Below are 57671 nucleotides of genomic sequence, written 5' to 3' on the forward strand. Positions count from 1 at the left end.
GTGAATACGCGCTCAGCATCGTCGCCAGCGTGGGAAAGAGACCGTCGAGAGCACCTTTGGAGGCCGCGCTGACGATCTCCCATCCGTCGGGCTCCCGTCCGATGGCAGATCTCAGCGCCTCCTTGGCCGCCCTCACCTCTTGCCAGATGTCATACAGGGCGACTTGTTGGCCACCGATCGCCTCGTTGGCGTAGAGCAGGCGGAGGAGTTGCTGGGGCGACGGCGCACCCGCGGCATGAAAGTCGATCCCGAGATCGCCGCCGATCGCATCCAGCGTATCGGGGCGGCGGGGGTCAAGCGCGCGCCAATGCTCATGGTGCGCGCAGGCCTGATGGGCCGCTTCGACCAACTGGTCTTCAGCGGCATTGGGGCAAGTGTCGGCGAAGCCGCTCATGAATTCGCCAAACGCTCCATGTGCCTGCTCGATGAACGTCCTGGTCGTGCCGTCACCGCCGACGCCATTCTCGGCGATCGTGATCACGTCCTCCGAGCGGCTGCCGAACTGCACCGGTAGCTTCACATGCGCGACCACGCGCCGCTCTTCGCCGCGGCCGTGCAGCACAAGGCTTTGGCGAAGGCGCACGGCCAAACTGTGGACCAACTGGCTGCGCAGAAATGCACGAAGATGGTCGTCGGATTTCTGCGCTTCCATGACATGGCGGAGCAATTCGTTGAAGCGGGTGCCGGCTAGCGTGCCTATGAGTCGGTCGATCCGGCGCTCGCTCAGCAGCGGATGGCTCGAGAGAGCTTCATGGTAAGTGCGCTTGAAGAGGTTGCTAAGCGCCGTGTCGCTCCACATCTTGAGCAGCTTCGCGAGGTCGCCGCGCAAGGTGGGACTATCGGCCGCAGTAACCACCAGTTCGGCGACGCGTCTGGCTTCGTAGCCATTGATCCCGGCGTTTCGAGCCCGCCGCTGCACGATGTAGCGCAGCATCTGATTGCGATGCCATCGCTGGTCGGCGGAATCGCCCGCAAGCCTGGCCATTTCCGCATCGAGAAACGCATCGATGCGGTCTGAGCGAAGGGCGAAGCGGACACCTTCGCTCTCCATCGTATAGCCTATGAACTGCGATGTCTCGCCGGCCGCGTCCGTGAAGGTCTGGGAGACTCCGATCGGGTCGGCCTGTTCGACAATCCTGACTTCAGCGTCCGCTCCCCAATAGAAGCGCGACAGGTGGAGGCCGGGGCCGTTGGTCGCGCTGCCCACATAGGTTTCGAACCCGGAAAGGATCGGCCGCAATTGGCCAACATCGGCAGGCGTGCCGTCCCTGTCGAATCGCAGGGTTGGAAAGCCGCGGAGCGAACCCGTGCTGCGCATGTCGAGCGCCGCCGCCGGATCGACATTGTCCGGGATCGGCTTGGCAACCCAGTTCTGGGCATCCCACTCGACCAGCGGCGTCCAGCCGCCACCGCGAACCAGGCCGATAAGGTCGGTGCCCAAGGTTGTGGGCCGCAGGATCGTCGGCGAGATTGGAGCATCCCCGAGATCTTCGCGCGCGTCGATGGGCAAGTTGGCTAGGAGTTCAGCCGCGCTGCCGAGGTCGATCTGTTCGGCCGAAGCCTCTTCCTGGGCGTTGAGATAGGGCGCGCGGCCAAGCTTGGGCGCCCGCCAATGAACCTCAATGCTGCCCCACCGACGTGTCGCATTGCCCGGCGCCGCCGCGCCAAGGCCCAGCGCGATATCCTCGCTCTTGATGATCGGCTCGCCGCCATGAGTAGGGACGCGGATGTCCACACTCGGCAGGTCTGCAGCCCCGAACAGGGTCCGTGGCACCCACTCGATCCGGGCACGTCTGCTCCTCGCATGCTCATCGGCGGGAAAGGTGCCGAATTTGGACGTGATGTCTCGGATGAACGCCTCGGCATTCGCATAGCCTAGCCGAGCAAAGGGATCGTCATCGACCAGGCGTGAACAGGCGTCGCCGAACTCCGAAACGATCTCGCTCGAAGGCTGGCCTCCACTCCCAATTGCAGGCAGGCGCAAGGTCTCCCGCCGTGCGATCAGATCCAGGAGCAGCGTTGCCAGTTGGCCGCGCGCCACGATCGGGTTCGAGAGGTTCAAGGGAACTTCGAAACCGCGGCTGTCCAGGAGTGCGGTTGGGCGGCGATAGTACCAGGAGTCCCGAGCAGAGTAGATCGAAAGCGTGATGCCCGTGACCGGACGATCATCATTGCCGCGACCGCCCCGGCCTTTGCGCTGAACGAAGCTGGCGAGGTTCGAGGGAGCATAATGCTGGTAGACGAACGCCATGTCGGGATCGTCATACCCGACCTCGAGCGACGCGGTCGAAAAAACCAGATCGCTCCGCTGGATTTCTGTTTCGATGCGGGCGCTACTCCCCGAGTAGACGGGAAAGCGGGCGACGCTGAGCGGATTGCCCGGGATGTATGGGCCACGCGCCGTCCATTGCCTCTTGTCGGTGGCCGCGAACGTCCAGCACTCGCCATCACGGAACAGGTCGCATCCGAGCGGATCACCGCAGCAGGCGCGCCGTGGAAGTCCGGTCGCGGGGTGGTCCGGGTAGATTCTGGTGCGGAGGCTGGCGAGGCTCTGACCTTCTTCGGCATCCATGTAATTGCCATGGAGCCGCTTCAGCTTGTCGATCGAGTCGACAAAGACGATGCCGCGGAACCCGCCCTCGCTGCCATGCCGGCGATGCATGTTGTGCGCGAGCGCCATGGCGGACTGGATCGTTGTCGATGCGCCCGCGACGTCACGATTGCGCGATTCAACCTCGGGTTGGACGAAGTAGAAATATTCCCGCCCCTTGGGATTTGGCTTTCGTTCGGCAGGAAGCGGTTCGATCAGCAGGGGCTCCGAGCCGCCGACGAGCTGATGCCACACATGAGCGGGCCGCCCCAGCGTCGCGCTCATGCCGACTGCGATTGGCGCATCGCCGTTCAATGCGCATCGGCCAAGGAGACGGCGCAGGCCATAACCGATCTGCGCGCCTTGAATATGCGTGTAGAGGTGGATCTCGTCGGCGAGGATGCAGCGCGGTCCCGCCCCGACATCGCCAAAGAGGGCGCCATAGCGGCTATCGTTTAGCCACTGATGAAGTGACTCGGTCGTGGGCAGGAACAAGGTCGGCGGTGTCGCTCGCAGGGCTTGCTTGGTCCCGATCCAGCCATCGAACTCCCAGCCGCATCCCTTGCAGTGGAGCGTGTCAGGCGCACCGTTTGTCCCAGCGGCGATGGCGAGCGGAGCGCCGCAGGCGGGCTCGGGGCACATGAAGAAGGGAAATTGATATTCGCCGGTGCGGCCAGTCGGTTCCCACGTTTCCGGGTCCGCGTATTGCCAACTTTCCGGAACGGCACCGTTTTGCAAACCTAATGTGAGCCTGGGTGCCCCATCGACTTTGCCGAGAGCCGCCAAATAGCGGGCGAGCCGCTGAGCTTGGTTGGCGGCGAGCCTGACGCGCGGATAAACGAGGATCGCCCGCGTGCCGCCGATGGAGCGAAGCCGGTCTAGTGTCGCGCCAGCGATGATGGGCAGACAGGCTGCCTCGGTCTTCCCCGAGCCTGTCTCGGCCGCGATTACGAAGCGTTCGTCGCCAGGCCCGACCCAGGCGTCGAATATCGCGGTGAACGCCCGATCCTGGAAGCCGGCAAGGTTCGGTGACGGTGCGTTCCAAGCACGCCGGAGCATCTCGGCCACCATTCGGAACGCTTCCGCAGGCTCGCTGCCTTCTCCATGCTTCGCTTCAACGGCGGCAACGGCATCACGGAGCGGACTGTCATAGGCCGGCTTTTCTCGATTGCGCAGTTCAACCTTGAGGCCGCGGACGAGATACGGCCGATCCCCGGCATCGTCTTTGCGGAAGCGCTGCTTCGAATAGCGGACGGCGCGCGCCATTTCCGCCATTCGGCTGCGAACACGCCCTTCTTCCGCAATGAGAATGTGCCCGTGGAGGCTCAGGAGGCGAAGCGACTCCGCGACCTCGGAGAGGTTGGCGCCAAGCCCACGCGCGAGATCCATCGGCGCGTGCCACTCTTCGAAGACGCCGAAATTGATCCGTCGGGCCTCGTGGTCCTCGAGGTGATTGAGGAGGATATAGTCTGCCGGCTGAAGATCTTCTCCGAGGGGCTCGGCCAGGTCGCGGGCGTCCGCCGGCTCGGCGTGAACCCGTGAGACATAGAGCCGGTTGTTGACCATCTCATATTGGACGATCTTGTCCGCCTCCAGACCATCAAGCACCGGCTTGAACTGGTCTTCGCCGTCTGCACCTAGCCAGTCGAAAGCGTCGCGAACCCGAGCATACAGGGCGCCTCGCCGGCCGGTCCCGGCGAGCATGATCGCTTCCTCGACGCGGTCGACCAACTCGTCCGCGTCGAGCGAATAGAGCGCACGCTGGTTAGTGAGCGGCTTAATGCTCCAAAAGGGCGGCGTGCCGGGAACGCGCTCCAGTGCGATGTGGCCGTGTCGCTGCAGGAGCCGCAGATCAGGAAAGATCTTCTTGGCGTCACTGCGCATTGCCCGGGCGAGCGTGTAGTCGGGAACAGTGCCCCACTTGTTGACCCCGGCCATCTTGCGGACTTCTTCAAGGATCCGCAGGTGCCCGGGCGTGAGGTCAGCAAGGTCGTCCCGCACTGGCCGCGCGGCCGCGGCGATCTGCGGCAGCGGCGCCTCGTCGCTGAATGGAAGGACGCAGACATCGACGTTGACCTGGCCGTGATCGGGCGCGGACAGCTTGATGCTGTCTGCATATTTGGCGCGAAAGATGAATTCGCGCAGGGTCTCAGCCTTGTCGACCAACTCCTCGTCGGACGGCACGGCCTCGAGCAATCGCCGCGAAATGATCAAGATGAGCTTGCCGCGTGCGCGTGTCACGGTGACATTGAGACGCTCTGGACTGAAGATGAACTCCGCTTCGGCCAGTGCGAACTCGGGGTCGGCGACGGTGTAGCTCACGACCATTGCATCGCGCTCGCGGCCCTGGATGCGGTCGACGGTCTCAACGACTGCGCCCGCGCCTTCCGGCCCTTGGGCAAGCATGTTGCGGATCAGCGCGTTCTGCGCGCGATGTGGGCTGACAATCGCGAGGCGATGCTGCCATTTCTCGCTATCGTCCGCGCCATCCTTGGTCGGCGGCAGCCGGCGGAACAACAGGCGCCCGAGTCTGGCCGCGACCGTCGCTTCGAACGGGTTGGATGATCCGGTTGGCGGACCGTCATGGATCAGAACGCAGATCGGATACTCAGGATCGAGCGCCACGCGCTCCCAATCATCGAGCCCCTGTTCCCAGCCTTCGATCAGGGGGAGCCGCCGCTCCGGGACGACGCTCTGGTAGCGATTCTCGTAGAAGCGATCGCGGGGAAAGCGCGTGAGCGGTTCGTTCAGCCGGAACGTTTCGTCGAACGGGAACTCGGGAACTCCGGCAGCCTGGAGAAAGGCGTAGAGCGAAGATCCGAGTCGGCGGCCATCGACATCATGATCATGTTCGACCCGGATCGGGGGAAGCTGCTTGTTGTCGCCGGCAACCAGGATGCGGCCATTTTCGGCCATGCCGGCGATCGCCATCAGGCCATGGCTTAACACCATCTGCGACGCTTCATCGACGCAGGTCAGGTGGAAGAAGGCGCCGGTAAATCCGCCCTGCGCATCGATGAGCCGATTGAGGCCCCAAACCGTCATCCCAGCGACGGCATAGTCTTCGGTGAGAAGATCGGCGGTGTCATCGACGTCGAGATGCTCGACGCCCGGCCCGAGCGGGCTGGATGGCTCGCGACCAACGAAGGCAATTCGGGGCGGCACGTCCAGTTGCTGGCACCGCTCAGCGATGGCCTCGATGAGATTGATGATGGCGTTGCGCGTGAAGGCGGAGACGAGGATCCGGCACGGTAAGCCGGCGCGCCGCCGCGCTTCAAGATAACCCGCGGCCATCCAGGCGAGGGCGTGAGTCTTGCCCGTGCCTGGGGGGCCGAGGATCAGGCCGGCGCGAGCGTCGGCAAGTCCATGCCACGCATCGATCTGCGCCCGGCGCAATGGTATGTTTGCGGCTTCGGTGAGGGGCTGTGCAACGTCGCGCAGGCCGGTCTCCCAAATGTCTGCATCGACCGGATCACCCGCGAAATCGAGCGGATCGCGCAGGAAGCGCAAGATTTCGGGAGCGCTCATGGCTGTCCTCCGAGTTGCAGGAGGAAGTTCTGGACCCGGGGACCATTGATATCCCGGTGGGTCTTGTCGATGCACCATCCCTTCGGTCCGGTCTGTCGGCGAAGGCTGGCCATGATCGCTGAATCATATTGGCGCGCCGACATGTTCACGAAGAGCGACCCATGGTCCCCATAGTTGAAGCGGATCTCCAGTGGGCGCCAGTTTGCAGGATTGAGGCGCAGATCGGGATTGTCGTCGGTGAGGATCAGATCGATGTCGTCCGGCGAGATTTCGGCATCGCGGCTTTCCGGGGGGATCGAGAAGCGAAGCCAGCGGCGTCCATTGGAATGCCTTCCTTGGCTCTCGAGCGTCAGACCAGCGAGGCACTCTCCGCGCTGCTGGCGCACCCTTGCCGGTTGCGCCAGGCGGACAAGCGTTTCCAGCAAGGCGCTGCGTGAGTCCAGCAACTCGTAAGCATACAGAAGATCAAGATCGCCGGCGTTCAGTGGGTTGAGGGTGGACTGGAAGCGGAAGGGCTGCTTCTCGAGGCGCAAGAAGGGTGGCTGCGCCGTAGCGTTCTGGCTGGTCAGCCACTCGACGAGCCGGGCCGCGGTCTCCAGCCTTGCCCTGACATCCGCTTCCACTTGGGCGACGGTGACGCCATCGCGCAGGCCTTCGCGAAGCGAACGAATGGCCTCCATCGCGAGCAATGACGAGAAGTCCCGTCGAAAGGTGCCGACCGGCGCATAAGCAGCATCGATCTGCCCGGCTGCGTGAAGTGCCTCGGAGACCTGCCGGAGGTCGTAGGACACCATCGTCGGCAAGGCGTAAAGCTGCTCGATGACGGATCGGATCGCCGTGGCCGGAAGGTGGTGCGCCCCCTTGAACTCGGGCTCGGGTACGACATCCTCCGGCGGAAACAACCGAACGGCGTGAAGCAATCCGGTTCGGATCTGAGGATCGTCGAGGTGACGACCGATCGCCGCCTGGATCGCGCGCGCTTCGGCCGGTTCATAGATGAAGATGTGGGCCTGGAGTTGCTGATCAGGATCAGCCGCTGCATTGTGGGCGTCGACTTCGCCGAGATCGGCGATGAGCGCGGTGAACACGTCGAGCAGTGCCTGCCGCTCCGTGTCCGGGCTGCTCTTGTCGATGACGCGGATGACCGATCGAGGCGTTCCGCCGCGGCGCATAAAGGCGATTGTGACGAGATTATCTTCGACCGCGTCATGATCGGCGAGAAGGTAGAAGGCACGGTCGATGCGCGGTGGCATCAAATAGCTCATCACGTCCGGGAGGCGGCGCACCTCATTCGCCGTGATCGCGCCCGCGCGGGCGATGATGGTATCGCTCCGGCGTTGCAAGGACCAACTCGTCGGCCCAGTCGCGCCGATCCCTGCCGATCCTGCTAGCAGCCCCGCCGTCTTCAGGCCGCGCGCTTGCAGCGCGAGCTTGCCCTCGTGCGAAACTCCGGGAACCGCGGACACGTCATTGTCAGCGGGGTCTGGGTGCTCGATCGCTTTCCGGCAATGGGCGAGATAATCGCACTGCTCACACTTGAAGTAGATGTGGAAGAACGTCTCATCGAAATTGGCGAGGACCTTCCGCTTCGCGATGCGCGGCGCATCGCGCTTCAAGAACTCCTCGACCAATCTCAGATAGGGTTTGAGCGGGAAGGTCGCCGGCTCGACAAGTCCCTCCGCCACGCGGGTTCCTGCCCGGATGTGCCAAACGGCGCCGGTCGCATCGACACTTGCGTCGATCCCGAGGTCGGCGAGCATGCCCCGCAGCAGCAGCGCGTAGAATGCGACCTGGGCCTTGTGGAAGGGCGTAGAACTGCGTGTCGCCTTGATGTCGACGATCCGAAAGAGGGTGCCGTCGGGCGTCGTCTCCCGAAACACGATGTCGGTGTAGGATCGATTGATCTGGAGATGGTCGGGCAGGCCAAGCGCCGCGCGGAACGACGGTCCTTGTTCGAGGCCCAGTTGGGTGGCGGCCTTTTGCTTGGTCTGGCCGCGGAGAAAGGCGATCGTCTCGGCCTGGCCGAGCCGGTCTTCGTTCGGACCAGGCCTAAGCAAAGGCTCATTTTCGTGCAGCCTGGCGAGCACACGCTCCTCGAACTTGTTTCCTTCGAGTGCCCAGGCTGCGCCGCTCTCTTCCTTGACAATGGTGGCGCTGTCGCGCTCCACGCGGGACATCATATCGTACCGCGTTTTGCGTTCGCAGCGATATTGGAACCACGATTTGACGGTGGACGCACTCAGACCCGACGCCATCATTCTCCCCCACGCCGGCCCCTCGGCGTCTTGATCTGCTCTGTTATCGAGTCACGCGTTGTGGCGCGATGCGTCGAACCCTTCCCATCCTTTAATCCGCAATTCGCATGAAGGGCAGGTGCCGCAGCCATATCCCCAATCATGCAGCCGATCGTGAACGCCGAGATAGCAAGTGTGCGTCGACGTCCGGATCAGCGTGACCAGCGGATCACCGCCAAGTCGCTCGGCCATGGCCCAGGTCTGCGCCTTGTCGAGCCACATGAGCGGCGTATGCAGGACGGATCGAGTGCCCATTCCGAGGTTGAGGGTCACCTGGAGCGACTTTAGCGTGTCGTCGCGGCAATCCGGATAGCCGGAGAAGTCGGTCTCGCACATGCCACCGACTAGATGACGCAGTTCGCGCCGTGACGCCAAGGCCGCTGCAAGCGTGAAGAAGATCAGGTTACGGCCCGGAACGAAGGTGTTGGGGAGCCCGTCCGTTCGCAAAGCGATCTCGGCATCTCGTGTCAGGGCCGTTTCGCTTACCTGCCCGAGGATGGAAAGATCGAGCATATGGTCGGGGCCGAGGCGTGCGCCCCATGCGTCATTGCTGGTGATCACGCCCTGTCGAAAGGCCTCGCGGCATTCAAGCTCGACCCTGTGGCGCTGACCATAATCGAAGCCAAGCGTTTCCACCCAGCCGAACGTCTCGAGCGCCCAGGCAAGACAGGTGGCGGAGTCCTGGCCGCCCGAGAAAAGCACGAGGGCGCGTTCGTCCGTCATCACGCGGCGACCTCCTCGCCCCAATAGGAACAAGTCTCGCCGCTGCTGTCGCGATGGACGCTCACGCGCGACAGGTTCGAGATGGTTGGCCTGAGACGATCCCAGATCCAGCGGCAAAGATTCTCCATCGTTGCCGGCCCAAGGTCATTGATCTCATCGAGGAAACGGTGGTCGAGCGCATCGCGTGCATCTTCCATCTCGCGCTCAAGGATGCCCAGATCGACGATCATGCCCGTCACTGGATCAGGCCTGCCGCGCACGGTAACTTCGGCGCGGTAGCTGTGACCGTGGATCCGCCGGCTGGACTCGGTATCGATGACCCGCTCGAGCGTGTGGGCCGCATCAAAACGAAACTGCTTGCTGAGTTCGAACATCAGCGAATTCCGATCATCTTGTGTGACTGGAGGGACAGGCGCCAGCGCGGGTTTTGGGTACAATAAGCGATTGCGGCAGCCAGGTTGTCGTCCGCTGCTGGGGCATCCATTGGCTGCAGAAAGAAATGGTCAAAGGAAAGGTGCTCGAAGCGCTCCGGCCGAGCATCAGCCTGAGGATAGACGAGCTTGAGTTCGTTGCCTGTCTCAAGGACAAGGGGAGCGCCCGCCTTGGGGCTGACGCAGATCCAGTCGAGCCCTGCTGGAGCGGGCTGCGTCCCGTTGGTCTCGACGCCGATCTCGAAACCATGGGCGTGGAGCGCGTCGATCAGCGCCTGATCGACCTGGAGGAGAGGCTCGCCGCCGGTGAGCACGGCATAGCGACCCGCCAGCCCGGTGCCCCATTCAGCGGCGATGGCGTCGGCCAGCGCATCGGCATCAGCGAACCGACCGCCGCCCGTTCCATTGAGACCGACGAAATCGGTATCGCAGAAGGTGCAGACTGAGGTGGCACGGTCGGTTTCGCGCCCCGACCAGAGATTACAGCCGGCAAAGCGACAGAAAACGGCCGCGCGGCCACTGTGCGCGCCTTCTCCCTGGAGGGTCTTGAAGATCTCCTTGACCGCGTAGCTCATCTGGCGCCCCCAGCTTGCTCGAGCAGCGGTGCCGGGGCTGCCCTGCGCTTGGAGCGCAGGTCAGCTTTCACGATGCCGACCAGATAGTGCTTCAGCAGTGCGATATCGCGATTGACGTTCTGGAGCGCATTCCAGCGGCGGACCTCGTCGCCGAAATCCCATGTGCCCTCGATCCAGGCCACCTTGCCCTTAAGGCATTCCATGCCGGCCCGGAATTCCTGTGCGGTTCGGGCATCGGCGCGCTGCGCAAGCACCTCCATGACGTCGCCCACCGCCTGAATGCCCGCGCCATGGAGAAGCCGGGAGGTAGCCGGCTTCTGGCCATGCCAGGCTTCCGGGAAGGTCTGCTTCAACCCGTCGAAGAATTCCGAAACCAGCCGCACGCAACGATCCTTGCCGCGCGGTGTCCTGATCATCTCTCGCATGATGCCGTTCGAAAGCGACTCCATGATGATCTTCTGCATCACGGTGTCGGCGATGATGCCCTCAGGGCAGGTGTGCTGCTTGATATAGCCCTTCAGCGAGGTGTTCTCGAAATTGAGGCGTGCCGTGATCTCAGCAGCCTTCGAGCGTCGGCTGAGACGCGGCGGCAGATCATCAACGGTCGGGAGAAGCTCGTAGATCAGCGACTTGGGAAGTGGGCGCGTGTTGTTGATCAGCACGAACTGACGCCGCAACTCGGCATCGTTGCGGCAGATGAGAGCCGAGACGAAGACCTGGAAATTCCGATCGACCTCGCCGAGGGCGGTGAGGCGCTGCTGACCGTCCACGACGAGCCCTGGGGGGCCATCCTCGAGATCGATCGTCAGCATCGCCGAGCCGTCGCCATTTGGCTCGACGGTGACATTGTCGGTGAAGGCGACAACGATTGGATTGGGCAGAACCGCGTTCGGCTTCTCGAGATAATCGCGAATTTCCCGGATATGGGCTGCGACCTGCGGACGCTGGAAGCCCGATAGTTCTCCCTGTGCGTCGCGCCCGATGCGCTCGATCGAGGCGAAACGCAGGACATCTGCGGCTTTGGCGGCGAAGCTGAGCACGACATGCTCATCGCTCTGCTGCGCACAGATCGAAAGGTAGCGGATGGGATCGTTTGACGGCACGTTTGATATCCAGTCGTTCAATATGGTCTTGATAGACGGCGAGGTTGTGGATCCCGCGCCGCTTGTTGCGATTGCTTCCACGAAAAATGATCACATCGACGGATGCGGCAGTGCAGATCGCGCAGCCGCATTGCTTCCAGGGCTTTTCCTTGAGCGTGGTCCGATAGCGGTCGGCGAGCTTCAGAAGCGCCGGGCTGTCCGAGCAATCGGCGTAGGGCTTTTCCTCGACAAATGCCGCGCTGTAGACGAGCACATTGTGGAGGGTGTCCTCGAGACCCGCTCCGCCCCGGTCATAAGCGCGCAGTGAGTCCAGCGCCGCCGCCTCCAACCGGACCAGCTCCTCCGCGCGAAAGGTTCCACGCCGGACGGCACGCTGGAGCTTTGGATTTTCGATCGCCTGCGGCACCCGGATTGAGGTGTAATAGCGAAGACCCAGCCCTTCGCCGGGCAGATAGTAATTCTGCTTCGCGTCCTTGAAGGCGCGGATGAGCGGCGAGGTCGTATCGAAGCTGGCGATGTCATAGCTGTGAAAGCTGTCGATATCGTCGGCCTTGGCGAACCCGAGGATGTGAATCCTTGTCGACCAAGGCACGGCGTCGCGGAGTGCCTCGAGGCAGAGCTTGATCTCGGGCGATTTGAGCGGGACCATGCCACCCAAGGCGAGGTAATCGTAACCCATGGCGACAAGCCGCCGGGCGGCCTCTGCCATGCTGCCGGGGGACCAGCCTTGGACCACGCCGAGAGGCGTGAAGCCGGCATCGATCGCCAGCGCCTCGCGCCGGAACGCGTCGGCATTCTCGAGAGTGATATCGAAGCGGGACTTCGCGTCGGCAGAGCCGCCGCTAAGGCCCGCCAGCCGCGCATCGAAGTCGAAAATGATGTGGTCGACCGAGCAGCCATGGGTGAATCCGCACTCGTCGTAGAATTCGACCATCTCTGCGGCCGAATAGGGCGGCTTCTCTTCGCTCACGTAGGTGAAGGCTCCGCAATCGCCGAAGATGTCGAGATGCGCGAATTGCGGCTTGTCCAGCCGAAGGAACTTGCGCGCGCCAACCAGCCCGAAACGCCGCGCCTGGCTGCCGGTATATTTGCCCTTCACGCGGTGATCGCCGACGATCCCCCGGGACACGAGCACGCCGTCATAGGGCGCATAGCCCATAATCTCGTGCGGATAGGCGTCATCCCAATAGGGCTGTCGCTCGGCCGCGCTCCGATCGGCAAGGAAGTCGAACGCTGGGTCCACATAATCAAGGCTGTCGGCGAAGATGAACTTCATGGCGCGGCCTTTGCGAGGTCGCGCTCAAGATGGAGGAGATGGTCGCTGAGCTTCGAGATGTGCTGAGAGGTCGACTGGATCGCGTTCCAGGCGAGCCCCAGATCCTCCCAATTGCCTCCTGTCCAGCGGCAATGCGGCGCCAGGCGCTTCAGGACCGTGCGGACCGTTGCTGCGCGGTCCGAACTGGAGTCCGCTCGCAAGATGATCGGATCCATCAGCGATCCCATGGCCCGGATGCCGGCGCTGTGCATGAGACGGCTTTCGGTCGGGGGCTTCCCCCAAGCCTCAGGGAAAGTGTCGCGAACCGCCGACCAGAAGATCAGCAGCGTTTCGAACATGGCCTCGGTGTCGTTGCCGTCGCCGTTGCGGCGATATTGCCCCAGCGCGCCCATCGGCGACTTGAGGCTGGCCTTCATGGTTTCGATCAGGGCGTTGTCGGTGACGATCCCTGCCTTGCTCTTGTCGTCGGATTCTCTCCGGATCAGGCCATGAAAAGGCGAGGAAGGATCGGTATTGAGCGCCTCGCACAAGGCGCTCGGAAGCTGGCGGGCGAGAAGGTCGCGAGGCAAGAGGACGCTGACCTCGGGCAGCAGTTCGTTGATCAACCGGGTGGGCAACGGCTTTGCCTTGTTAACCAGGATGAACTGCTCGCGCTGCGTTTCGAGATCGTTGGACACGAAGCCGATCACCGGCACCGCGATCGAACGCGCGCGAGTTTGGGCGAGCGCGAGCGACCGTTGCTGGCCATCGACGATCCAGGCAGCACGTCGACCTTCCGGATATATCGGGATCTTGAGCGTTCCACCCTCGCTGACCGTGCACAGGGTGGCAGGCTTGGGTCCCCGCGATAGGGTGAACTCGACCTCTGGCGAGAGCGCCAGTATGATCGCATTGGGAAACAGGACCGGTCCGCTGTCCAAAAATTCGGTGATCGCGTTGACGTGCGCGCGGATCTCTCCGCGCTGAAAACCTTTCAACTCCTTGTCGTCCCGCCGCAGGCGACTGATGTCTGCTATGCGCGTAATGTCCGACCCTTCGAGGAAGAATGCGTAGACGCTGGTCTTGGCACCCTGTTCGGCCCGGATGGCCTTGATCGAGAGATACTCGCGGCGGCTCACGCCCGGGCACTCCGCACTTCGCGGACAAGCGACGCGAAGCGGCCCTGCTCGCACGCGATGTTGAGTTCACGGCGGAAGAAGGGGAGCAGCTTGGAAGTACTCCCCCCCAGTGCCTCCCAATGTTCGGCAATCAGTGTGCGAAGCGTCGGGTCATCGTGCCGCACCCGCTCATGCCGCTCGGGAAGCGACCAATCCGCGATCGCGGCCGCGACGGCAGCGGCATGCCCGGCGGCATCCCGATCATCTGGCTGAGTAAGGATATAATCCGCGAAATGGCGCAGAGCGCGGCCCGCAAAATCGCTTCGCGTACCGCGAACCGGACTGTCGGGACCGTCTAGACGGTCGTCATAGGGCATGACGAAGGGCCGCAATCGGTCGGAAATCCGGTGCAGCGGCGCGCGCGTGAAAAGGCGCAGACGCTGCCGCGCCGACGCAGGCAAGGCCTCCACCTCGGCGGCGATCAGATCGACATAGGCGTCCGAAAGAGCGGCCAACACTAACCCATCGCTGGCGTCGAAAGCCGTCTCAACCCGGCAAGAAGCTGGCGAACCGGCGCTGATCGCCCGCCACCAATCGGCGAGGGAACTGCCGTCGGTAAGGCGTTCCGCGATGCTGTCGTTGGCCGCCGCAATCACGGTGCACGCATAGGACGGAACGGCAGTCTCGGACCGGACCAGCCCAAGCCCGGCCGACACGATCAATAGGGGCGCGCCGAGCCTTCCCGCAACGACGTTTGCTTCCTGAAAGCCCCGGCCGCCGTAAAGGTCGGTGGCAGGGTAGCGCGCTTCGGTAGCCCCAATCCGTGCACACCAGTCACCTGCGACGTCGCGCAGATTACCCTTAGGAAGAGAGGACGCGTGGAGGCCATCGGCGACGGGTTTGCGTTTGCGATTCGTACAAGTGGTGATCACAACTGCCACAATTTACTACCCCCGCTCGCTCCTTTTTGGCGCAGTTATTCCTACCCTAAGTCAGTACCTGTGGCCACAGTTAATGTCGAAATGTTTGCGCAGCGGTGGCGCAATTAGCTGTCGCAACCGCCTCGGCTGCGCTCAGCTGACTGTGGGGCCGGATCGACGCCGACCGAACTGCCAACTGATGGCGTCCGCCCGCATGATGCCGGACGCGGCCTTGCCAATGTTGCGTTCGAGCGCATCGCGCCACGGTACCAGCGTGAAATCCCGCGACCGTTCGACCAGCGCGTAGCTACCACCTTCGAGATCGATGCGGCGGGCGATCACGCCCTCAACGCGTTCGCCGATGCGGGCGGGCTCAAAATGCTTGTCGAGCTGCTCGGAAAGCCGGCCGCTCGCGCTCTCCAGTTCGCGTTGCCGTAGGTTCTCCAGAGCAGTGGCGCGTAGCCGAAAACTTTGCCCGTCGCCGTCGGCGAGTTGCTGCTCGATCAGCCACTGTCGGCGTGCTGCCAGTGCGCTACGAATCTCGCGTCCGAATCCGGCATCGCGCGCTGCACCGGGTGCGCCCGAGGCGAGCTCGCGATCGAGCCAAGTCGGAGCCTCGATCGCGACCAAATCATCGACTTGCCGCGAAGAGAGAATCGACAGTGCGATCGGACGGTCGCGCTGCTGCCGCTGGGCGAAGTCTTCCGCGCGGGCGAGATGGTCGCTCGGGATGGTCCAGCTGCCGTCCGCCTGCCGCTCCGGGCCGGCGCCCGCCCGTCGCATCGCTTCCAGCCGTCGGATATGGCTCGTGGCATAGCCCTCGCTGGCCTGGGGATCGTGGCGCAGATGCAGGTCGACCGAATAGCGACCGCCATTGGCGTGGGCGACTTCATCAACCGTCCGGTCGGCGGTCGTCGCCTCGGCCTTGGTCGCTTCGAGCCGGACCGTCGCGCCCTCTTGCACCGACGGGGTCGCACCGCCCCGGCCGATATCGACATAATGAACTCGGCCATCGACACCATCGACCATCATGTAGTGGCGGTCGCGATGCTCGTCAGAAAAGCCGCGGTGGATCACCCGTCCAACGAGGGGTTCGCGCAACTCCGTGGTGACCACCTGCTCGACCCCGGCGCGATCGAGCCGGCGGGCGGTCAGCTCGCGCTGCATGAGCCGGATGATGTCGCCGCGCTCGCCCATGCGGCGCAGCGTGTCCTCAAGCCCTTCCGCCAGCCGGTAACGGCCAACACCCAGATCCTCGGCCAGGTTCATCGCCTTGAGCTTGCGCAACCGCCCCGCCGCGATCGACTGCTGGAAGGGGTCATTGTCCGCCGGCGACACCGTGCGATCGGGAGACATCCGCCGCAGCAGTCGCCGGTCGATCGCGGTCAGCCGCTCCTGGTCGACATCGCGGCGGAGGCGATCCTCGATCTCGCGATCGGTGCGCGGCCCCAGATCGAGCGTCACCAGTTCGGATGCGCGCTCGCGCAGGCCACGAGAGATATACTCGCGCGCGATGATGAGGTTCTCGCCTCGATCATCGACACCGCGCAGCACGATGTGGGTGTGCGGGCGCTCGGTGTTGAAGTGGTCGACCGCGACCCATTCGAGCTTCGTGCCGAGGTCCTGCTCGACCTGCGTCATCAGGCGGCGGACATAGGGCTTGAGGTCGGGATATTCGGCGCCGTCCTCGGCCGACACGATGAAGCGGAACTGATGCCGGTCGCCGGCGGTGCGCCTGAGGAAATCGTCGCCGTCGGCGCGGTCGGTCTCCGGACCATAGAGCTCGCCCGGCAACCCCTCGCGCGTGACGCCATCGCGCTGGATGTAGCGCATGTGCGCGCGGGCGGCCTGGCCGCCTTTCCCGCGAAGCCGGATCAGACTCGCCTTCACCACTGCCCGGCGCGCGCGCATGCCTGTAAATCGATCGCGGCTCGAAAGCAGCCGGCCGACGCTCGCGCCGCGCCCGATCCGGCTGCCATCAAAGCGTCGCGCCTTCACGCCGGTCTTGTTGCCGGCGAGCCGCGCCGCAGCGAGGATGCGCCCGCCATATGTCGTCGCGTGCTTGCCGTCCCTGCTCCGGCTCCTGCCCAACTTCGGCTTGAAATCGTCGTCAGGCATCGAAATGCTCCGAAGTCTCGCGGATTCCGGGCGGAAATGACGGATTTTCGCCGTTCCTTGCAGAACTGTCTCGCAGCCGCAGGCTGCCATCTCCCGAGAAAAGGATGTGCAGACAATCACTTACGCAGGGTCGCGAGACACTGCCTTTATCTTGTTTACTCTTCCTCCCTTCCTCCGCATCCCCCAGGCTCGAAAATGTGGCAGAGCCGACGCCGAGTTGCTGCCGCCTATCCCGGCAAGAAAGCTCGCGATGCGTGCGCCTCGAGCGTGGTATCAAGCGCCTGGGCCGGCGTTTCTTGCCGCGTGTATTCCAGCGGAATGCTACTTCCCCGGCCGCCAGAAACCAGTGCGCCAAAGTCGCGCCGGCACCGCGTCCGGACGGCCATTCCACCCAGGCGCTTGATGCGTCCGTCTCGCGATCCGACGCCGCACCCGCGCCCTCGATCATGTTCTTGACGACCTTCAGCGTGGTCGTCCTCGTCATCGGGAACTGCGTCGTAAGGGTAGTCGAGCAGCTATGACGATGGCGGCGCAATAGCCCGCCGCGGAGCGAATACGGGAGACTCATCGCGCTCAATCCGCCTTCGACAGCGCGACAAAAATCGACGATTCGACAGTCAATTTTTCAATCCCCGGATCGACCGGGCGCACATTCCTGCGCACCGCGAACAGCGATGGCGCTACGCGTCGGCACCGCAACCCGGCCGGACGGCGGCGGCGCGACCCTGGCGAGATAGGCCGCCGTCTCGGCCGGCAGGCGAGCGTGCCCCGCGAGATAGTCGGCATAGCGCCCCGGGCCGGCATTATAGGCGGCGAACAGGCCGGGATAGCCGAACCGATCGTACATCAGCCGCAGGTAGAGCGTGCCGGCGAGGATGTTGTCGCGCGGGTCGTCGGGATTGTCGCCGAGGCCGAGCCGGGCGCGCATGTCGGCCCATGTGCCGGGCATCAACTGCATCAGGCCCATGGCACCCGCCGAGGAGCGGATCGGACGCTGGTCGAGCATTGTGCGCCCACCACTCTCGGCCTGCATGACGCGCTCGATCCACGAGGTCGGCACGCCGAAACGGCTCGAGGCCTCGACGATATAGGGACGCCAGTCGGCGACAGTTTCCGCCTGCACCGGCCCGGCGTGGAAGGCCGACGCGGCCGCGATCCAGAGCCTCACCGCGCCCATAGCAGCCGCGCCTTGCCGATAATATCGACGCCCTCGGTCACCCCGAAATAGCGTCCGTCGAACGATGCGGGCGCGTCCATCAGAAGGAAGCGCTGGTCTCCGCGCAGTCGGCGGCACCCCGACCAATGCGGCAACGGACGCCCCGCGCGATCGACGTCCAAGCGCTTGGCGACCGGCCGCCCGTTGACGAAGATCAGAGGCCCCAGCGCGCAGACGTCGTCGCCGGGCGCAGCCGCGACCCGCTTCACCAGCGGCACGTTCAGCGGCAAGTAGCGGCGCGTGGCAGCGAGCCGCCGATAGGGCTCGGGCAGCCGGGCGACCACCATGTCGCCGGGCTGTGCCGCGATGCCTGGGGCAACCGCATAGAGGCCGATCGGCGCGCTGGCGCTCGCGTTCCAGACGAGGCGGGGCGCGGGCGGCAGCGCGACGGTCGACAGCAGGACGGCGATCCCGACTGCGCCGATACCGATCCGCCGGACGCGCCGCCGATGCCTTGTCTTGGCGGCGCGCAGCGTATCGCCCCAGTCGAGCAGCGGTGTGCCGCCGATGCCGGTTCGACCCGCGCTCATCGTTCGAAATCCCGCCCGGCATGGTCGCGGCTCCAGCCGTCGAGATCGTCGATATGATATTGGACGAAGCGGCTGTGGCGGCGATAGACCGGCCCCTTGCCGGCGCGGCGCAGGCGCTTCAACTGCCGGCTCGACAGCTTGAGATAGGCGGCGGCCTGGTCGGTGTTGAGGAAGGGCGAACCACGCCTGGCGCGGTTCGCTCGGGTGATCTCGTCGTCGAACTCCATGCTTCCAGTGTCCCTGCAAATCGGCGGCCGGGGATCGGCCGCCTGGGACCCCAGGACTGCGGAATTGGGCCTCGCGGCGGGAGTGTCGGAAACCGCACGGGCGGTCTTCGACACCCCCTGGGCCGGTCAGCGGGACCAGATGAGCTTCCACTCCGCACCGTCGCCCCGCACCAGCTGTGCGTAGATGGGTGCGGGCAGCGAGGGATCGTCGATCTTGAGGCTGAGATACTCGGTGCCGCTCTCGCGTGCGGCCTTGGTCCAGGCCGCGCCGATCTCGATCGCGCCAGCGTAAATGCGGTGGTCGGGCGCTCGGTCGTTGTCGCGTTCGCAGGGGCGGATCGTCGCCTTGGTGTTGAGCATCAGGGTGCGGATGGTGCCCGCGAAGACGCCGTTATCGTCGCGGACGAAGCTGCCGATCTGTGCCATGTCACTGTCTCCTTGCTCGCGAGCGCCGCCCTCTTGCGGCCTCGACAGGCGGTCGACCGGCAGGCGCGCGACGACGCGCACCGGAGGCCGAAACGGACGTGGAGGACGGCGCAGCCGTTGCGCGGGAACAGGAGCGGGCCTGCCAGACCCGCCGTCGGAGAGGCCGTCCGAGGGCGGCGTTTGCGAGCAAGGATCAGACACCAAACAGGTCGGCAGCGTCGTGATGATCGACGCCGGACTCGCCAGTCGGCCAGTTCCCCATGGGCGTGATCCAAGCCCTTGACCGGGCCGCCGAGAGACCGATCGCGAGGCTTGTCCACCCCTCTCGTCGACACCGGTTCAACGGCTGGACGATGGCAGGACAAAGGTCACGAGCAGAGCGACCGCCTACCATCTCGATCGACCCGCATGGGCCGCAATCCGTTCGTTCAGCGCTGTCCGGGCCGGCGAAGGGGATCAGTTGTTGTCACGTCAGCGCCGGGGAATGGCGCGGGTTGCCCCCGTGCCACCATCCGCCGTTGCCATGTTTGCCGCGCGCGTCACCATTGCCGCTCGCAAGGCAGCACTTCTTCCTCCGCGTCGATAAACGGTCTCTCCGTCGATGGAGGGCATCGCGACCACGGGCGATTCCTTCATTTTCGACTGCGCGTCGCCGCCCCCGCAGCGGGGCGGCGACGCGCGAATTTTTCCGGGAATAACCCGGTGCGACCATGCCACGCGCTTTCGCGCCGTAACAGGGAGCCGGTGCGACGGCGACCGGCTCCCCTTCGCCCGCGTTATCCGCCCTCCGGTTCGGTGGGCGGCTTGCGCCGCAACAGAACCTCCGCCCAGATGATCGACCCGGCGCTTCGCGCGGTCGCCGCCCAGACCGAGAGCGGGGCGAGGTCTTCGAAGCCGATGTCGCGCTCGATGCCGAGCCCATAGGGCAAGCGAAGCGAGGCGAGTTCGCGCAGCGAGAAGGCGCCGAGTTCGGGACAGCCGAAGCCGAGGTCGGCGAGGCCGAACAGCGTGTCGCCATCCTCCCAGAGCTCGGTGGCCAGCCATGTTCCGGCACCCAACGGGTTGAACAGCTTCACCACCGGCATGGGATCCGGCTCGGCCTGGCCGGCACGCGCGGCGGCGCGGCGGGCCAGGTCGTTGGTGCGCAGGGCGAAGCGCAGGTCGGGGGTCAGCAGGGTCATGCCGCCACCCCCCGGGCTTGCGCCTCGGCATGCCGGGCGAGCAGCCAGTCGGCGGCGCGCGACGCAGCCCCGGCCGCACGGAAGATGGCACGGTTGTCCTCGCGCAGGACGGCGAGCCACGCGGCGATATAGTCGGCATGGCGGACGGTCGGCACGATGCCGAGCGCGGCGCAGAGGAAGGCGGAGCCCATCTCGGCGACCAGTTCCTCGCGGGCATAGCCGGGTGTCCCGAAGGCGCGGGACAGGTCACGACCCAGGCGCGCGGGATGACCGGTGGCATGGGTCAGTTCATGTAGGCAGGTCCGGTAGTAATTGACCTGGTCGAAGAAGGCCGGTTGCGGCGGCACGACGACGACATCCTGCGACGGCGCATAATAGGCCTTGTCGCCACCGACCCGGAACGCGACGCCGGAGGCCGCGATGACCTCCTCTGCGACCGGCACGACCTCGCGCTCGGGCAAGGGCGCCGGATCCGCGGCGAGATCGGCGGGCAGCCCCTCGCATTGCGCGGCGTTGAAGACGGTGAAGCGCTTGAGTAACGGCACTGCGCGGGCGTCGCCGCCCTCGGCAAGTGCGCGTTCCTTCTCCGCCTCGGGTATGAAGCGATCGGCATAGACGACGGTCGTGCCGACCTCGCCCTTGCGGACATAGCCACCGGCCGCCAACGCCTGCCGGAAGGTCAGCCAGCCCTGCGATGGATAGCCCCTGGCGATGACCTCGCCCCACAGGATCAGGATATTGATCCCCGAATAGGGCCGGCCGGTCAGCGCATTGCGCGGCAGGCCGGGACCGACACTCGATCCGTCGGTTCCCCATGGCTGGACCCAGGGCAATTGCCCCGCCTCCAAGTCGACGATGATCCGCCCCGTCACCTCGTCGTAAAGCGATGCGCGATCCGCGCGCGCCTTCCCGTGCTCTCCCGAAACACGACGTTCCTTGGTGTTCCTGTGCATGATCCAATCTCCTTTCCCCGCCCAGCATGGCTCCCCGGACAGCGGGGGGTGGGCGGCGACGAGCGACCGGAAGGCCCGGTTCGAGTGGGCGGCGGCACCGAAGGGCGAAAGGCACTGGAGCACCCGCAAGGATTGCGGGTTGCCGCCGGCCGCGCCGGGCCTAGGAGGGCGCGCCGGCCACTCCCGCTGACCGGGGAGGCCCCGACCCACGACACCGCCGCGCCAGCGGCGACCGCACCCCTGCGCCAGTGATCGACGCCGAATGGCCGAGACGCAGCTGCGGCTCGGCGGCGTGCCGCGAGAGCACGACCGGGTGCGCCAGCGCCCGGGGCGCCAGTTCCTCTTTCTATCTGGAGATCAGGCGATCAGCCCGAGGCGAGCCGTGCCTCGCAGGCGTGCTTGACCAGCTGCTGGAGCAGCGCCACGCGCTCGGCGAGCCATTCGAGCCCGGCGCGCGTCACCTTGTAGTGGGGCGAATAGCGGGCGTTGACATAGGCCTGGCGGAGCAGCTCGAAGCAGCGTTGCGCGAACTTGGTATCGCGCGGCCAGACGGCAATGAGATCATGCACGAGCGGCTCGGCCTGGCTGCGCAGGAAGTTCAGCTTGTGCGACTTGGGGCTGTACAGAGTCAGGGTCAGCAACAGGCAGTGGTAGAAGCGTTCGGTGGCTTGGTGCAGATCGAACGCCGCATCGTTCAAATAGCCCTGCTCGATATCGAACTTTGCAATGTGCAGGCGTTTCGCTCCTGCTGGAAACCACTGGTCGAAGTGCTTGCGCGCCTCTGCCAACGCCGCTTTTGGCTCAAGCGGCTTGGGCGTGACGAAGGGATAGTCCTCGACCTCGTAGAGCGCGATGCCCTGGTTGATCGCGTCGATGAAGAAGGGGCGGCCCTGGGTCAGCTGGTTGTTCACATCGGCCAGGCTGTGGACGATGAAGGTGACAGGTGCCGAGATACGCTTCGAGATCGTCACCTCGCGGACGAACTGGTCGTCGGCCTTGGCCCAGAACTCGCCCGGCTCGGTCAGTCGCTCGTCGCTGACCACGACGAGGATGTCATAGTCCGACTGGTAGCCGCCGACCGGATCATCGACCCAGTCGCCGCGCGCATAGGATCCGTAGAGGATGACTTTCAGGATGCGGCCTTGCCGCCGCCATTTCTGGGTCGACAGCGATGTCGCCTGCTCGAACTCGGCGAACAGCACTTCGACGATCCGGTCGAGATCGCGGCGCTTCTTGTCCGGCAGGTGTTCGAGGTCGCTTCGCATCGCGGGACAACCTAGCCGGAGTGGCGCCGCAAGGAAACCGGTCCACCCGGTCGGGTCACGCGTCCGGCGCACTGGTGCCGCGCTCGCGCCGTCGCAGCAGGTCGCGATAGCCCCCGGCGGCCATGGCACGCGCACCGGCGACGAGCCGGCGGACCTGCGAATGGAGCGACCGGCCCGGTGCATGCCAGTCTCGCCGGGTGCGGGCCTCGCCGAACAGGGTGCATGCGATGTCCTGGTAGCTGGCGCCGCTCGCCCGGGCGTCGGCGACCCGCAGGAATTCGATCCAGCGCGGCATGCGCCGATCGGGCGGATAGAGCGTCGCGGCAAAGCGGCCGGCGCGGCACAGGGTGACGAGCCGCCTGAGCGGCAGCAGCCGGGACTCGGCGGAGCATAGCCCGCGCAACCGGTACGCCAGGATGACGGTGCCGCCCGCCCGAAGCGTGCCGGCCTCGACATCGACCCGGATGCGGCGCCAGCCGTCGGACAGGACGGCATGCTCGCGCGCGTCCCGGCCCTCGATGACGGTCAGCCACGGTGCGAGCCGGTCGAGGTCGACCGCGTCAGGACCCGGACCGGAGACCGGCGTGACGGTGACGGACAGCGTGCCGGGATCGAGCGCTTCATGCCACAGGATCCGTGCGGCGGGCGCGCCGATCCCCGGATCCTCGGCGAAAGTGCAACCCCCAGCGCTGGAGCGCGCCGGCGGGCAACTTCGCGCCGCGGGTGGCGGTGCTGGCCCGGGTGTACCAGGCGACATAGGCAGGGTCGCGGCGCAGCCATTCCCACATTAGGCCGGCGCGATCGGTGCGGGCGAGCCGCCGGTAGGGCGCGGGATCGCGCCAGTCGATCGGATGCGGCCATTCAGTCACGCCGTTGCCAAGCGGGGGTGTCCGCTTGGTGGCGGGGCAACGCCGTTCCGGACGGGTATTTCGTTTCGCCAGGGTTATGGCTGTGATAGCCTCCGTTGCTCGGGCAGCAGCCGCGCGGCCGGGGTGAGAAGCCGGAGAGGCGCGCAAGGGGGAAGAAAAGGACGGCCGGGGGATCGCCGGTGGCTTGAAACGCCGCCCTGGGCCGGGGTGCCGCGCGATGCAGATGCGTGCGATGGCGTTCGAGCTGATGGACCTGGTGGACGCCGCGCGCGACGCCGACGACCTGGCTGGCGCGATGAGGCGGATCACCCGCCATCTCGGCTTCGACCATTTCGCGCTGGCGCATCATGTCGACCTGCGCGCGGCACAGGGCGAGGCGATCCTCCTGCACGACTATCCGCCGGAATGGGTCGACTATTACGAGGCGAACCGGCTGGGCGTCTCGGACCCGGTCCACAGAGCCAGCCATGTGACCAGCGTCGGCTTCCAGTGGTCGCGCATACCGGCGATGATCCCGCTGACCGCCGCCGATCGCCGGACGCTTGCATTGGGCCGCGAGCAGGGAATCGGCGATGGCTTCACCGTGCCCGCGAACGTCCCGGGCGAGGCGCATGGCTCGTGCTCGTTCGCGCGCTGCGCCGGCCAGTCGATCGCGCCCGAGGCGCTGCCGCTTGCCCAGCTGGCCGGGGCGTTCGCCTTCGAGGCGGCGCGGCGGTTGTGGATGGCGCGGGGCGCGCGAACCGAGCCTTCGCCCAGCCTGACCGATCGGCAGCGCGACTGCGTGCTGTGGATCGCGCGGGGCAAGACCGACTGGGAGACGAGCCGGATCCTTGGGATCAGCGAGGAAACGATCACCTGCCATGTCCGGCAGGCCTGCGAGCGGTACGAGGTGAGCAAGCGGACATCGCTGGTGATCCGGACGCTGTTCGACGGGACAATCAGCTTCCGCGACGTGCTTCGCCCCGGCCATCCCCCTTTTCCGGGATAGGCGAGCGGCAGTCCTGCCCCTGATCATGGCGGCGGCACAGCAAGGGGAGCCGCCATGATACAGCTGATCCGCAACGTCCCACGACCGCTGGAGCATCCTGTCCTCCGGCGCATGTTCGCGGCCCGCAAGGCCGTGTTCGTCGACCTGCTCGGATGGGAGGTGACGGTGGTCGACGGCCGGTTCGAGGTCGACCAGTTCGACGATGGCGACGCGCGCTATCTCGTCGTGACCGATGCGGCGGGGGCGCATCGTGCCTCGGCACGGCTGCTGCCGACGACCCGCCCGCATCTACTCGGTACACTCTTTCCCGGCTTGTGCGCCGATGCGCCGCCGACGGGGCCGGCGATATTCGAGATCACGCGCTTCTGCCTCGACCGGTCGCTGGACGCCCGCGCCCGCCGAACAGCACGCGACGCGCTGGTAGTCGCGCTCGTCGACCATGGCCTGACCCACGGCATCGCGCGCTACACCGCGATGGCCGGGCTCGGCTGGGCCCGGCAAATCCTGGCCTTTGGGTGGCGCTCCCGCCCGCTCGGGCCCGCGAAGGCGATCGGCGGCGAACAGGTCATGGCACTCGAGATCGCGATCGAGGCGGACACGCGCGCGAAGCTCGCCGCGACCGGCATCATCGGGGCGGAAGTGACCGTGGCGGTCGCGGCATGAGCGGGTTTGCGGTCCCCGCGCGGCCCGACAAGGATGCCGAGGCTTGGCGCACGCAACTGCTGCGCGATGGCTATTGCATCATCCCCGCCCTGTTGCCGTTCGAGACGCTGGCCCGGCTGGACGAGGATCTCGCACCTGCTTTCGCAGCGACGCCGTTCGGCCGCGGCGGCTTCTACGGCGAGACGACCAGGCGGTTCGGCCGCCTGTTGGCGCGATCGCAGCATGCCGAGGCGCTGGTCATGCATCCGCTGGTGCGCGAGGTGGTGGAGGGTTTGCTCGCGCCATGGTGCGACACGATCCAACTCAATGTCGCACAGGCCATCGCCGTCCATCCGGGCGCGCCGCAGCAGGTGCCGCACCGCGACCAGGACATGTGGCGGGTCGAGCCCGGCGCGACCGAGTATCTCGTCAACGTGATCTGGCCGCTGACGCCGTTCGAGGCCGACAATGGCGCAACGCTGATTTGGCCGCGCAGCCATGGCGGGTACGCCGCGAGCCATGATCCCGAAGAGGCGCCGTGCGCGGCGGTGATGGCGCCCGGCTCGGCGCTCCTGTTCCTCGGTTCGACGCTGCACGGCGCGGGGCCAAACCGGAGCGATGCAGTACGGCGGGGCGTGGTGGTCGGCTATGCGCTGGGATGGCTGAAGCCCTATGAGAACCAGTGGCTTGCCTATCCACCGGCGGTGGCGCGGAGCTTCACGCCCGAACTGGCGGCGCTGGTCGGCTATCGCCAGCATCGCCCCAATCTCGGCAATTACGAGGGCCAATGCCCGTCGATCCTGCTCGGCGACGACATCGACGCGGCGATTGGCGCGGTCGACGCGCTCCGGCCCGACCAGGCCGAGATGGTTGCGGCCTACGTCGCCGGGCAACGGTCGGGCGGATGAACGCCGGGGCGACGACCGAGCGAGTCCATGACGCGGTCCGGCGAATGATCCTGACGCGCGGCCTGCGACCCGGCGCGCGGCTCGACCCGGCCGTACTGGCGGATGGCCTTGCCACGAGCGCGACGCCGGTGCGCGAGGCGTTGAACCAGCTATGTGGCGCAGGGCTGGTCGATGCCCGTCCCGGCGGTGGCTTCCACGTCCCGATGATCGACGCTCCCGCGCTCGCCGACCTCTATCGCTGGAACGAGGAGGTCATCGGGATCATCCTGCGATCGGCGGGTGGCAGACTTGCCGTCGACACGCGCGAACAGGAGCATGCCGGCGATATCGCGGGCGCGACGGCCGCGTTCGCCGAGCGGCTCGCCCGCGCGTCGGGCAACGAGGAGCATCTGCGGGCCATGCGCGACATCAATGCCCGCCTGCATGCGGTCCGCCTCGTCGAGGGCAGCCTGATCGCCGATACCGACCAGGAACTCGCGCGGCTCGCGTCGGCGGCCGGGCGCGGCGAAGTCGCCGCGCTGCGCATCGGCTGGCGTCGCTATCACCGGCGTCGCCAGCGGCTTGCCCCCGAGATCGTCCGCGCACTCCTGCGCGATTAGGCGCAGGGTCGGTCCTATAGCCGCTGTTCCTTTGAGGCCTGCGCTCTCTTCGGCAGGAGGCGGCGGAGGCGGGGCCGAAGCGTTCTCGCCGGAATTCTGCCCGATGACGGTCCGACGCCACCGAGCCGTCATCCCGACCATGTTATCTTGCCTGTGATCTGCAAGGAGCATGGCCCCGATGACCGCTCGTGATGGCTGCGGCCGCGACGAACTCTATGACATCGTCTGGACCGAGCCGATGATGCATGCCGCCAAGCGCTTCGGCGTATCCGGCAGCTATCTCGCTCGCGTCTGTGGCATGCTCAATGTGCCGAGGCCGCCGCAGGGCTATTGGGCCAAGCTTGCGGTCGGCAAGTCTCCACCGCCTCCGTGCTTGCCGGAAGCGCAGCCCGGTGATCAGCTTACTTGGTCTCGCCATATGCAATGGCCAACGGCTGAAGCTGCGGCGGCCCGGCCCCGTACGCCAGCTGCGCCAACAGCAAAGCGGCGCGTGCGGATCGCGGCAGGGACTATCCACCGCATGATCAGCGGGGCACGGCATCATTTCGAAAGCGGCCGACTAGTCGACAAGAATTCCCATCTCAAACCGCACAAGCGCCTGCTCGTTGACGTGAATGCCTCGGCATCCGGCCTCGAAAGGGCGCTCGCCTTTGCCAATGACCTCTTCAATGCCTTCGAATCCAAAGGGCCCCGGGTGGCCATGGCACCGCCAGGCGAGGAGCTCTGGGGCATATCGGCTGATGAGCGCGAAGCTGTCGGCCAGCCCAAGGACCGCTGGAGCGCAAGACGCCTTTGGTCTCCCCAGCGTCCGACGGTCGTCTATATCGGGTCGGTGGCGATCGGTCTCGCGATCGTCGAGATGTCCGAGAACATCACCGTGCGATACATCGATGACGGTTACATTCCTGAACGCGATTATGTGGCGCCCAAGCGAGGGGAGAACCGCTACAGTTTCACCACCACGAAAGACATGCCGTCAGGCCGCCTGCGGCTCATCGCCTATTCACCCTACCACAACGTCTTCTGGACCAACCAGTGGCAGGACGCCGGCTCAGCCAGCCTGGCATCCAAGATACCCGGCCTCGTTCGCGCTGTCGAAGACATGGCCCCCGAACTGGTGGCCCGTATCGAGGCGGCTCGGCTCCGCGCCGAGATCGCGCACAAGAAATGGCTGGCCGAGCTGGAAGCCCGCGATCGGGCTGAGGACAAGAAGCGGATCGAACAATCCAAGGTCGACAGCGCCGCGCAGCTCGACAAGGTCATCGAGCACTGGACCAGAGCGATGAGCATTCGACGCTTCTTCGATGCCGTGGAAACGCAGCTTGCTGGCCTCCTTGAAAGCGATGCTCAGTCTGCAAGACAACGGCTAGAAAGCGGCCGTGCCCTATTGAGAGGGCAAGATCCTGTCGAGGCGCTCCTTACCTGGCGAACCCCTGGCGAAATCTACACGCCGCGCTTTGACGGCACGGGGGATTGATGATCGCCCCGGCTTCGTGGATTGCCATGTGGCAGTCCTGGCAATCTCCAAAACCAATCGCGTTGGTCGTTCGCGCATCGCTACAATGTCGGCCTGTGGGACGAAGCGGCCGTTCTCAGCTTCTCGCTTGAATGACGGCTTACGGTGGGAGAGACGTTCCAGCCATGCACGGGAGCGATCGTCGATTGCCGGATGTTGGTCGATCGGGCACGCCAGCCTACTGCTTTGTAGGGCTAGAAAGCTGCGTCGCCTTCCAGTTTGGCGGGTCGCTGCAAAGGCATGTTTCTGCCGTTCCTTTAGCGTCGCAAAAATGGGCGAGCGCGCCTAGGGATAGTCGCAATGACCTTTCCCTGACCGGCATCATAGGGTCAGCTAAACGCGAGTCCGATCGCCGCCGCCCCTCATACGAGGAGGACGTCGACAAGCTCATCAGTTATCGAGCTTTCGCGTGGAACAAGGCGCGGCGAGATATGGTGTTTACATTTGATATGGGGCATCTTGCTGGGGCTCGATGGCTTTCGGGGAGCTGCTGCAGTTGAAGCGTATAACATCATTCGTAGGCCCCAATGGATGCGGGAAGTCTCAGCGGTTAGTCGAACTATTCGATAACACGAACGATGTAAAATCGATCGGAGTAATCGTTAATACTCCATTTTCAAGGTTCTCTAGAAGCAGAAAAAATCGCGATATTCTCCGCATTGCGCCTTATGGAATAAAGAGAACTGTCAACAAGAATCTTGTCAATTTCTTTGATGCCGAAGGGAGGGACACCTTTGATATCGCGGACCTACTGGATGAGATAGATTTTAATCCTACGGTGGAACTTGAATTAGAAATAGGCGAAATATCGAAGTTTGACCCTTACACGGTGACAGATAATCTATTTGAGATAGATGCCCTTAAATCAGCTGTGTCCTACCTTTCTGAATTCCAGAGATTTTCAGTCATAGTTTCCCAAAGCTCTGATTATCTAGAAAGGAGTCTCCGCGGCAGAAACAGAATAATATTTAAATATGTATCTAAACTAGCGGAGCAAGGCATAATTGCCCGGTATGAACTTGTTTTCCACCATCGAAAAAGAGGAAGGCAGCGTTTTTCGACTTTAAGTTCAGGTGAGCAAACACTCATTTCAACGTATTTATTCATACGCTCTCATCTACCTAGTCTAAATATACTTCTCATAGACGAACCTGAAAATAGCCTTCATCCTTACTGGCAACGTAAGTATCTAGAATTTTTGCATATGGCTTTAGGCTACAGTGAAGTGAAAGTTTATCTTGCCACTCACTCCCCTGTTCTCGTCTCCGGCGCACTCGCAAGCTATGGGGATTCTGTTGAGGTTGTGCAGGTAGATGATAAGCATTCAAAATATTTGCTTCAGGGTCCCAATCATGATTCCGACAGTGTCGAAGAAATTCTATATTCTGCATTTGGCACGATCACACCCTCCAACAGCTACCTTTCGGAACTAATATCTGAACTTACTTGGAGTGTTCAGGACGGAGAGTTGTCAAAAGGTGAGGCTATAACAAGAATATACGAATTTTATAAAAAATCTTATAGCAAAGGACAGATCGATTTTATTCATGCGTGTATTGAAATGATCCAGAACATTTGAAATGAAATTCCGCATAAATTCCACAGAAAGGCGCGCAATTCGCTGGGCCTTGACAAAAAAATCACCTTGGACGGTAGATGGACGCCAAAGTTCCTTTAGGGGACATGCCAACGCAAAAATTATAAAATCTTTAAAAGATAGATTGAAATTACACCACATGCGAGTTCAGGATAGCGCGTGCTGCTACTGCAAGGTCTCGCTTCATAATCGTAATATTGAGACTGATAGAGAACACATCATTCCAAGATCAGTGATGCCGGGCTTGACTTTTGCCGCATTTAACCTGTCGGTGGCCTGTAAGTCCTGCAATATGTCAGTGAAATTAGTTAACAAAAACCATATCCGAAATTGGCGTAGAAAAAATAGGCTGTTTAGCAAAAATATATCGGATCAAAGAAATTACAATATAGTTCATCCCAATATTCATCATTGGCATGACCATATTGAGTTGTATGCGGCCGAAGTAGGGGCTTCAAAGGTGAGAATTTATTACCCTATTACCTACCGAGGCAAATTCACCTATAAATTCTTCCAACTCAAAAATTACGAAATATACGATAATACTTTGGCTCAAAAGGCGGTAAGATCGAACAGGAAGCCGCTTCATCCGGGGGTTGTAGCGGCGGCTGCTAAGTATCATCAAATATGACCGTCGAACAAAGAATATCAGGCATATATCACGTTATCGGCGTTGGGGGGGGTGACAGTCCGCTCACTTGGGGTGCAGAAACCTCTTACGTCCCCTTGCCCGTGATGATCAACTTCGTGCTTGAGAGCGGGAAGTTCAACGGCGAGCGGTCGTGCTGTGGAACGATTAGAATGGGAGCGGAGCCCACCAGCAGCTGTTAAAGTCGCAAGTGACCGGTTCCGTCTAAAGCCGACATCCCTGCTGCAGCATAGGAATGGCGATACTTGGTTGAGATCTGCATTAGCCTCAAACGATTTGGAGTGAAACAGCGCCGTCGGTAAGACGGTACCGCTGAACGCATCAGCGCATTGCAATTGCGCTTCTAATTTGTGATTTGTCCGATGGGGGAGAGAGCATGCCAAACAACATCAGACATTTGGCCGTGCACGACATCCGCAGGACTGAACAAGGTCTTCAGATCGTACGCGGCAACGACGCCCTCGCCGTCTCGCCCACGACCCAGCGCATCGTCGACGAGCTAGACGATCTTTACAACCGCCGATCCTCCAAAGTGCACGGTCAATTCTCGCCCGACGAAATCAACTATCCTGCCGCGGGCCACTTCTCCGACTATCTGGCGGAGGACGGAAGCGATTTTTCCGCCCTCACCCGGAGCCTGATGGACACTCTGCTCGCGAAGGCACGCACCGTTCCGAACGCTGGTGCCGGTCACGTCTTCTTCGCACATTTCGAGCAGGATGGCCGCGAACTGATGCTGATCGCAATCGTGACGGAGAAGCTCGGAGCCACACTCACCCAAGCGTTCGTTGCGCGGGACGTGACCCATCTGGATCTGGATGGGTTTCGCTACGCGGGGCGGATCGACCTGACGGCTTGGCAGGCCGACGATGGACGCTACCTTGGCTTCCTCCGGGGCAAGGGCGCGGTGGCGGAATACTTCAAAGAGTTCCTGGGCTGCGTCTCGCCCAGCGACGACAAGAAGAGCACCCGAGAGCTCACGGCAGCGCTTATCGGCTTTGCTGACTACCAAGGACTGGAGGGCGATGCGCGGAACGACTTTCTGGTGAGGGCAAACAGTATCCTCGACAGAGGCTCAAGGGAAGATCGACGTATCGACTTTCAGGCTTTCGCGAACGAACTCACCCCGGCCGATCCCGCCCCGCTGACCGAATATCTCGGCAGTCCGGCCCTACAGCTCGGCGACGACTTCGTGCCGGACCGTCGGCTCATCGGTCCCCTCCTGAGAATTTCCTACCGTGCCGCCAACTGGTCCGTGGACATCGATCGCCGCGCGCTGACGCGGGGCGAAGTCGGCTTCGATCCGGAGAGCAATACTCTCACCATCCGAAACCTGCCGCAAGCGCTGGTCGCGCAGCTTCGCGCAGAGACGGTGGACAATGGCGAGGCTTAAGTTCGCCGACCTTCTGCCGCTCTATCGCAGCACCGCGTTCGGTTCGACGGTAGAAGACGATGCGGAAGTAACCGTCGCTACACAAGAGATTGTCGATCTCCTGAAGAAGATCGACTCCGATGACGATTCCGCCTCGGACGCAGGCATCGCGCTAATCGACGACGTCTCCGACGTGGCCGTGGGCGCGAAGGTGAAGGCCCGCATCGACTTGCCGCGGATTGCCCTCGGCCTGCTCGCGTGGAACATCGGCGATCTGATCGCCGGCAGCGGGCCACGGATCGAGGAGCCCGGGCACTACTTCCTCGTGGACGCAGGCTACGCTCCTGGCGACGACCAGGTACCGGATGCCGTGACCCGATACCGCAAGGTGCTGGAGGTTGTTGCTCTACTGGCAAAGTCCGCGTCGTTCCTCGATCGGACTCGAGCGGAACTCATCTTCGTGAAGGACGGAAAGATTGTCCTCCCGGTAAATTTCGGCACGGCCGAACTGAACGCCCTGGACTTGGCGGCGGCACATAGGCTCCTTGGCCACTTTGCCGACGACCTCCATCGCGAGCAGAAGCTGTCGATCCTTTTCGAGACAATCGTCGACTTGTGCCGATCACATCAACTGGAAGGCCGCTTCGCCTTCGTGCTGCGCAATCTCGGCGAAATCGCCGACAAGCTTGCTGCCGGCTACCGGATGTTCGCGTCGAGTTTCTCCTACGCGAAGATCAAGGGCGAACTCGAGGATGCTCGGATCGACTATACCCAGAAGATCCACAAGACGATTGTCGACATCCAAAATCAGCTGCTAGGCATCCCGGTCGCGACGATCGTCGTCGCGTCGCAGCTCAAGGCGCCCACCGCCTGCGGCCCAGAGCTTTGGGTCAACTTCGCGGTGCTCGTCGGCGCATGGATCTTCGTCATCCTGCTGATGGTCGCGATCACTAACCAGTGGCTCACATTGGACGTGATTGGCGATGAAATCGCTCGGCAGCAGACCAGGTTGCAGGAGGAGTTCACCACCGTTAGCGATGACTTTGCGGACACGTTCGCCAAGCTGAAAGGGCGGATCAAGTGGCATCGCTGGGTCCTTGCGGTGGTCGCGCTGATCGGGATCGCCGGTGGCATTGTCGCAACATGCTACAAGAACAGCGTGTCTGCCCTCCCGCTCCTGCCGTGCGCCAGCGCGCCGAAGCTGGACGCGGATTCTGGAAATGGGGTCGGCGCTTCGGACGCGGGAAACGAAACGGAGCCCCAAGCGGCGAATCTCCCAGCCGCCGGCAACGCGCTGGCCGCCCCCGAGCCATCCGCGGCTGCGGACAATGGGGCTCAGTCCGTGGTCGGGAACGTGCTCAACGAAGGGGACTAGCACCTAAATGACCGATTCTGCCGTAAGCCGACACTCCCGCACGCATATCGGGACGGCGTGAACTGGTCGATAGTGTCCGGTTGGCTCTTCTTTAAAAGGAAGGCCCGGAGCCGGTTTTGAACGGAACACTCTTTGCCAGCCAACCAATCGGCTCGCTTCTCCTAAGATATGCTACCAAATGCATTTCCCGAAACGATCGATTGATTTGGAAAAATGGAAAGACGGGGGTGGGGGGATAACGGCCCCGGTCGCGACACAAGATTGGCCGAAATCAAGCCTAGGGCAATGGCACATGCCGTGAACCGCAATTTTCTTGAGCTAGTTACGGGCGATCAAATTGCTGACATTCGAAATATCAACTCCGTATAAAATTCGTATATCCATCCGGCCGGCACATTCTCCCAAGGTCGCGAATGATCGCGGCATACCAAGGAGAACGTCATGGAACGCGATAACGACAAGGCACCCACGCTGGTCGATCTGGGCGATGCCCGTGTCCTGACCCAGGGGCCGGCCGGTACCCCGATCGACGAGGTCCAGGGGTTCCTCGGCGCCGGCTTGGCCGACGACTGAAAGGGTGGCGGGGTGTTCCCGGGAACACCCCGCCGCTTCGCGATGAGGTTCTTCCTACCCCCGCTTGTCGGCTTCTGCTCAATCGGCGAGAGCGTGATCTTCCTCGATGCCCGCTCGGACCGCTACTGGATGCTTCCAGCCGTAATGAGCCAAGCCCTCAACCGGCTATGCGCCGGTGCAGAACTTGCGGGCGATGAGGCGGCACCGCTCCTCGCGCTCGTCCGGGCCGGACTACTTGACAGCACCAAGGGCGAACCTCTCGTGCCTTGCCAACTCCCGCGCGCGCGGACCAGTCGCCTTGAGGTAATTGACACCACGCCCAGGTCCTCGACGATGATTGCCGGACTGTGCTTCGCGGCGAGCACTTGGCGCATACGCAGGCGCGGCCTAGGATGTGAACTTGCACGACTTCAGCGTCGGCAAGAGCAGCAGGCCGGAACTGCCCGCGATGTCGATCGCCATGCGGGCGCCTTTGCGCGACTGCGCCTGCTGGTCAGTCCGGCGGGAAACTGTCTTCCCCTGTCGCTGGCGCTGGCCCGGCGATGTGCTTCTGCCGATGCCCGGCTTGTCTTCGGCGTGCAGCTGGACCCGTTCGCGGCACATGCCTGGGTCCAGCGCGACACCGAAGTGCTCAACGACGAGTTGCATGTCGTGCACGCGTTCACGCCGATTCTCGTGATATGATCCGGCCGGCGTTCGCTGCATGGCTGGCCAGGTCCAAGCCCTTCGGCGCAGGGGAGCAAGCCCTCTTTTCCGAGGCAGCCGGCCGGGCGGGCCTTGGGCTATGCCACGTCGACGATCGGATGATGATCGCCGCGTCGCATACGATTGTCACGCCGGAAGGCTGTATCGTCGGATCGGTGTTCCGGCGCGGAGAAACCACGTCGCTGACGGAAGCGAATCTTCGCGCCTCGTCTGGAACCGTAAGCGCGGCAAGTGAACTGACGCGTGATCATTGGGGCGATTATGTTGCCTTCGGCACCTCGCGTGACGGCCGCTACGCCTTGCGCGCGCCGTTCGGCAGCCTGCCATGCTATTGGCAGGAGGCGCCCGACCATGTCGTTCTGGCCTCTTCAGTCAGGCTATTGGGCGCATTCGGCGGTTCGGCTCCAGCTGTCGACTGGCATGCCCTGGGCCATTTCCTCGCGGCCACCGACTTGCGCAATGGGCGCACCTGCCTGCGCGGCGTCGAGGAACTTGGCGGCGGGCAGGCAATCGAGGTCTCCGACCGCGGCATTCATCTCGAGCGGCACTGGTCTCCCTGGTCATGGGCCGACCGGTCGCAGGCTTTCGATACTCGTGATGCGGCGGCGGAAGCATTGGCCCGGGCAATCGACATTGCGGTCGTATCACGCCTCCCGGTCGGTGTGCCGGCGATCCTGCTCCTGTCCGGCGGGCTGGATTCTTCGGTCGTGGCGGCCGCGCTGGCGTCCACTGGGCGCCGCTTCACGTGCCTTACAATGGTGGTCGCAGACGCGCAGGGCGACGAACGCGATCATGCCCGGGCCGTGGCGCACCATCTGGACGTCCCGTTGGTCGAGGTCGTTCGCGATCCTCGTCAAGTCGATCTCACGCGTCCCCTCGCGCGTCGCTTGCCGCGACCGACCGGTGCGCAGTTCCGCCAAGCGACATTTGCGGCTGCGGATGACCTAGCGAGAGAAACCGGTTCGGCACTGGTCATCGATGGCGGTGGCGGCGACAACGTGTTCTGCTCGCTGCAAAGCGTCGCCCCGGTGGTCGATGCCCTGCTCGGAATGGGCAGGGAGTCTCGACCAATCGCAACGGCGGCCTCGATCGCACGGATGGCCCAGGTCAGCCTTGCGGCTGTCCTGGCACGCGCCGGCGTGCGCCTGGTGACGCGTCGTGCGGCCTATCGCTGGCCGGTCGACCACAGTCTCCTCGATCCCGGGGTGATCGATGGCGTTGATCCTTCCCATCCATGGTTCGAGGTGCCGCGAGGCACGCCGCCGGGCAAGGCAGCCCAGGTCGGCCTTCTCCTTGCCGCCATGGCGGTCGCGGATGGTCTCGACCCGGACCGACACCCGGCGCTCCTGTCGCCCCTCGTCTCGCAGCCCGTGGCAGAGGCCGCGCTACGCGTGCCGAGCTGGATGTGGTTCGAGGAGGGACGTAATCGCGTGCTGGTCCGACGGGCCTATGCAGCCCGCCTGCCCGCTTCGGTGGTGGGGCGGCGATCCAAGGGCACGCCGACCGGCTTCCTCGCGCGACTGATCGAAAAAGAGGCCGACATGTTGCGGCCTTTCCTGCTCGACGGATGCCTGGCCATCCATGGCGTCATCGACCGGGCGGCGGTGGAGGCCGCGCTGGCGCCGGGACCCGCCCGCGACCTGCGCTTTGCTCGCCTTCTGCAACTCGCCGACGCCGAGGCCTGGGCGCGGTCATGGGGCTGATGCCAGGAGTCGAGTCACGGCCGAATGGTCACGCCAATTCCGCCACCGCCGATACTGCTCGCGCTTGGCGGGATCGGGGTCCTCCTCTCCCCTGAGCCAGAAGCGGAACCAGTCGAGATTGCGAGCATAGACTACAGCCCGGTGCGCCGGCTGCCATTTGATGTGATGCTCGTCGGGGAAAATGCGCAGTTCGACGGGGACGTCGTTCTCGCGCAAGGCCGCGAACGTCTCGAGCGCGAACAGGCCTTCCTCGTCGGCCAGCTGGAAGAGGATCGGAGTGCGCAGCCGATGGGCCGCCTGGGGCAAGGATATTGGCGCCCAAAATGCGGGATCGTCGGCGGTGACCTTGGGAAAGCCCATCGCACGCATCTCGTCGGCAAGGACAGTGCCCCCGTAGATGAGGTCGCTTCGCAGGTAGCGGCAGCATGTGCTGAGCGACGCGGCGCGGAACGGCTTGCCGGCGACCAGGGCATAGCGCGCCGTGGTCGATCCGTCGCTCAGCCCGGTGATGCCCATCCGGTCGCGGTCGATGTCGCCGCGCGCGGCAAGCTTGGCCAATCCCGCTTCGAGCGACGCATGGGTGCTGCGCCGCTCGTCCCAATTGCGCAAGACCGCGGCGACGGCCTGGGCGCTCGAGAGGTTGGGCTGGGCCTGCACGACAAGCGGTGGGCGCTGGAAGCTTAGCACCGCGATCCCATTCGCCGCCAGCGGCAGGATCGGATATTCGTCGCCCGTGCCGCCGCGCAGGAAGCCGCGGCTGGTGTACTGGACGATGACGAGCGGCCAGCCGCTGGCGGGCGGTCGTCCTGCAGGCAGGACGAGATCGCCCCAGGCGGGAAGGCCCGCAGGGTTCGTCCAGCGCAGGCGCTCGACATGGGGCTTGGCTAGTGACGCGAACTCTGGGTTCGGGTCGAGGACGGTTCGTGCGGTACCGCTGGCCAGGTCGATTCCCACGATGCGGCGTGGTGCCAGCGATGCTTCGCGCAGGCACAGCAGCTCCTGGGGCGCCATGGTGCAGCCGACCAGCGCATCCTCGGTAGTCAGGATGCGACGGACTACAGCCTCGCCCGGCGTCCAGCGAAAGAGCGACGTACGCTCGTTGTTCGGGCCCTCATAGCGGAGGAAGAGAAGGCTGCGGCCATCGGAGCCCCACCACATCCCGCGCATCGAGCCATGGCATTCGGAGGCGATACAGGCCAGCCGGCTGCCGTTCCCGTCGGCCCAGATCCGGCGGCCGGCAAAGGGGGACGGGCCGTCCACCTTGGCGCCCGCCTTCCGCCCATCCGATGTCACGGCATTCAGGGGAGAGGGCTCGCTCAATACCGGTTCACCACCCAGGCGTGCGATGTCCTGGCGATCGGCACGCGCAACCGGTCCGCCCTCCCGGGGAACCGACCAAACCACTCTCTCCAGATCGCCCGGCAACTGCGGCGCAAAGCCGTTGGGCGGGATGACGCGATGGTCGAACAGGAACCCGGTGCGGCCCTCGGCGCGCACCGCGTCAGCGAAGGTCGTTCGCCCGGGTCGCGTCGCAAAGACGAGCCTTGACCCATCCTCGCTCCACGCGACGGCCTCGACATCGACCGGCGCGTCGGTGATCCGGACGGCGGCACCGTCGTCGACAGAGACGCGCCAAGCCTGTGTCCGCCCGCCGACGCGCTTGAGATAGGCCAGGTATCGTCCGTCGGGCGACCATGCCGGGACGATGGTCGCAGGCAGGCCGCTGCCGGTCCGGGACCCGCGCACGACGTTTTCCGCGCGGATCGCCTCGCCGCCTTCATCGACGATCCGGGGCCGGGCCTGCGGGTCGAGGCCGAGCACGACCAAGGCCTGACAGACGCGATTGGCCAAGGGGTCGGCACGCGAGATGACGAAGGCGATCCGGCGACCATCGGGCGAGACGGCGAGCGGGCTCGGTCCCCCGACCGAGGGGTCCGGCTGGCCGATGTCGCGCAAGGCCAGCAGGTCGTCGAGCGAGACCGGTCGATCCGTTGCCCCGGCTGGGGCAATCGTCGGCACCATACCGGTGCATGGCGGGGGTGCGGCATCGATATCGGCGACAGCGAGGCCCGCGGCCAGCAACAGCGCGCTTACCATGACTTGCTCGCCAAAATCGCGAGGACCCGCCCGAAGGGCGAATAGTTGGTCGAATCATAGGGCGTGTCGTACGGCAGGGTCGTCGCGATCGGACTGGGCTTGGCATTCAGGATGTTCTGGGCGGTCACGGCAAGGTCGACACCGTGCCACCATGTTGGTCCTGGGCCGGTGCGATAGCGAAGCGTGAGGTCGGCCTGCGTCATGCCCCCGACACGGCGTGCCGGCGAGGTCCGTCGGTCCTCGACCCCGCCAATCCGGCTCACCGCGCCGGTGAGAGTCAAGCCGCTCTGGGTCCAGCCGAGGGTGGCTCGTCCCCGAAAATGGGGAGGATTGAAGATCGTGCCGGCCAGATCGACGACGGGTTGTGCCGGCGTCAGTTGCTGGTCGCTTTGTAGGTAGGCGCCGGAAAGCGTGGCGTTGATCTGCCCGGCGCCGAGGTTGCGATCGAGGCGGGCCAGCATGTCGAGGCCCCGTACGCGCTGCCGGCCGGCATTGCGGTTGGCGTTGTCGATGACCGCGACCACGCTCCTGGGGTCATAGGTGCGACCCGTGGCGTTGAGGAACTGCCCCGCCCCGAGACGCAGGCTCTCGAGGGTCGCAAGGCTGGGGGAGCGCAGCACCTGGTCGGCATAGGCGGGATCGGCGAGCGCACGGGCGATGAAGGTGACCGGTGCCACGATGCGATCCCGATAGAGCGTTTCGAAATAGCTGATCTCGATGCTCAGCCCGTCGACCGCGCGGGGATGCAGTGCCAGCGTCATCGACCAGCTTCGGGCACGCTCGGGCTGCAGGGTATCGCGTCCCCCGGACAAGAGCAGGGCCGTGGCCCCCGATGGCAGGCCGGTCCCGCCAAATACGGTGGCCGGAAGTGCGGCGACCACCAGTGGCTGGTATCGCTGGAGGAGGGTCGGTGCACGGAAGGACAGGCCCCAGCTCGCCTTCAACGAGACGTCGGGCGACGGTGCGTAGACCAGGCCGAGCTTGGGCGTGGTGACCGCATCGATGCCGGGATAGTCTTCATGGCGAAGGGCCAGGCTGGCATCGAGGCGATGGACAAGCGGGACGGCTTGGGCGGGGCCGATGAGCGGCAGGCTGGCCTCGGCATAGGCGTAGCGACTGTCCTGATGCGCATCGACGTTTTGTGCGCTGTTGTCGCCGCGCTGGCTGACCAGCCGGTTATCACGATAGCCGACGCCCAGCGCAATCTTGGCAGGACCGCCGGGCAAGGCGAAGAGCGGGCCATCGGCCGCGAGCTCGACGCTATGGGCATCGTTGCAATAGCAGCCGAAGGTCCGGCTGGTCAGCTGCGTGCCGGTGAACTGGTTGGTCGCATAATGGACCCGGTCCCGGCCTGCGCTCCCCGCGAGTTCGAAGCGCCACGCGCCCGGAGACCAGCGCAGCGCCGGCGCGATCGCAGCCGAGTCGCTTTCGGAGGGCTGCTCGGCGTGTCGAAACGGCGTCACCCCGGCGGCGCTCAACGGAAATTGGGAGAAACTGCGGCGATTATTGTAGAGCAGGTCGAGCGACAGCTCGAGAGTGTCGGCGAGCTGTTGGTGGCCGCTCAGCACCACGCTGTGCCGCCGGAGCGATGGGTAGAGATCGAGCCCGGTTACTCGGTCGCGGGCATAGTCGCGGTCGCCGGCGCGGATGGCGGTGCTGTGCCCGAATTCATAGGCCAAGAGCATGCCGCCGCCCGACCATCGCTTTCCCGCGACGACGCCATAAACCTGCTCGACATTGCCGCCGTCGGTGGACGCGCCAAGGCGCGCGCTCGTGGTCAGCCCCTGGGCGTCGCGTCGCAGCCGGATATTGGCAACGCCGGCGATCGCATCCGAGCCGTACAGCGCGGAGGCACCGTCCGCGACGATCTCGATCCGCTCGACCGCGTTCACCGGGATCGCGGAGACGTCGACGCTCTGCCGCGAGGCGCTGTAGGCCAGTCGCCGGCCGTTGAGCAGCGTGAGCGTCGCGTCGCTGCCCAGGCCGCGCAGGTTGAGCGACGATCCGCTCCCGACATTGACACCGCTTGCCGCCGGCACATTGGCACCGATGCCGGGGTTCTGGCCGCCGCCGAAATTCTGCGGGATGGTCCGGATGACGTCGGCGAGCGTCGCCTGGCCTTCGTTGCGGATGGTGTCGGCGGTGCGGACGATCAGCGTCGAGGCAACCGGTGCGCCGCGAATGCGGCTCCCAGTGACCACGATGTCCGTATCCAAGGACCGCTCGGCCTCGGCTCCGACTTGCGGCCGAACCACGAACCCCCGGTTGATCGGCTCGGCCCGCAGGCCCGACCCGGCGAGCACGCGTGCCAGCGCGCCCACAGCATTGAAGCGCCCCTTGAGCGGTGGCGCGCGGCGGCCGGCGACGAGGGCCGCATCGACCATGACGGCCTGCCCGGTCGTCCGGGCGATCGCCCTCAGCGCCGATCCCAGCGGCTGGGCTGGCAGGTCATAGGCGTGTTCGTCGCGTGCCTGGCCATTGGCCGGTGCGACAACGGCCAGGCAGGCAAGGCCGGCACCCCCGAGATAGAAGCGATTCATCGTCGTTCCCCCTGCGGCATGATCGCCGCTCCACGGGGTTCAACGACACGCGCTCGATCCACCCCCCTTGTGGCGGAGCTGGGGTGCCGGCGGTCGGCAGGAGCAGGATGGCACCATCCGCTCGCGCCTCGACGCGCAAGCCGAACATGCTGGCAAGGCTGGCTGCCAGGTCTTCGGGCTTGTCGGCCGGGAATGCTCCGGTGACCCGCAGCCGGGCGAGCATGGGATCGGCAAGGACCAGCTTGGTTGACGTGTAGCTGTTCGCTTCGGCAACGACGCGATCGAGCGGCGCGGAATCGAAGCCGAGCATTCCGCTCGTCCAGCCTGTCGCGCCCGCTGGCACCGTCCTAGGCGCGGAGAGACGGGTCATATCCGCGGTGGCGGTGACCTGCTTGCCGGCCGTCAGCCGGACGCGTTGCTCCGGCGACTTTGCCGATCGGGCGATGACCTCGACGATGCCCTGGATCAGCGTCACGCTCGCCCCGCTCGCTCGCGTGTCGACATCGAAGACCGTGCCATGTGCAACGACGGTCATCGCACCTGCCGTCACGATGAACGGGCGACGCGGATCATGGGCCACAGTGAATCGCGCGCGGCCCTGCTCGAGCATGAGTTGTCGGACCTGGGCCGAGTAATGGATCGCCAGCGTGCTGTCGGTGTCGAGCGTGACGCGTGAGCCATCGGGAAGGCGGATGGTACGAAGCTGGCCGATGGCGCTGGCGACGCGCTCCGGCGCTATGCGCGGCGCATCCGAAACGCTCCATGCCCCGACGACAAGGGCCATGGCGGCGGCGCAGCCGAAGGCGAGGCGGCCGGGCGTGGACGCACCGACATGCCACCAGGGCCTTGTCAGCGGTGCGCCGTAGCGCAGGCTGCTCCGCGCCAGGATGGTGCTGTCCTGCCAGTGCCGTTCGACCCTGGCGAAGGCGGCGGCATGGGCGGGGTCCGCGTTGCGCCATGCCTCGAAGCGGGCACGATCGCGTTCGCCATCGGGCGCCTGGAGACGCGCGAGCCATGCCGCGGCCTCGCACTGCAGCCGTCGATCGTCAGCCATTGTCGGCCTGATCCAGTTCATGGGCGAGAATGGCGATCGCCCGGCTCATCTGCTTCTCGACCCCTTTCACGCCAATCCCGCAGGCCTGCGCGATCTCGGCATAGCTCATGCCGTCGACGCGGTGCGCGAGAAAGATGGCACGGGTGCGAGGCCGCATGGCCTGGACGGCGCGCTCGATGCGCCGCAGTTCATCGCGCGCCTCGAGCTGTCGCTCGACATCGGGGGCAACGAGTTCGACGCCGTCGAGCGGGACGTGCATGTCCGACGCGCGGCGAAGGTCGCGCTTGGCCTGGTCGAGGCCAACCGATGTTGCGATCCTCCAGAGATACGCCACCGGTCTCTCCTGCGCCAGGGAGCGCAGCCGGTCCGGTCCGAGGCCGAGCAGTCGGACGAATGCGTCATGGACGAGGTCGAAGGCATCGTGGCGATCGGACCGCCTTGCACGCGATCGCGCTAGGCGAGGCGCCTCGACCGCGTACAACGTCTCGACGAGCGCATCATCGTCCTTGGCGCGACGTGCGCGAGGGAGTGCCGATCCACTGCTCATGGCGAGCAGCGGACACGCGCCCGCGCGGCGCGCGCGGCAGCTTCTCCGGAAGACATGGGACGCCTCCAGCGCCGAGGCGAGCCGGCCGGGCCAGCGATCGGGTCACTCGCGCAGGGGACGTCGCGGGCGTTTTTAGCCGACGAGCGCGGCCTGGACATCTACGCCAGCAGCCCGGAACGATCGTTCGTCCCGGCCAAAATATCCCAGGCAAGCTCCTCAAGCCTCGATGCGGACCGGGGCCCGCACGCTTCCAGCTTATCGCGTCCGATGCCCAATGCAAGGCGGCCAAGCGGTGGATATGCTCCGTGGACGGCAAGGCAATGCCGCCGAACCGGGCCCTGAGACATGCTTGAACATGCGCCGGCGCCTTTAGCCGCAAGGCCTGGACATACGCGCCAGCGACCCGGTCGATGCCCTTTTCGGCATGAACGGCGACTAATTTACGCATATTCGCGATAGCGACCAAGTGTTCGATGCACCGTCGGCATCGACAAAATAGCGTATCGCTGCCCGGCGGCACCGAATGCAGGCATTCAAGAACGGCCACCGGATCTTCAAGGATCGATGGGACTGCTATTGGCGATGGTCTCGTACCGGTCCTCCGGTGCCTGCATCGCTTGCATCAGGCCTTTTGCCCAATGCTTCGACTTTGCGTGCGTGACCACGCTGGTTCACTCGCTGGATACGGTGGACGTCGCATCAATGTCCCCCGACACGTCCGTGCCGGCTCCAGCGAGGGTCTGATCGTGCGGCGGCGATGATGCGATCGTGGAGGCGGCCCGGAGGACAGGATGTCCGGTCCCGGGCTGGAGACGCTCGTGACACCGACCAAGTTGCTTATCGGACAGATCCTCGTGGTGCTCGCGATCATCGTCGCGAGTATCTGGATCGCGACGCAATGGGCCGCTGCTCGGCTCGCCTACCAGCCGCAGCTCGGCCCGCCCTGGTTCATCGCATTCGATCGTCCGATCTACCATCCGTGGTCGATCTTTCCATGGTGGTTCTCGTTCGACGCCTATGCGCCGGTCATCTTCGACGAGGCCGGTGCGATCGCTGCGGCCGGCGGCTTCCTGGGTTGCGGCGCCGCGGTCTTTGGATCGATCTGGCGGGCGCGACAATCGAACAACCTCACGACCTATGGCTCGGCTCGCTGGGCGGCCCGCAAGGATGTCGCGGCGGCCCGACTGCTCGGCGATCGCGGCGTCGTCCTCGGCCGGTTTGGCGGTGACGATCTTCGCCACGACGGCCCCGAGCATGTCATGGCGTTCGCACCGACCCGTTCTGGCAAGGGGGTGGGCCTGGTCGTGCCGACGCTGCTCAGCTGGACCAGCTCGACGATCATCCACGACATCAAGGGCGAGAATTGGCAACTGACCGCCGGCTGGCGCGCACGCTTCTCGCACTGCCTGTTGTTCAATCCAACCGACGCGCGCTCGGCGCGCTACAATCCGCTGATCGAGGTGCGGCGCGGCGTAAACGAGGTCCGCGATGTCCAGAATATTGCCGATATCCTCGTCGACCCGGAAGGTGCGCTGGAGCGGCGCAACCATTGGGAAAAGACCAGCCATGCGCTGTTAGTCGGTGCAATCTTGCACGTCCTTTATGCCGAGGAAGAGAAGACACTCGCCCGCGTCGCGACCGTCCTGTCCGATCCGCAGCGCAGCTTCGCTGAGACGCTGCGCCATATGATGGAGACCAACCATCTCGGCACCGATGATGCGCCCAGTGTTCATCCCGTCGTCGCCTCGGCTGCCCGCGAACTGCTCAACAAGAGCGATAGCGAACGCTCGGGCGTGCTGTCGACGGCGATGTCCTTTCTCAGCCTCTATCGCGATCCAACCGTCGCGGCCGTCACAGCCGCGTCGGACTGGCGGATCGTCGACCTCGTGGAGGCGGCGCATCCCGTTTCCCTCTACCTCGTCGTACCGCCGTCCGACATCAGCCGCACCAAGCCGCTCGTGCGGCTGATCCTCAACCAGATCGGCCGCCGATTGACCGAGGAGCTCCATGGCCTTGGCAAAGACGGCAAAACCGGTGCCGCAGGTTCCGGAAGCCGCCTCGGCAGCAGGCGGACGCTCTTGATGATGCTCGATGAGTTCCCGGCGCTCGGGCGACTCGATTTCTTCGAGACAAGCCTCGCCTTCCTGGCAGGCTATGGCGTGCGCGCCTTCTTGATCGCACAGAGCCTCAACCAGATCGAGAAGGCTTACGGCGAGCACAACGCCATCCTCGACAATTGCCATGTCCGCATCGCCTTCGCGACCAACGACGAGCGGACGGCGAGGCGGATATCTGATGCGCTCGGCACCGCGACCGAGCAGCGCGCGATGCGCAACTATGCCGGTCACCGGCTCGCGCCTTGGCTGGCGCATGTCATGGTCAGCCGGCAGGAGACCGCACGCGCCCTGTTGACGCCCGGCGAGGTGATGCAGCTCCCGCCGACCGAGGAGCTCCTGCTGATCTCGGGCCATCCGCCGATCCGGGCTAGGAAGCTGCGCTACTATGAGGACCGGCGCTACACTGCGCGCGTCCTTCCGCCGCCGACGCTCGATGCAGGCGGATATCGCGACGTGCCCGCCGCCCGCCCCGACGACTGGGCCGGCCGGGTATGCGGGGCCGACCTGCGGCTCGCGGTTAGCACCGACGTTAGCAAAGACACAGAGGACGGCGGTCTCGAACAGGCCCGGCATCCTGCCCACGAGGTCGAGCCGGCCATCATGGTCGAGCCGGAGATCGCCGACCCACTCGGCCTGGGCGATGACGATGGCGATCAGGCGGCCGAGCGACGCGCGATGGACCTTGCCCAGCAGGTCGGCACCGCTCGCACGGTCTATGGCCTCGATGCCGCCTCGGGCCGCCCCGACGATCTGCAGCTGGGGATTTGAGCGATGGACAAGACGAGCGACAAGGTGCGCCATCAACTCTTTCTCCCGAGACCGCTGTCCGACCGGCTGGAGGCACTCGCGGCCAAACCCGGCGCGACCAAGTCGGCAATCCTCGTCGATGCGGTCACCGCCTGGCTCAACCGGCGCGGGGCGTCCGAGCTGGAGGACCGATTCGCGATACGGCTCGACCGGCTGACGCACGCAATCGGGCGGGTCGACCGGGACACCTATGTCATCCTCGAGACGCTGGCGCTGTTCATCCGGTTCGAGCTCTCGATCCAGACACCGCTCGCCGAGAACGATGCCGCCGGTCGCGCGCTCGGCGCCAAGCGCTTCGAGGCTTTCGTGACGCAGGTCGGGCGACAGGTCTCGACCGGACGCCGCTCGCTCGGCGGATCGCCGCAGGAAGCCGATACGATTCCTTCTAAGCGGGGAGGCGACCGATGAGCGCCCTGCTGTCCGCGGAGCGTCGCCGCCGGATGCTGATCACGGCGCTGGGGACCGACATCGCCGTGGCGATGCGGGATCCGCTGGTGGTCGAGATCATGGTCAATCCCGATGGTGCGCTGCGGCTCGACCGTCTCGGCGAGGGCCGGAGCGACACCGGGGTGCGGATGGCACCCGACCAAGTCGAGCGCATCGTCCGGCTGGTCGCCTCGCACGCCCGCGCCGAGGTCCATGCGGAGCACCCGATCATCTCTGCCGAGCTGCCGCCGCATGTCGAAGGCCATGCCGGCGAGCGGTTCGAGGGCGTGCTGCCGCCGGTGGCGCCAGCGCCCTGCTTCGCGATCCGTAAGGCCGCCACCAAGCTCCACACGCTCGACGACTATGTCGCCGATGGGCTGATGTCCGCGATTCAGGCCGAGGCGCTGCGTGGCGCGGTTACCCGGCGCGACAATATCCTTGTCGCCGGCGGCACCAGCTCGGGCAAGACGACGCTCGCCAACGCGCTCCTGGCCGAGATGGCCGAGGAACGCTCGGGGCAGGACGCGCGTGTCATCCTGATCGAAGATACGCGCGAGCTACAATGCCCGCTACCCGATACGGTGGCGCTGCGCACGCGCCCGCCGCAGGTGTCGATGACCCAGCTGGTGCGCTCGACGATGCGGCTGCGCCCCGACCGGATCATCGTCGGCGAAGTCCGCAGCCCCGAGGCGCTCGACATGCTCAAGGCCTGGAACACCGGGCACCCAGGCGGGGTCGCGACGGTCCACGCCAACAGCGGACAAGCCGCGCTCTATCGGATCGAGCAGCTCTGCCAGGAAGCGGTCGTCACCGTGCCGCGCCAGCTCATCGCCGAGGCGATCGACCTCGTCGTCTTCATCGCCGGGCGCGGTGTCGACCGTCGCGTCTCGACCATCGCGCGTGTCGCCGGGCTCGACCCCGATACCGGCGCCTACACGCTCGCCGACCTGTCCCCGTTCAACCCGAAGGAGACCCGACCATGACCCGTCTTTCCATCACGCGCCCGACCGCTCGGCGGAATCTCATCGCCGGTGCAGCGATCGGCCTCGCCCTGACCTTCGCGACCCAGGTCCAGGCGGCCGGCTCGGGCATGCCGTGGGAGGAACCGCTGCAACAGGTGCTCGAGTCCGTGCAGGGGCCGGTCGCCAAGATCGTCGCGGTGATCATCATCATAACGACGGGGCTGACGCTGGCGTTCGGCGAAACCGCAGGTGGGTTCCGGCGCCTCATCCAGATCGTCTTCGGCCTGTCGATCGCGTTCGCCGCGTCGAGCTTCTTCCTGTCCTTCTTCAGCTTCGGCGGCGGGGCGCTGGTCGCATGACCGCCCCGGCGACCGATACCGGTCGGCACCTCGATGGCTTCGAGGTGCCGATCCATCATTCGCTCGGCGCGCCGCTGCTACTCGGCGGCGCGCCCCGCGGGCTCGCGATTATCAACGGGACACTGGCCGCCGCGGTCGGCCTCGGCCTCCAGCAATGGGTGGCCGGGGTGCTGCTCTGGGCCGTCGGCCACAGCGCCGCGGTGATGGCGGCGCGGCGCGATCCCGACTTCGCGCCGGTCCTGCTCCGTCACATCCGCCAGAAGGGATATCTCGCATGCTGAGCCAGATGGCATGATGTACCTCGGCGAATATCGCGACCGTGCCGAGCGGCTCGCCGATCACCTGCCTTGGGCGGCGCTGGTCGCCCCGGGCGTGGTGCTGAACAAGGACGGCAGCTTCCTGCGGGTGCTCGCCTTCCGCGGCCCCGATCTCGAATCCGCCACCGAGGCCGAGCTGGTCGGCGCCTGCGCACGGGCGAACAACGCGCTCAAGCGGCTGGGCAGCGGCTGGGCCTTGTTCTTCGACGCCGAGCGGCGCGAGGCCCTGGCCTATCCCGACAGCGACTTTCCCGACCCGGCGAGCTGGCTCGTCGATCGTGAGCGCCGGGCGGCGTTCGAGGCTGCGGGCACGCATTTCGAGAGCCGCTATCACTTGGCGCTGACCTTGCTGCCACCGGCGGACACGACCGACCGTGCCGGGCGAAGCCTTGTCGAGCGCCCCGACGGCGACCAACAACGCGACTGGCGAGGGACGCTCGCTTCGTTCGTCGCCGAGACCGACCGCGTGCTCGACCTGCTGTCGGGCTTCATGGCGTCGGTGCGCCCGCTCGACGACGGCGAGACGCTGACCTTCCTCCATGGCACCATCTCCGACCGGCGCCACCCCGTCGCCGTCCCCGAGACGCCGATGTATCTCGACGGCATCCTCGCCGACACGCCGCTGGTCGGCGGGCTGGAGCCCATGCTCGGGCAGCTGCATGTGCGCACGCTGACGGTGCTGGGCTTTCCGAACCTCAGTCGCCCCGGCATCCTCGACACGCTCAATCATCAGGATTTCGGCTATCGCTGGGTCACGCGCTTCATCCCGCTCGACAAGACCCAGGCGACGAGGACGCTCACTTCGCTTCGGCGCCAATGGTTCAACAAGCGCAAGTCGGTTACCGCGCTGCTGCGCGAGGTCATGTACAATTCCCCGGCGCAGCTGCTCGACAGCGATGCTGACAACAAGGTCGCCGATGCCGATCAGGCGCTCCAAGTGCTCGGCGGCGACCATGTCGCCTTCGGCTATCTGACGACGACGATCACGGTCAGCGACCGCAGCCGCACAGCGGTCGAGGACAAGGTGCGCGCGGTCGAGCGGATCGTCAACGGCCTCGGCTTCACCGCCAAGCGCGAGACCGTGAATGCGGTCGAGGCCTGGCTTTCGTCCCTGCCGGGCCACTCCTATGCCAATGTCCGCCAGCCGCTGGTGCATACGCTCAACCTCGCGCATTTGATGCCGCTTTCCTCGGTCTGGGCCGGCCCGGCAGGCAACGACCATCTCGCCGCGGTCATGGGCCAGGAAGCGCCGCCGCTGCTCGTCGCCAAGACCGCCGGATCGACGCCGTTTCGGTTGTCGACCCATGTGGGCGATGTCGGGCACATGATGGTGGTCGGGCCGACCGGCGCAGGCAAGTCGGTGCTCTTGAACCTGATCGCGCTCCAGTTCCGCCGCTACCGTCAAGCCCAGGTCTATATCTTCGACAAGGGCAACAGCGCGCGGGCGGCGGTGCTGGCGATGGGCGGCGCGCACCATGCACTGGGCGCGGCGGAGGCGGACGGCACGACGCTCGCCTTTCAGCCGCTCGTCGATATCGACGATGCCGTCGAGCGGGGCTGGGCCGCCGAATGGATCGCGGCGCTGCTGGCGCACGAGGGCGTGCCGGTCACCCCGGAGGTGAAGGACGCGATGTGGACCGCGCTCGGCAGCCTCGCCTCCGCCCCGCGCGACGAGCGGACCATGACCGGTCTCGCGCTGTTGCTCCAGTCCAATGCGCTGCGCCTCGCGCTCCAGCCCTACACGCTCGAGGGACCGCACGGCCGCTTGCTCGACGCGGCCGAGCAGCAGCTCGACCTTGCCGATGTCCAATGCTTCGAGACCGAGGCGCTGATGGGACAGGCCAGCGCGGTCGCGCCGGTGCTGGCCTATCTCTTCCATCGTCTGGAGGCGCGGTTCGACGGTCGCCCGACGCTGCTGGTCCTCGACGAGGCGTGGATCTTCCTCGACCATCCGCTCTTCGCCGCGCGTATCCGCGAATGGCTAAAGGTGCTGCGCAAGAAGAATGTCGCGGTCGTCTTCGCAACGCAGAGCCTCGCCGACATCGCGGGCTCGGCGATCGCCCCCGCGATCATCGAAAGCTGCCCGCAGCGGATCCTGCTGCCCAACGACCGGGCGGTCGAGCCGCAGGGCCATGACATCTACGCGCGCTTCGGCCTCAACGACCGGCAGGTCGAGCTGATCGCGCGGGCGACGCCGAAGCGCCATTACTATCTCCAGTCGGCGCGCGGGAACCGGCTGTTCGAACTGGGGCTTGGCCCGATCGCGCTGGCGCTGTGCGGCGCGTCGGACACGGCGACGCAGAAGCGGATCGCGGCCATGCTCGCCGAACATGGCCGCGATGGCTTCGCCAAAGCCTTCCTGCGCGATGCCGGTCTTGGTTGGGCGGCCGACCTCATGGTGAATGCCCCTCAGCGGGAACTTGTCGGAGCATCACTCTAGCGATGCAGGATCACGCGACGCCTGCTGCGGTCACAGCCAGATTGCCTCGGTCCGAAATTATGGTGCATCTCAGATGCGCGATAATTGCAAAAATCGATCGCCCCGGACCTACTTGCCGGTAACGGACGAACAGTCAACGACAGGATGTCTTGGTGGATGGGTGCATCAATAACGACGCTAATGATCGATGCATACAGCATGTCCGTTGACAACTTGCATTCGAGGATGCATGTGCTGGATGCATCCGGCGTAAAGCCGCTTGATGCTGGTTGGGTGCCACAGATGCCTGCTTCAAAGAAGCGCAGTTATGCGCGTTATACGATGGCAGCGGTAGAGCTCCTCGGCATGCTGGTGCAGCTCGAGCGCAAGGCGCGCAGGATGACCGCGCAAGACATGGCGGACCGGCTCGGTGTCGACCGCAGCACCTTGCATCGGCTGGAAAAGGGTGATCCGAAAGTCGAGCTGGGACTTGCCTTCGAGGCTTGTGCCATCCTCGGCATCCCGCTGTTCGAAGAGGATGCACAGGGGGTGTCGATGCGGCTTGACGAAGCGGGCAAGCGCCTCGCACTGCTTCCTCGCCGCGTGCGGCCGAAGCCATTGAGCATCAGCGATGACTTCTAGGCTGCCACATCCGCGCGAGGCCTTTGTCTGGATCTGGCTGCCCGAAGCCACGACGCCGGTCGTTGCCGGCCGGCTGGTATCCGATGGCGAGCGCATTCAGTTCATCTATGGCCGTTCGTACCGCGAACGGACCGACGCCATCCCGCTCTATCTGCCGGAACTCCCGCTCGTGGGCGAACCCATCGCGCCCCTCGGCACTCTCGCGATGGCGAGCGCGATCCGCGACGGCGCCCCTGACGCGTGGGGACGGCGTGTCATTCTCAACAGGACCTTCGGGATCAAGGGCGACGACCTTGATGGGATCGAGCTGGACGAACTGGTCTTCCTGCTCGAATCCGGATCGGACCGGGTCGGCGCACTGGATTTCCAGATGTCTGCGACCGTCTATGCTCCACGCGGCGGCAGGCACGCGACCGTCGAGGAACTGCTCGCCTCTGCGGAGAAGGTCGAGAAGAACCTGCCGCTCACGCCGGAGCTCGACCAGGCCCTTCATCATGGCAGTTCGATCGGCGGTGCCCGTCCCAAGGCGCTGCTCACGGACGGATCGCGGAAATACGTCGCCAAATTCTCCAGCAGCGGCGATACCTATTCGGTCGTGAAGGGTGAATATATCGCGATGCGCCTGGCCGCGCTCGCCGGGCTATCGGTCGCGCCGGTCCGGCTGATCCATGCTGCGGGCAAGGACGTGCTTCTAGTCGAGCGGTTCGATCGCGTGCCGACCGAAAATGACTGGCATCGGCGGGCGATGGTCTCGGCCCTTACCATCCTCGAGCTCGACGAGATGCAGGCGCGCTATGCGAGCTATCAGGACCTTGCCGAGAAGATACGCTTCCGCTTCATCGATCCGACCGCGACCCTGCACGAGTTGTTCGCGCGACTGACGTTCAACATCCTGGTCGGCAATGTCGACGATCATGCGCGCAACCACGCCGCGTTCTGGGACGGTTCGCAGCTCGCCCTCACGCCCGCCTACGACATTTGCCCACAGGCGCGCGCCGGCCAGGAAGCCAGCCAAGCGATGCTGATCGTGGGCCGGCGCCGCTCGAGCCAGATTGCCACCTGCCTGGCCGCCGCCGGCGACTTCCATCTGACATCCGACCAGGCCATCGCGATCGTGTCCAGGCAGATCGAGACCATTGGCGCGCAATGGCTCTCGCTGTGCGAAGAGGCGGGCTTGGGACAAGTGGACAGGGCGCTGTTCTGGGGACGGCAATTTCTCAATCCCTTTGCGTTCTACGAGCTTGAAGGGCCGGCGGCCGTACTCGCGGAGCGCGCCGCCACGATCCGCGGCTAGTCTGAACCGATCGCGCTTGGTCGCTCGATGCCGCTCGGCTAAACTGCAACGAAGACGAGACGGGTTGCGGCAACGGTCAGGGCAGTCAGCATGACCTTGGTCCTGTCAGTTCATCTGGCCGCGGAGGAAGGCGATCAGCTTTGGATCGCTGCCGGTGCGTTCGAAGATGGGCAGGATGACCCGCCATCCGTTGTCGCTGTTGGTCAGGATCACGATGCCGTCGCCGCTCGCACGATCGATCGCGGCGAAGGTGAAGGCCCCGGCATCCTTGCCGGTGTGGAGCATGGTCGTACCGCCAGGAAAGCCGAGAAGCTGCCAGCCGAGGCCAAAGCCGGTCCGGCGCGGACAAGTGGCGGCTTTCGATCCGGCACATATTCCGGGCGTCAGGTCGGCCTGCGATCTGCTGCGCTCAGCTGCGACGGAAGCGGCCAGGCTCCGGTCGTTGCGGACATCGATGAGGAAGCGCGCATAATCACGCGCTGTCGCGTGCGCGAGATCGGCAGCGTTGTAGCGCGTCACCCGCTCGACGGAGAGCGGCTTGCCGGCGTCGTCACAGGGCACCGCGATCGGCGCCGTCTCGCCTTGCGCCGACACATACCCGGAGGCGCGCATGTGGGCGGGTGCGAACAGCCAGCGGCCAGTCAGCGTCTCGAACGACTGCCCGGTGCGACGCTCGGCGTAGCGCGCGGCATATTGATACCCCTCGCCCGAATAGCCGGTGGTCGTGCCGGGATCATGATCGAAGGCCAGTCCCTTCGCGTCGCGCCAGTTCGGCAACCCGGTGCGATGGCTCAGCGCCATGCGGACGGTGAGCTTCATCCGCCGGGGATCGCGCGACAGGTCGGGATCGCTCCAGTAGCGATCCATCGGCTCGTCGAGCGACAGCCAGCCGGCTGACACCAGGCGCAGGATGACTTCCGCCGTCAGCGGCTTCGTCAGCGAGGCGAGATTATAGGGCGTGGCGACGGTCGCCGCCCGGTTCGGCCCTGCCATGCCCCAGGCGCCCGTCGAGACAATCCGTCCGTTGCGGATCACGGCGACCGAAGCGCTCTCCACGTTCAGTTCTCGGAGAGCCGGGGTCATATCCGGCAAAGTGGTTTTGGCTCCGGCGTCCGCCATCGAGGCGCAAGCCAGCAGCGCGATCAAGCCTGCGTGAACTGTCCGCTTTAGAAGATCGACTGTGTTACTCATGCACAACACGTAGCGGCGTCGAAGTCTGGCCACAACACCTGCCGGGTCTTTGGGGAAGGTTTCGTGATTGTCCTCACAAGGACCCGTGCTGACCCCAACCGGTATCTGACGCCGCGGCGCCGAGAAGCCGACACTCCATGCCGAACCCGACCGCGATCGACGCGGGTACGGGTGCCAAAGCACTGGAGATCGTCATGCCGTTCCTCGACCGCCGCCGCGTCATCGCCGCCATGCTCGCCGCCGCTGCCAGGGGCAGTTTCATCATGGGGGTCATGTCGGCGGCGACGCCGGCCCATGCGCAGTTCGGCGGGATCGTGTTCGATCCGCGAAACTATGCGCAGAACATCCTGACCGCCGCGCGCACGCTGCAGAGCGTCAACCAGCAGATCCGGCAGCTCCAGAACGAGGCGCAGATGCTCGTCGCCATGGGCAAGAATCTGAGCCGGATCGACTTCCCGCAGCTCGACGTCCTCAAGCAGAAGCTTGCCGAGATCGACCGGCTGATGGGCCGAGCGCAGGCGATCGACTTCCGGGTCGGCCAGCTCGACAACCAGTTCAAATCGCTGTTTCCCGCCGACTTCTCCTCGGCGCTCCGCACCGACACCCGCGTGCGGGATGCCCGCGCGCGGCTCGATGCCAGCATGGGTGCCTTCCGCCAGACGATGACGGTGCAGGCGCAGGTCGTCGAGAACGTCCGGGCCGACACACAGGCGCTCGCCGACATCGTCGCGCGCAGCCAAGGCGCGGAAGGTTCCCTCCAGGCACAGCAGGCCACCAACCAGCTCCTTGCCCTGACTGCCAAACAGCAGTTCCAGCTCCAGCAGATGATGGCCGCGCAGTTCCGTAGCGAGGCGATCGAGCAGGCACGGCGCGCGACGCAGGCACAGGAAGCACGCGCGGCGACCAGGAAGTTCCTCGGCTCCGGATCAGCCTACACGTCCCAATAGGCCCACGGCGTAGACAGGCTCGATCCGGCCAGCGGCCGGTGATGCCCCGATCATCGGTCGCCGTCGCGGGGCGCGGTCCCGCTCCCCACCGCGCCCCGCGACATTCTCGCCACTTTGCCAGGAAGAGGATCCCATGAACGACCTCAATGTCATCGACCGCTTCCTGCAGGCGTTCATTACTTACATCGATAGCGGCTTCGGGCTGCTCGGTCCTGACGTCGGCTTCCTGACCGCAACGCTGATCGGCATCGACATCACGCTTGCCGGCCTGTTCTGGGCGATGGGCGGCGAGGACAATGTCATCGGACGCTTCCTCAGGAAGATCCTCTATGTCGGCGCCTTCGCGTTCATCCTCAACAGCTTCTCTCGCCTTGCCGACATCATCTTCCGCTCGTTCGCGCAGGCCGGACTGACCGCCGGCGGTGGCACGCTGTCCGCGGACGACCTGCTGAAACCCGGGCGGCTCGCTGGTACCGGCTTCTCGGCGGCGTGGCCGCTGCTCGACCAGGCGAGCGAGATGGTCGGGTTCACGACCTTCTTCGACAATTTCCTGACGATCATTATCCTGCTGTTCGCCTGGGCGCTGGTGATCGTCGCCTTCTTCATCCTCGCGGTGCAGATGTTCGTCTGCATCCTCGAGTTCAAGCTGACGAGCCTGGCGGGCTTCATCCTCGTGCCGTTCGCGCTGTGGAACCGCACCAGCTTCCTCGCCGAGCGCGTGCTGGGCAATGTCGTCTCGTCCGGCGTGAAGGTGATGGTGCTGGCGGTCATCGTCGGGATCGGCTCCAACTTCTTCGCCGAGTTCACGCAAGCGCTGCGGGGTCAGGAGCCCGACATCGGCCAGGCGATGAGCCTCGTCCTTGCCAGCCTGTCGCTGTTCGGCCTCGGCATCTTCGGGCCGTCGATCGCCTCGGGACTTGTGTCAGGCGCGCCGCAACTCGGCGCCGGCGCGGCGCTGGGGAGTGCGGTCGGCGCCGGCGGCATCGCGATGCTGGCGGGCGGCGCGGCGGCAGGCGGCGCGCGCGCCCTGGCCGGCGCTGCGCTGGGGGCGGTGCGTGCCGGCACCGCGATGGGATCGGCTGCCTCGACCGCCGCGCAGCTCGGTCGCGAGACGGGCGGCTCTGCAGTCGACGGCATGGCCGCTGCCGCCAAGGGTGCGACGGCCCAAAAGATCGAAAGCACCTTCGGGCTTGGCGCTGCCGCGGAGCGAGGTCGCAACGCCGCTTGGTCGGCGCTCCATCGAACCTCCGACGCTTCGCCGGGCACGAACGACGCCGAGGGCGGCACGCCCGCCTGGGCGCGGGCGATGCGCGACCAGCAGACGAGCCGCCATCGCCGCCAGGTCGCGATCCACGCGCTCAGCCAAGGCGACCGTGGCGGCGGCTCCGCCATTCCCGACATCAAGGAAAGGAACGACTGAACCATGGTCTTCAAGCGAAGCGTGCAGCGCTACGGTCGAACGCCGTCGCCCGAGACACCCTACCTGCGTGCCGGGCAGCTGTGGGACGAGCGGATCGGCTCAGCGCGCGTGCAGGCGCGCAACTGGCGGCTGATGGCGTTCGGTTGCCTGGCCCTGACCGCGGGAACGTCGGCAGCCCTTGCCTGGCAATCGGTGCAGAGCCGCGTCACGCCCTATGTCGTCGAGGTCGACAAGCTCGGCGAGGCCCGTGCAGTAAAGCCGGCCGACGTCGCATACCGGCCGACCGACCCGCAGGTGGCGTGGCACCTGTCGCGGTTCATCACCAACATCCGTTCGGTGTCGCTCGACCCGGTGCTGATGCGCCGCGACTGGCTCGAGGCCTATGACTTCGCGACCCAGCGCGGTGCCCAGTTCCTGGGGGAATATGCCCGGTCGGCAGCGCCCTTTGCCCAGGTCGGCGACCGGACGGTGTCGGTGCAGGTCACCAGCGTCGTTCGCGCGTCCGACACGTCGTTCCAGGTCAAATGGACCGAGACCATGTTCGAGCGCGGCAGCCAGGCCGGCGTCCAGCGCTGGACGGCGATCCTCACCATCGTCATGCGCGCGCCGACATCGGCCGATGTGCTGCGCAAGAACCCGCTCGGCATCTATGTCGACGCGATCGACTGGAGCCGCGAACTGGACATCGCGCCATCGTCGCCATCCCCACGCCCCGCCACCCGGTCGCCGGCGAACCTTCCATTCGGATCACCGCTCGATCCTTCACTCGGCGCCCGATCCGGCGCGGTGAGCCTGTCCAACTCACAGGAGAAGAACCCATGAAATCCGTCATCTTGCCGGCCATCGCCACCATGGTCCTGGCCGGCCCCGCGTGGGCGCAGGATCGCACCGCGGCACCGCTCAAGACGGTGCGGTCCGCGACACGGAACGCCACGGTCGAGCCGGCAGCGAACGGGTTCGTCAGCGGCGCGCAGGTCTATCCGTTCAGCGACGGCACGATCTATCAAGTCTATACCGCGCCGGAGCTGGTAACGGACATTGCGCTCCAGCCCGGCGAGACCCTCGTGGCGGTCGCGAGCGGCGATACCGCCCGCTGGGTGATCGGCGATACGACGAGCGGTTCGGGCGACGGCAAGCAGACGCACGTGCTGGTCAAGCCGGTCTCCGCAGGCCTGCTCACCAACCTGGTCATCACGACCGACCGGCGCGCCTATCATCTCAGGCTCGCCAGCACCCCGGCAACGGCGCTGTCCTCGCTGCGCTGGACCTATCCACAGGACGAGCTGCTGGCCGTGCGACGCAAGGCGGAAGCCGCGCAGGCTGCGCCACCGGGGGCGACGGGGCTGGCGGTCGAGCAGTTGCATTTCAACTACGTGATCAGCGGCGACCGCCCGCCATGGCGGCCGCTGCGCGTGTTCGACGACGGGACGAGGACCTATGTCGAGTTTGCGGCTTCGCTGGCCAATGGTGATGCACCGCCCCTTTTCGTCGTCGGCCCAGATGGGAAGGTGGAACTGGTCAATTACCGGCTGCGCGACCGCTTCTATGTCGTCGACCGTATCTTCGACGCGGCCGAACTCCGGCTCGGCTTGAAGAAGCAGCAGGTCGTCCGCATCGACAGGATCGGGCCATCCGCTCAGCGGAGGGGGGCATGACCGAGATTGCCGAACCTTCGTCAGACGCACCTTCGCCCGCCGAAGCCATGCTCGACGCGCCCGCACCCGAGGCGCCCGCCCAGCCGCCGAAGGTCGACCCGGAGACATTGGCCATCCGTTCCCGTCCGGCACGCGCGATCCGCTTCCGCAAGGGTGCGATCATCGGCCTCGCCGCACTGGGCTCGGCCAGCCTGATGGGTATCGCCTGGATGGCGTTGAAGCCGCAGGTCTTCCGGCACGTCGCGCAGGACAGCGAATTGTCTCAGCCGATGGCAAAGCCCGCCGCCGACGCACTCTCTGGCCTCCCGGCCAGCTATGGCGATGCGCCCAGGCTCGGCCCACCGCTTCCCGGCGACCTTGGCCGGCCAATCCTTCGCGCACAGGAACGGGCCGAAGCGACCGTTGCCCCTCCGTCCGTCGATACGGTCGCGGCAGCACGGCAGCAGCGGATGGCCGACCTCAAGGCGGCGCGAGAATCGGGCCTGATGGCGCAGGTCACGACCGGCCATAGCGTGGTCACCCCTGCTTCCTCCGTCGGCCCCGAAGACCCTGATGCCATCCCTGCGACGGCGACGGGGACGCGCAAGGAGCAGTTCGCCGCGGCCAGAGACACGGGCGGCGATCTCAACGTCGGCGCCCTCGTCACTCCTGCTTCGCCCAACAGCCTGCTGGCGGGCAGCGTGATCGCGGCAAGCCTCATCACCGGCCTGAGTTCCGACCTGCCCGGCATGGTCACCGCGCAGGTCACCCAGAACGTGTTCGATACCGTCACGGGGACGATCCTGCTCGTACCACAGGGTGCCCGGCTGATCGGCAAGTATGACAGCGTCGTCGCGTTCGGGCAGCGCCGTGCGCTGGTGATCTGGCAAAGGCTGATCCTGCCCGACGGCAGCTCGGTGCGGCTCGACAACATGCCTGCCACCGACCC

Annotated in this window: 49 protein-coding genes (1 of these 49 running past the window's edge); 25 read left to right on the forward strand and 24 right to left on the reverse strand. The window is 65.2% G+C overall.

What is annotated here, in order from left to right:
• From SP5_RS04980 to SP5_RS19950, 19 genes are all read right to left on the reverse strand, one after another.
• Positions 1-6118, reverse strand: a 6118-nt coding sequence (locus SP5_RS04980) for an AAA domain-containing protein (RefSeq protein WP_042484997.1), incomplete at its 3' end; no start/stop codon positions are given.
• Positions 6115-8298: a PD-(D/E)XK nuclease family protein gene (locus SP5_RS04985; RefSeq protein ID WP_167334678.1), complete on the reverse strand. Its 2184-nt coding sequence runs from the start codon at positions 8296-8298 to the stop codon at positions 6115-6117. The genes SP5_RS04985 and SP5_RS04980, both read right to left, overlap by 4 nt.
• 126 nt (positions 8299-8424) lie before the next feature.
• The gene (queC, locus tag SP5_RS04990) at positions 8425-9135 is read right to left on the reverse strand and encodes a 7-cyano-7-deazaguanine synthase QueC (protein ID WP_042485004.1); all 711 of its coding nucleotides are present in this window, start codon (positions 9133-9135) and stop codon (positions 8425-8427) included.
• Complete coding sequence (locus SP5_RS04995) at positions 9135-9509, reverse strand: 6-pyruvoyl trahydropterin synthase family protein (protein WP_042485009.1); 375 nt, start codon at positions 9507-9509, stop codon at positions 9135-9137. The genes queC and SP5_RS04995 overlap by 1 nt, the downstream gene beginning before the upstream one ends.
• Complete coding sequence (queE, locus tag SP5_RS05000) at positions 9509-10141, reverse strand: 7-carboxy-7-deazaguanine synthase (protein WP_042485012.1); 633 nt, start codon at positions 10139-10141, stop codon at positions 9509-9511. The genes SP5_RS04995 and queE overlap by 1 nt, the downstream gene beginning before the upstream one ends.
• Positions 10138-11244, reverse strand: a complete 1107-nt coding sequence (gene dbpB / locus SP5_RS05005) for a DGQHR domain-containing protein DpdB (protein WP_245613404.1) — start codon at positions 11242-11244, stop codon at positions 10138-10140. Before dbpB (SP5_RS05005) ends, queE begins: the two co-directional genes overlap by 4 nt.
• Complete coding sequence (gene dpdA, locus SP5_RS05010) at positions 11189-12520, reverse strand: tRNA-guanine transglycosylase DpdA (protein ID WP_042485018.1); 1332 nt, start codon at positions 12518-12520, stop codon at positions 11189-11191. Before dpdA ends, dbpB (SP5_RS05005) begins: the two co-directional genes overlap by 56 nt.
• Positions 12517-13638, reverse strand: a complete 1122-nt coding sequence (dbpB, locus tag SP5_RS05015; protein WP_042485021.1) for a DGQHR domain-containing protein DpdB — start codon at positions 13636-13638, stop codon at positions 12517-12519. Before dbpB (SP5_RS05015) ends, dpdA begins: the two co-directional genes overlap by 4 nt.
• Positions 13635-14558 carry a hypothetical protein gene (locus SP5_RS05020; protein WP_157013581.1) on the reverse strand — a complete coding sequence of 308 codons (924 nt, stop codon included), beginning with the start codon at positions 14556-14558 and terminating at the stop codon, positions 13635-13637. The genes dbpB (SP5_RS05015) and SP5_RS05020 overlap by 4 nt, the downstream gene beginning before the upstream one ends.
• Before the next feature lie 132 nt (positions 14559-14690).
• Positions 14691-16655: a relaxase/mobilization nuclease RlxS gene (rlxS, locus tag SP5_RS05025; protein ID WP_042485025.1), complete on the reverse strand. Its 1965-nt coding sequence runs from the start codon at positions 16653-16655 to the stop codon at positions 14691-14693.
• Positions 16656-17280: 625 nt separating this feature from the next.
• Positions 17281-17832, reverse strand: a complete 552-nt coding sequence (locus SP5_RS05030; RefSeq protein ID WP_174435508.1) for a lytic transglycosylase domain-containing protein — start codon at positions 17830-17832, stop codon at positions 17281-17283.
• Positions 17820-18401 carry a S26 family signal peptidase gene (locus SP5_RS05035; RefSeq protein ID WP_042485028.1) on the reverse strand — a complete coding sequence of 194 codons (582 nt, stop codon included), beginning with the start codon at positions 18399-18401 and terminating at the stop codon, positions 17820-17822. Before SP5_RS05035 ends, SP5_RS05030 begins: the two co-directional genes overlap by 13 nt.
• On the reverse strand, positions 18398-18628 hold the full coding sequence (locus SP5_RS05040) for a helix-turn-helix domain-containing protein (RefSeq protein ID WP_042485033.1): 231 nt from the start codon (positions 18626-18628) through the stop codon (positions 18398-18400). Before SP5_RS05040 ends, SP5_RS05035 begins: the two co-directional genes overlap by 4 nt.
• A gap of 126 nt (positions 18629-18754) precedes the next feature.
• A complete protein-coding gene (locus SP5_RS05045; RefSeq protein ID WP_042485101.1) occupies positions 18755-19054 on the reverse strand; it encodes a DUF736 domain-containing protein in 300 nt (99 codons plus the stop codon).
• Positions 19055-19830: 776 nt separating this feature from the next.
• Positions 19831-20235, reverse strand: a complete 405-nt coding sequence (locus SP5_RS05050; protein WP_042485036.1) for a DUF2958 domain-containing protein — start codon at positions 20233-20235, stop codon at positions 19831-19833.
• Positions 20232-21188, reverse strand: coding sequence for an ArdC family protein (locus SP5_RS05055; protein ID WP_042485038.1), 957 nt, complete (start codon positions 21186-21188; stop codon positions 20232-20234). The genes SP5_RS05050 and SP5_RS05055 overlap by 4 nt, the downstream gene beginning before the upstream one ends.
• 365 nt (positions 21189-21553) lie before the next feature.
• Positions 21554-22453, reverse strand: a complete 900-nt coding sequence (locus SP5_RS05060) for a HEPN domain-containing protein (RefSeq protein ID WP_042485039.1) — start codon at positions 22451-22453, stop codon at positions 21554-21556.
• A 55-nt stretch (positions 22454-22508) separates the two neighbouring features.
• Entirely contained in the window at positions 22509-22856 is a 348-nt protein-coding gene (locus SP5_RS19945; protein WP_369386066.1) for a DNA -binding domain-containing protein, read from the reverse strand.
• 217 nt (positions 22857-23073) lie between these two features.
• Entirely contained in the window at positions 23074-23241 is a 168-nt protein-coding gene (locus SP5_RS19950) for a transcriptional regulator domain-containing protein (protein ID WP_439645602.1), read from the reverse strand.
• A gap of 265 nt (positions 23242-23506) precedes the next feature.
• Between SP5_RS19950 and SP5_RS05070 the strand changes: the two genes are divergently transcribed.
• The 12 genes from SP5_RS05070 to SP5_RS05110 all read left to right on the forward strand — a co-directional run bounded on the left by SP5_RS05070 (position 23507) and on the right by SP5_RS05110 (position 35949).
• Entirely contained in the window at positions 23507-24310 is an 804-nt protein-coding gene (locus SP5_RS05070; protein ID WP_245613406.1) for a LuxR family transcriptional regulator, read from the forward strand.
• Between the two features lie 54 nt (positions 24311-24364).
• On the forward strand, positions 24365-24973 hold the full coding sequence (locus tag SP5_RS05075) for an acyl-homoserine-lactone synthase (protein ID WP_042485045.1): 609 nt from the start codon (positions 24365-24367) through the stop codon (positions 24971-24973).
• On the forward strand, positions 24970-25860 hold the full coding sequence (locus SP5_RS05080; RefSeq protein WP_042485050.1) for a phytanoyl-CoA dioxygenase family protein: 891 nt from the start codon (positions 24970-24972) through the stop codon (positions 25858-25860). Before SP5_RS05075 ends, SP5_RS05080 begins: the two co-directional genes overlap by 4 nt.
• Positions 25857-26459, forward strand: coding sequence for a GntR family transcriptional regulator (locus tag SP5_RS18415; protein ID WP_052811407.1), 603 nt, complete (start codon positions 25857-25859; stop codon positions 26457-26459). The genes SP5_RS05080 and SP5_RS18415 overlap by 4 nt, the downstream gene beginning before the upstream one ends.
• A gap of 178 nt (positions 26460-26637) precedes the next feature.
• Entirely contained in the window at positions 26638-27936 is a 1299-nt protein-coding gene (locus SP5_RS05090; protein ID WP_157013583.1) for a hypothetical protein, read from the forward strand.
• A 511-nt stretch (positions 27937-28447) separates the two neighbouring features.
• Complete coding sequence (locus SP5_RS18690; protein WP_084220563.1) at positions 28448-29554, forward strand: AAA family ATPase; 1107 nt, start codon at positions 28448-28450, stop codon at positions 29552-29554.
• 1 nt (position 29555) lies between these two features.
• Positions 29556-30203 carry an HNH endonuclease gene (locus tag SP5_RS19015; RefSeq protein WP_157013584.1) on the forward strand — a complete coding sequence of 216 codons (648 nt, stop codon included), beginning with the start codon at positions 29556-29558 and terminating at the stop codon, positions 30201-30203.
• A gap of 394 nt (positions 30204-30597) precedes the next feature.
• Entirely contained in the window at positions 30598-31614 is a 1017-nt protein-coding gene (locus SP5_RS05095; RefSeq protein WP_157013585.1) for a nucleoid-associated protein, read from the forward strand.
• On the forward strand, positions 31601-32968 hold the full coding sequence (locus SP5_RS05100) for a hypothetical protein (RefSeq protein WP_052811409.1): 1368 nt from the start codon (positions 31601-31603) through the stop codon (positions 32966-32968). Before SP5_RS05095 ends, SP5_RS05100 begins: the two co-directional genes overlap by 14 nt.
• Before the next feature lie 441 nt (positions 32969-33409).
• Positions 33410-33541 carry a benenodin family lasso peptide gene (locus SP5_RS19020; protein ID WP_157013586.1) on the forward strand — a complete coding sequence of 44 codons (132 nt, stop codon included), beginning with the start codon at positions 33410-33412 and terminating at the stop codon, positions 33539-33541.
• 333 nt (positions 33542-33874) lie between these two features.
• A complete protein-coding gene (locus SP5_RS19455) occupies positions 33875-34225 on the forward strand; it encodes a lasso peptide biosynthesis B2 protein (protein ID WP_167334680.1) in 351 nt (116 codons plus the stop codon).
• On the forward strand, positions 34222-35949 hold the full coding sequence (locus SP5_RS05110) for an asparagine synthase-related protein (protein WP_052811411.1): 1728 nt from the start codon (positions 34222-34224) through the stop codon (positions 35947-35949). Before SP5_RS19455 ends, SP5_RS05110 begins: the two co-directional genes overlap by 4 nt.
• Here SP5_RS05110 and SP5_RS05115 read toward each other — a convergent pair.
• From SP5_RS05115 to SP5_RS18695, 4 genes are read right to left on the reverse strand one after another with little or no spacing between them, the layout of a single operon-like run.
• On the reverse strand, positions 35938-38046 hold the full coding sequence (locus SP5_RS05115; protein WP_042485054.1) for an Atxe2 family lasso peptide isopeptidase: 2109 nt from the start codon (positions 38044-38046) through the stop codon (positions 35938-35940). The two genes, SP5_RS05110 and SP5_RS05115, sit on opposite strands and share 12 nt — an antisense overlap.
• Positions 38040-40586: a TonB-dependent receptor gene (locus tag SP5_RS05120; protein ID WP_042485056.1), complete on the reverse strand. Its 2547-nt coding sequence runs from the start codon at positions 40584-40586 to the stop codon at positions 38040-38042. Before SP5_RS05120 ends, SP5_RS05115 begins: the two co-directional genes overlap by 7 nt.
• Complete coding sequence (locus SP5_RS18425; protein WP_052811412.1) at positions 40495-41640, reverse strand: FecR family protein; 1146 nt, start codon at positions 41638-41640, stop codon at positions 40495-40497. The genes SP5_RS05120 and SP5_RS18425 overlap by 92 nt, the downstream gene beginning before the upstream one ends.
• The gene (locus SP5_RS18695; protein WP_084220566.1) at positions 41633-42187 is read right to left on the reverse strand and encodes an RNA polymerase sigma factor; all 555 of its coding nucleotides are present in this window, start codon (positions 42185-42187) and stop codon (positions 41633-41635) included. Before SP5_RS18695 ends, SP5_RS18425 begins: the two co-directional genes overlap by 8 nt.
• A gap of 818 nt (positions 42188-43005) precedes the next feature.
• Between SP5_RS18695 and SP5_RS05140 the strand changes: the two genes are divergently transcribed.
• The 8 genes from SP5_RS05140 (at position 43006) to SP5_RS05175 (ending at position 51530) form a co-directional block, all read left to right on the forward strand.
• Positions 43006-45072: a conjugal transfer protein TraG gene (locus SP5_RS05140; protein ID WP_042485124.1), complete on the forward strand. Its 2067-nt coding sequence runs from the start codon at positions 43006-43008 to the stop codon at positions 45070-45072.
• A 3-nt stretch (positions 45073-45075) separates the two neighbouring features.
• Positions 45076-45519 carry a hypothetical protein gene (locus SP5_RS05145; RefSeq protein WP_042485063.1) on the forward strand — a complete coding sequence of 148 codons (444 nt, stop codon included), beginning with the start codon at positions 45076-45078 and terminating at the stop codon, positions 45517-45519.
• Positions 45516-46520 carry a P-type conjugative transfer ATPase TrbB gene (gene trbB / locus SP5_RS05150; protein ID WP_084220567.1) on the forward strand — a complete coding sequence of 335 codons (1005 nt, stop codon included), beginning with the start codon at positions 45516-45518 and terminating at the stop codon, positions 46518-46520. The genes SP5_RS05145 and trbB overlap by 4 nt, the downstream gene beginning before the upstream one ends.
• Entirely contained in the window at positions 46517-46858 is a 342-nt protein-coding gene (locus SP5_RS05155) for a TrbC/VirB2 family type IV secretion system protein (RefSeq protein ID WP_042485066.1), read from the forward strand. Before trbB ends, SP5_RS05155 begins: the two co-directional genes overlap by 4 nt.
• A complete protein-coding gene (locus tag SP5_RS05160; RefSeq protein WP_042485069.1) occupies positions 46855-47139 on the forward strand; it encodes a VirB3 family type IV secretion system protein in 285 nt (94 codons plus the stop codon). Before SP5_RS05155 ends, SP5_RS05160 begins: the two co-directional genes overlap by 4 nt.
• Positions 47140-47149: 10 nt before the next feature.
• Positions 47150-49615 carry a conjugal transfer protein TrbE gene (gene trbE / locus SP5_RS05165; protein ID WP_042485072.1) on the forward strand — a complete coding sequence of 822 codons (2466 nt, stop codon included), beginning with the start codon at positions 47150-47152 and terminating at the stop codon, positions 49613-49615.
• 180 nt (positions 49616-49795) lie between these two features.
• The gene (locus SP5_RS05170; RefSeq protein ID WP_052811413.1) at positions 49796-50236 is read left to right on the forward strand and encodes a helix-turn-helix transcriptional regulator; all 441 of its coding nucleotides are present in this window, start codon (positions 49796-49798) and stop codon (positions 50234-50236) included.
• Complete coding sequence (locus SP5_RS05175; protein ID WP_042485074.1) at positions 50226-51530, forward strand: type II toxin-antitoxin system HipA family toxin; 1305 nt, start codon at positions 50226-50228, stop codon at positions 51528-51530. The genes SP5_RS05170 and SP5_RS05175 overlap by 11 nt, the downstream gene beginning before the upstream one ends.
• Before the next feature lie 105 nt (positions 51531-51635).
• Here SP5_RS05175 and SP5_RS05180 read toward each other — a convergent pair whose 3' ends face one another.
• The gene (locus SP5_RS05180) at positions 51636-52613 is read right to left on the reverse strand and encodes a serine hydrolase domain-containing protein (RefSeq protein ID WP_245613407.1); all 978 of its coding nucleotides are present in this window, start codon (positions 52611-52613) and stop codon (positions 51636-51638) included.
• Between the two features lie 302 nt (positions 52614-52915).
• On the opposite strand from SP5_RS05180, the gene trbJ reads away from it, so the two are divergent.
• The 5 genes from trbJ to SP5_RS05205 all read left to right on the forward strand — a co-directional run.
• Positions 52916-53668: a P-type conjugative transfer protein TrbJ gene (gene trbJ / locus SP5_RS05185; RefSeq protein WP_042485135.1), complete on the forward strand. Its 753-nt coding sequence runs from the start codon at positions 52916-52918 to the stop codon at positions 53666-53668.
• Positions 53669-53801: 133 nt separating this feature from the next.
• Positions 53802-55088 (forward strand): P-type conjugative transfer protein TrbL, encoded by a 1287-nt coding sequence (gene trbL / locus SP5_RS05190; protein ID WP_042485076.1) that lies wholly within the window; start codon positions 53802-53804, stop codon positions 55086-55088.
• 3 nt (positions 55089-55091) lie between these two features.
• On the forward strand, positions 55092-55910 hold the full coding sequence (gene trbF, locus SP5_RS05195; RefSeq protein ID WP_042485079.1) for a conjugal transfer protein TrbF: 819 nt from the start codon (positions 55092-55094) through the stop codon (positions 55908-55910).
• On the forward strand, positions 55907-56743 hold the full coding sequence (gene trbG, locus SP5_RS05200) for a P-type conjugative transfer protein TrbG (RefSeq protein WP_042485082.1): 837 nt from the start codon (positions 55907-55909) through the stop codon (positions 56741-56743). Before trbF ends, trbG begins: the two co-directional genes overlap by 4 nt.
• A gap of 47 nt (positions 56744-56790) precedes the next feature.
• Positions 56791-57671, forward strand: the 5' portion of a protein-coding gene (locus SP5_RS05205) for a TraB/TrbI/VirB10 family type IV secretion system protein (protein WP_042485138.1). It continues 295 nt past the right edge of the window; only the first 881 of its 1176 coding nucleotides appear in the window; its start codon is at positions 56791-56793; the stop codon falls past the right edge of the window.

It is taken from the genome of Sphingomonas parapaucimobilis NBRC 15100, from assembly GCF_000787715.1.
Lineage (GTDB): Bacteria > Pseudomonadota > Alphaproteobacteria > Sphingomonadales > Sphingomonadaceae > Sphingomonas > Sphingomonas parapaucimobilis.

Bases quoted from the DNA above. Each gene is read 5' to 3' on its own strand.
- SP5_RS05055 (WP_042485038.1), bottom strand. From the start codon at position 21,188: ATGCACAGGAACACCAAGGAACGTCGTGTTTCGGGAGAGCACGGGAAG.
- SP5_RS05090 (WP_157013583.1), top strand. From the start codon at position 26,638: ATGACCGCTCGTGATGGCTGCGGCCGCGACGAACTCTATGACATCGTC.
- SP5_RS05060 (WP_042485039.1), bottom strand. From the start codon at position 22,453: ATGCGAAGCGACCTCGAACACCTGCCGGACAAGAAGCGCCGCGATCTC.
- SP5_RS05040 (WP_042485033.1), bottom strand. From the start codon at position 18,628: ATGGAGTTCGACGACGAGATCACCCGAGCGAACCGCGCCAGGCGTGGT.
- trbJ (WP_042485135.1), top strand. From the start codon at position 52,916: ATGCCGTTCCTCGACCGCCGCCGCGTCATCGCCGCCATGCTCGCCGCC.
- SP5_RS05095 (WP_157013585.1), top strand. From the start codon at position 30,598: ATGCCAAACAACATCAGACATTTGGCCGTGCACGACATCCGCAGGACT.
- SP5_RS05170 (WP_052811413.1), top strand. From the start codon at position 49,796: ATGATCGATGCATACAGCATGTCCGTTGACAACTTGCATTCGAGGATG.
- SP5_RS05080 (WP_042485050.1), top strand. From the start codon at position 24,970: ATGAGCGGGTTTGCGGTCCCCGCGCGGCCCGACAAGGATGCCGAGGCT.
- SP5_RS04985 (WP_167334678.1), bottom strand. From the start codon at position 8,298: ATGATGTCCCGCGTGGAGCGCGACAGCGCCACCATTGTCAAGGAAGAG.
- SP5_RS05155 (WP_042485066.1), top strand. From the start codon at position 46,517: ATGACCCGTCTTTCCATCACGCGCCCGACCGCTCGGCGGAATCTCATC.
- SP5_RS19950 (WP_439645602.1), bottom strand. From the start codon at position 23,241: ATGTGGGAATGGCTGCGCCGCGACCCTGCCTATGTCGCCTGGTACACC.
- SP5_RS04995 (WP_042485009.1), bottom strand. From the start codon at position 9,509: ATGTTCGAACTCAGCAAGCAGTTTCGTTTTGATGCGGCCCACACGCTC.
- SP5_RS05175 (WP_042485074.1), top strand. From the start codon at position 50,226: ATGACTTCTAGGCTGCCACATCCGCGCGAGGCCTTTGTCTGGATCTGG.
- SP5_RS05145 (WP_042485063.1), top strand. From the start codon at position 45,076: ATGGACAAGACGAGCGACAAGGTGCGCCATCAACTCTTTCTCCCGAGA.
- SP5_RS05180 (WP_245613407.1), bottom strand. From the start codon at position 52,613: ATGACCCCGGCTCTCCGAGAACTGAACGTGGAGAGCGCTTCGGTCGCC.
- SP5_RS05050 (WP_042485036.1), bottom strand. From the start codon at position 20,235: ATGACCCTGCTGACCCCCGACCTGCGCTTCGCCCTGCGCACCAACGAC.
- SP5_RS05115 (WP_042485054.1), bottom strand. From the start codon at position 38,046: ATGGTAAGCGCGCTGTTGCTGGCCGCGGGCCTCGCTGTCGCCGATATC.
- queE (WP_042485012.1), bottom strand. From the start codon at position 10,141: ATGAGCTACGCGGTCAAGGAGATCTTCAAGACCCTCCAGGGAGAAGGC.
- trbL (WP_042485076.1), top strand. From the start codon at position 53,802: ATGAACGACCTCAATGTCATCGACCGCTTCCTGCAGGCGTTCATTACT.
- SP5_RS18425 (WP_052811412.1), bottom strand. From the start codon at position 41,640: ATGGCTGACGATCGACGGCTGCAGTGCGAGGCCGCGGCATGGCTCGCG.
- dpdA (WP_042485018.1), bottom strand. From the start codon at position 12,520: ATGAAGTTCATCTTCGCCGACAGCCTTGATTATGTGGACCCAGCGTTC.
- SP5_RS19020 (WP_157013586.1), top strand. From the start codon at position 33,410: ATGGAACGCGATAACGACAAGGCACCCACGCTGGTCGATCTGGGCGAT.
- SP5_RS19015 (WP_157013584.1), top strand. From the start codon at position 29,556: ATGAAATTCCGCATAAATTCCACAGAAAGGCGCGCAATTCGCTGGGCC.
- queC (WP_042485004.1), bottom strand. From the start codon at position 9,135: ATGACGGACGAACGCGCCCTCGTGCTTTTCTCGGGCGGCCAGGACTCC.
- SP5_RS19455 (WP_167334680.1), top strand. From the start codon at position 33,875: ATGATTGCCGGACTGTGCTTCGCGGCGAGCACTTGGCGCATACGCAGG.
- SP5_RS05110 (WP_052811411.1), top strand. From the start codon at position 34,222: ATGATCCGGCCGGCGTTCGCTGCATGGCTGGCCAGGTCCAAGCCCTTC.
- SP5_RS18415 (WP_052811407.1), top strand. From the start codon at position 25,857: ATGAACGCCGGGGCGACGACCGAGCGAGTCCATGACGCGGTCCGGCGA.
- SP5_RS05045 (WP_042485101.1), bottom strand. From the start codon at position 19,054: ATGGCACAGATCGGCAGCTTCGTCCGCGACGATAACGGCGTCTTCGCG.
- SP5_RS05035 (WP_042485028.1), bottom strand. From the start codon at position 18,401: ATGAGCGCGGGTCGAACCGGCATCGGCGGCACACCGCTGCTCGACTGG.
- rlxS (WP_042485025.1), bottom strand. From the start codon at position 16,655: ATGCCTGACGACGATTTCAAGCCGAAGTTGGGCAGGAGCCGGAGCAGG.
- SP5_RS05075 (WP_042485045.1), top strand. From the start codon at position 24,365: ATGATACAGCTGATCCGCAACGTCCCACGACCGCTGGAGCATCCTGTC.
- SP5_RS05160 (WP_042485069.1), top strand. From the start codon at position 46,855: ATGACCGCCCCGGCGACCGATACCGGTCGGCACCTCGATGGCTTCGAG.
- trbE (WP_042485072.1), top strand. From the start codon at position 47,150: ATGATGTACCTCGGCGAATATCGCGACCGTGCCGAGCGGCTCGCCGAT.
- SP5_RS18695 (WP_084220566.1), bottom strand. From the start codon at position 42,187: ATGAGCAGTGGATCGGCACTCCCTCGCGCACGTCGCGCCAAGGACGAT.
- SP5_RS05120 (WP_042485056.1), bottom strand. From the start codon at position 40,586: ATGAATCGCTTCTATCTCGGGGGTGCCGGCCTTGCCTGCCTGGCCGTT.
- SP5_RS05030 (WP_174435508.1), bottom strand. From the start codon at position 17,832: ATGGGCGCGGTGAGGCTCTGGATCGCGGCCGCGTCGGCCTTCCACGCC.
- trbB (WP_084220567.1), top strand. From the start codon at position 45,516: ATGAGCGCCCTGCTGTCCGCGGAGCGTCGCCGCCGGATGCTGATCACG.
- SP5_RS18690 (WP_084220563.1), top strand. From the start codon at position 28,448: ATGGCTTTCGGGGAGCTGCTGCAGTTGAAGCGTATAACATCATTCGTA.
- SP5_RS05100 (WP_052811409.1), top strand. From the start codon at position 31,601: ATGGCGAGGCTTAAGTTCGCCGACCTTCTGCCGCTCTATCGCAGCACC.
- trbG (WP_042485082.1), top strand. From the start codon at position 55,907: ATGAAATCCGTCATCTTGCCGGCCATCGCCACCATGGTCCTGGCCGGC.
- trbF (WP_042485079.1), top strand. From the start codon at position 55,092: ATGGTCTTCAAGCGAAGCGTGCAGCGCTACGGTCGAACGCCGTCGCCC.